This is a genomic window from bacterium (assembly GCA_009926305.1).
Taxonomy (GTDB): Bacteria; Bdellovibrionota_C; UBA2361; order UBA2361; family RFPC01; genus RFPC01.
Map to the genome: position 1 here is coordinate 1 of RFPC01000010.1, position 46,888 is coordinate 46,888.

Sequence of the window (46,888 nt, forward strand, 5' to 3'; positions counted from 1 at the left end):
CTACAATGGAGACAGTACAGCAGGCTGGATTCACAAACGTGGCTCTTGCGACAGAGAAAAAGTAAGCAACTCACGCTGCCCTTAAGACTCTAACGAACCGGTATTCCCAAATGAGATATCCGAGGGAATTGCCAGTATCAAAGGCGTCTTTGTATGCCTACTAACCGATCACAGCAGAGGCAGAGAACTCAGCCTCTTTTTCTCGAACCGTTATAACGAGCGGCTGCTCAGCGGTTTGATCGACATCAATAGAAACGTGTGCACCCTTTACCAAGTGGCCCTGTAGACCCTCTTCAACAAGGAGATCATCTACTATCTTTTGCTCAATCATTCTCCTCAAAGGACGAGCTCCATACGCTGGATGAAACCCCTCTTCAATCAAGAAGCGCTTTGCAGCCACTGTCAACGAAAGCGAACAGTCGTACTTTTCTGCTAGTCGATCTTCAACAAGCCTTAACTCACGATCCAAAATAGGCTGAAGATCTCTTTCTGATAATCGATTGAATACAATTACGTTATCAATTCGGTTCAGAAACTCAGGGCGGAAATGTTGCCCAACGGCTTCCATATACTGGACCTGGTCGTGTTGCCGCGCTTGGTCTTGGTGAGTCGAAGAAAAACCGATTCCCCCTCCACCTGAGCCGCTTGACTGTGCTCCAAGATTAGAAGTGCCAATGATAATCAGATTTCTACAGTCGACTTGGCTACCAGACCCATCTGTTAAGCGGCCCTCTTCCAAGATTTGTAAAAAAAGATTGCATACATCTGGATGCGCCTTCTCAAGCTCATCGAGAAGGAGAATAGAGTACGGTTGTCGACGAATCTTTTCGGTCAATTCGCCCCCTTCTTCATATCCTCGATAGCCAGGAGGTGCTCCGATAAGCCTTGATATGCTGTGCTTTTCCATATACTCAGACATATCCAGCTGAATGATTGCTTCAGGGCTATCAAACATCGCGTTGGCAAGCGTTTTCGTAAGATGTGTTTTTCCAACGCCTGTTGTTCCAACAAAGATAAAACTCCCAATTGGACGGGCCGGATCTTTGAGTCCCGATCGAGCTCTCCTTATTGCCTTGGATATTTCACTAATCGCCTGATCTTGATTAATGACTTCAGAGCGAAGCTCCTGCTCTAAGCCCAGCAGCCGCTCCTTTTCCTCAATGCTCATGCGTGCGACAGGAATCCCTGTAATCAGCGAAGTAACCTCTCTTAGATGGTCCTGAGAGACCTCCGTACTCCCTTGTATTAAGGCTTTTGATGCTGCCTCTTCAAGCAAATCAATCGCCTTATCTGGTTGGTATCGTTTTGGGATATAACGACTAGAAAGTTCAATGGCTAACTCCGAGGTTCCAGCTTCAAAGACTATTCCCTCATAATGCTTCTGCAGTTGTGGCTTAACGCCCTCTTCCAAAATAGCAAGAGTCTCCTCTGAAGACGGCTCGTTAATAACTACAGGTTGAAATCTTCTAGAAAGAGCCCTGTCTTTCTCTATGTAACGCTGATATTCCCGTACTGTCGTAGCTCCAATTACTTGAAGCCCCCCTCTAGCGAGCGCTGGCTTCAATATATTCGCTGCATCTAATCCTCCATTATTACTCGAATCACCAGCCCCGATAATTGTATGTAACTCATCGATAAAGAGGATTACATCGCCTGCTTTTTGCGCCTCAGAAATTACCTTTTTAATTCGCTCTTCGAATTCTCCTCTATACTTTGTCCCAGCGACCATTGCGGTAAGATCAAGCTCAATAAGCCGCTTTCCTATAAAGTCTCTGGGGGCATACTCTGACACAAATAGCTGGGCTAAGCCTTCAGCAATAGCGGTCTTTCCAACACCAGGCTCACCAAGCAAGACGGGATTGCTCTTGGTGCGACGAGCAAGAATCAGAAGAGTGTCTTCAATCTCCTTCTCTCGACCAATGATAGAGTCGAGCTCGCCATGCCTTGCCATTCTCGTTACATCATTTCCGTATTTGTCCAAGAATGGCGTTATTACCCGGTTTTTGGGAGTAGCTGGAAGATGTCCAAGGACTTCCTCTGATTCAGAATATGAATCATGGCGCTCTTCTTCTGGGCTATTCGATTCATCCTCGTCTGATGAAAGTGAAAAATCTTTAAGAGGATTAGTATTCTCCGAGTGCTGATTTCCCTGATTCCGTCCTCTATATTCCCCTAGATTCATGCTTCTTCTGTCCCCCTATGACTGAAATACCTAATGCCATCTTTGGGTATACTAACCAAGTTAACGGACTACTCAAGTTTATATGCCCGAGTCTCGCAACACCTAGAGAGCCTCCGTCCCGCTCACCCTGCAATCTGCGAAAAGCAAGATATTACAATGATCTAGCTGACTCCCTGATGGCCGCCAGTTGCTGGGACTAAAACTATCATCCGCTTTGCAGGAGCGCCGAGAGCCGATTCCCGAAATCACTACATGACAATCGCTCGCCAGTGCGCTTTAAGGAGAAGAGATCTCCTGTTACCGTATTCTCTTTGATCAACTGCCCAAGCGCATGCTCAATTCGCGCTGCTATGTCGGCATAGCCGAGATGCTTTAAGAGCAGTGTCGCGCTCAAAATCAAGGCTGAAGGATTTGCCACGTTCTGACCAGCTATATCAGGAGCTGTTCCATGAACGGCCTCAAATACAGCAACTTTCTCTCCAATATTAATCCCTGGTGCAAGACCAAGCCCGCCAACAAGAGCTGCTGCTGCATCACTCAGGTAATCACCATTTAAGTTAGGAGCAACAAGGATCTCATGCTCTTCAGGTCGAAGAATGAGCTCCTGAAACATCGCGTCAGCAATTCTCTCTTGCACAAGAACTCTTCCATCCGGCACACATCCACTAAACTCTGATACACACTCACCGCGATCGAGAAATCGCTCTCTCAGGATACGCTTTGCCTCATCGACGGCCCAGCTACGGAAGGCTCCTTCCGTAAATTTCATAATGTTTCCCTTATGAACTACGGTGATACGTCTCAGGCTACTATCAAGAGCAAACGCTACGGCTTTCCGCATAAGCTTCCGCGTTGCTTTTTCCGAAATTGGCTTAATCCCGAGAGCGCTTTCTTCTGAAATACTCGCTGGAAGATGCAAAAATTCGTGAAGCGCACGAGCCTCATCACTTCCTGCTGCATACTCAATCCCAGCATATACATCCTCTGTATTCTCACGAAATATCGTAAGATCAACCCGCTCAGGGTGCTTGACTGGACTTTCCACACCAGAAAACCATCGTACTGGCCGGATATTTGCGTAAAGACCAAGCGCTTGTCGGAGGGCCACATTAACACTTCGATGACCCGAGCCCACTGGCGTCTCAGTTGGTCCTTTTATGGCGACTCCAACCTCTTGAATGCGTTCAATGACATGTGGCGGAAGCATATCTTGTCCCTGCTCTAGAGCCGATACTCCAATCCGATGATCCTCCCATTTGATCTTGAGCCCTTGATTTATGGTCGCTGCATCGACTACCTGCTTCATAGCTGCAGTAATCTCTGGACCAATTCCATCACCCTCAAGACACACAACCAGCACTTCATTCAACATATTGCTCTTCTTCCTTCCCTCGCATTAAACCGATGCCGTTACATCGTACATAAGAATCTACTCCCTCTCTCGCTTCATAACAATGAACTCTTCGGATTAATGAGATTTCTTAGTTCCCTCCGACTTTCTCGTATATTTTCCTAAAAGTCATTTTCACTATTAACCTCTGACTCTCTCGTACCGACTCCCCTTTTAACAGCAGTTATAGGTGGTATGATGTTGAAACTTGTCTGTTCCTTTCTTCTCTGTATTGTCGTTGGTCGATGGGGGTATGAAGAATTAAAACTTATCTCCCCAGATTCAATCCCTCGAATTGATTCTATCCTAGAAACAATCACGCCCACTACTCATGACAAGTGGCCGAGTATTAGCTACGAAAGAACCTCGGAGGGGCTGAAGGTAACGCTTATTCCGAATACCGCTGGCAAAACATCGGCAGAGATTCAGAAGGTGCGAGTGATAACTTTTCCAGGACCTTCTCGGATTACGGGGCTCTAGCATTCCTTCACGCCTCGCACTACTGCGAGGCGAAAATCCCACTTTCAGAGGAGGAGGAGGAGGTGCGATAGTGCTCATCGCCACAAATGGCTCTTGTCACATAGTATGCCGCAAAAACGTAAAAAAAGTATAAGACGCTCAAGATGATGAGCAAGAACACTTTCTGCCAACCATAAGCTCCAAAGAGAGGCGAGATCCCAGAAGATGCAATGTAAAACGTATGAAATATAATCAGTACAGCTATGATGCTTAAGGGGGGCCATGCTTGAAACATCATTGCGCAGAAAGCAGGCGCAAGCGAGAACTGGATAAATCGCCTAGCCGTCTTAATGTTCTCACTTTTCTCTTGATAACCTCCCTGAAAAGCTCTTACAAGAATACTCACAGGCTTTGCGAAAAGAAATGGCAGCATTAAATATGCGAGCATAAGTACGAACTGCTGCATGAGAAAGCCAACAGGCTCAACGGCGACATGCTTAAGAAACACCTGCTGTGTGGCATCGTCCACAAAGGGGTAATATGTGCCAGCGGAGAGCGTTCCTACTGTTGGACCAAGTGTTCCAAGTAAGAGGGCGGGGAAATAAATGGCTAAGAACTCATCTTCTCTCTTCTTCGAGCCCGCTATTTCCGTCCACATTTTTCGAGGTGAAACTATAAGCCGAAAGATGCGATTGAAAAATCCTGCTGATACTTCTTCATCCGAAGTTTTATTTGTCTCTCCCGACATAGAGCCTCACCAACCTTTGGCCAGAACCCTATCTCGAATGTTACAGAAAGAAAAGAGCTCTTATCTGCGCATCCTCTTTACTCGTCTTAACTGATTCTATGCTTCTCTTGTACTGAAGGAACTCCACATCAGCCGACTTTCTCTAGTGAGAAGATAAAGCAAGCGAACCTTCAAACGCGCCAGAAGAAGATTGAGACGTAGAAGCAGAGGCCGCAATTATGGCCATCGTTTTCTCTAATTCTTTTATTGGATTCTTTGAATACCAGATAGCCCCAAGCATTCCAGCTCCATCAAATCCCATATCAACTATCTCTGGTATTTGCTGACTGCAAATTCCTCCCAGTGCAAACACTTTATTCCTCGCATTCGAAAGCATTTCTATTATCTCTTCTGGCGAGAATCCCGCTTTGTAATGCGGGCGCGAAATACTGTCAAACACTGGTGAGATAAAAGTATAGTCATAAATCTTCGGGGCATTCTCAAGATCCGATAACGTATGAAAAGAGCTGCTCAACCTCAGCTTCGGAAATTGTTCGAGCAAAAACTCCTGCTGATGCCGCCCTTGATCGGATGCTTGTCGTTGTCGTTCACTTGTATGAATACCACCTACTGGGAATTCGTAGACTAAATCATGAAAGGTATGGAGCGATATTCTCTCCATATATTCCGGCTTGACCAGACTCAACCAATTCTTTAACTCAGTGACTGAAAACATTGGTTTTCTCAGATGAAATAATGGCAGACCCTCTTCAAAAAGAGCGTTAACCAGAGCAACTTCCTCTTCTTGAGATCGGACAACTCCATCTTGAGTCCATTGACCGGGGGTTGATAATAAGACTAGTTCCATAAGCATCTCCTCTTAGGCTCTCCTCGTCGGACCCTTCACAGGTAGCACGATTTATCGAGGTCCCTTTTTAGCTCTCTCCTTCCCCAATACATTTCCACCATTCGTTCCATACTCCACCTGCAACAAGCTGCGGATGGAGCCATATAAGCGACACCTCATCGAGAACGGCTATTTTTCTTCGACAGGCTCACCGACATCGTTATGCTGTTTACAGAATGTACATTACCCAAAAATCCTCATTTCACTCTGACTTTGGACATACCATCATGGGAATTCCAGTATTCCAAAAACGGAGCAAGGGAACAGCACGCCACTAAGTATCTGGAATATTTATTCCTTAAGCAAAGGGGTGATTGGCTTTTTATGAAAACAACCGAATGATCATTCGGTCTCTACCGCGGTCACTCAGGATGAGTCACATATTCACACATTTTCTCCATAAGTATATAGAATGGTTTAGTGTGAAGGAGTTTTTGTGATTAGGTTTATACCTGAATTGATCGCTGCAGGCGCACTTCGAAAACAGCAGCAAAGCTCACGAGATAGCGTTTATAACGCTCTCCGGGAGCAAAGATTATTCAATTCGATTTTAACTTCGAGTATTTACCTGTCTCTTCTTTTTCTGCTCTCCTCTCTCACTCATCAAAGCACTGTTCATGCACAAGGCATACATCAGTTTGGGCCTTCTTCTCTTAAAAATCTGCAACAGGATCTAGAGGAAGAATACGCCTATTTGCCGATGGAAGACTTTCACATGATGTCAAAAGCGCTGGGACTCGCTCCATCCGATCTACGTCTCCGAGCTCTTTTTCATCCTGATGCCGAAAAAGAGCTCGAACAACAACGCGCGCTTAAAGAAGAGTCCGCTGAACGCACCTCGTCCTCTGAATCATCCAAGCGACTCTTTGCACACATAAAACAAAAAGGTGGTGGAACATCAATCATTACCCCAGAGGAGATCATGGCTCCTCACATAAAGTACATGGAAGAAAACAAAGAAAGGATCCTTCAGCTCGCTATCGATAAGCTCACAGAGGGTCAAAAAGCTGCTCAAGAACAATTCACCATCCCTCCTCTTCCGAAATGTCTCCACTCTTACACTGATAAGACAGAGCTGCAGCCAAGAGTCAAAGGAAGAGAGAAAGAGATTATCGGTGACTTTCTCTTCGTCACTCCTAAACATGCCACAACAAGCTCAAAAGAAATCTTTGGAGATTCAGTCAAGTTGATTGTCTATGACTCCTCTAAGCCAAGTCCTTTCGGACTACTCGCTAAAAACTACGAAGTCTCATGCCTCCCCTACCGAGTTCGCTCTACGGGAACGTTTCTCTTTAAACACTACGGAGAGGATGCGCTGAAAAACTTTAACGGAGATCCACACGGTGAAGGCGAAAAAATACTCTAGCGCTCTAAAAAGAGCTCTCTGCACCAGTGTGATTTTCATCACTCCGCTAGCGCACGCTCAGTATCTTGACCCTCTGGTTGACTCAAATCTGATTCAAGACCTTGCAGACTCGGCTCAAGTCGTCAGTGAAATCCTTCCTCCAACCGATACTCTCGGAGTAGGACAAGCCTCGGCTCGGGTTGGTGTTATTGCCGGACAGTCAGAAGCACTTCGAATCGCTTCTGAAGGAACTCGAACAGGATTAGCAGATGAGATTATGCAAACTCCTGCTGAAATTCAGGAACTCGCTATCCGTATACCTGGATTTCCTGGAATACCTGGAACTCCTGGAATACCTGGAACACCGAGCATGTATGAACCAAGAGAAAGAGAGTTTGAAGAAGGGAGTAACGTCGCTGATATCGCTGCTCAAATGCTCTGGGACTGGGGACTGAATGTCTGGGACTTCTATGTCAACTGGGAGTCCGAATGGGAGATCAGCGGTTTATGCAAAAGGAAGTCTTCCTTTTTTCCCCGACAAAAATACTGGTATCCCGCTGTCTGGTTTGAGCAAAGCAGTGATATGTACCGCGGAAAATATCTTGAACAGATGATTGTTCGGCCCCTCTTTAAGGAATGGATAGAAGACGGGACAATAGCTGGTGCTCAAGCCGGTCTTATTGGTCTTAGCGGACTCTTTGATGACCGATATGAGATGGCACAAGAGCTTGCGCCAAGAGAAATCAACCGAGTACGCGCTATTTCAGACCCAAAGGAAGATGGAACCCAAAAGACATACGTTGAACGAACTGAAGCTCTCATAAGCGCTCTCGGGAGCGATGGGGATATTTCTTCTCTTCACGAACCTTTGTATGCCCTCGGGAAAAGCACCATGAAAGGTCTCTCCGGATATGGTGAAGTCAGTGCTCGTGGACGAAATGTCGAGTCCTACCGATTTGTCGGACTCTCTCAATATACAAGCATCCCGACCGCATTTTTAGGAAACTGGCATACAAGCTATAGTGAGTCTATTCCCTTTGTCCACAGAACAGACAACCCGTTGATCTATCCCTACACAAGAAATCAAAGCACTCTCGATCTCCTTCTCTTAATCCGAGGTCAACCACAAAATCTTAACTTAGGTGCCCTTCCGGGCAACTGCTTAGCATTTAATTATCTTGACCAGCCTTTAGGTGTCGACTTTGATGGAGAATTCGGACTTCTTTCAAAGATACATCCGGATGAGCCAAGTCTCGCTACGTTAGCACTGAACGCCAATAGTCGAAAATGTCTTCGAGGAAGCTCTATCTATCCTCTTACAAACTTCGTTGCAGGTGGTAAAAACTTTAAAAATGCTTTTTATACGAAATTTCTTCGTATGAATAAGCTCTCAGATCTCTACTCCTTTGGTCTTCCATATATGAGACTCCCCATGTTTCATCACTATAGCGGGTATGGAAGCCGATTTCGGAGTAAAATACAGATCCACGACTCGAGCTTTGATGGCGATGACGAACCCCATCGAATCAACCTGAGTACTCTCTCTACTCCTTGGACAAATCCTGGATACAATAATGAAAGAGGAGCAGGAGGCGGCGATGGTGGCATTATTACTGGACTAGATAACGGACGAAAACTTGATATTGGAAGTGGTGTTGAATGGCATCGATATGACCTCTGCAGGCCTGGATATAGACCTCTTTATCCAAGAAAGCGGCAGATAAAAGGCCACGAACGGTATACGGGGTAATACGGGAAAGAGAATGATGAGATATATCGCGATAATACTGTTTTCCCCTCTCTTCCTTCTTGTATCGCAAGAAGTCTCTGCTGATCCTTCAGCACACCGTCCTGACAGATTCTTTCAGCAAGGATATGTAAAGGGCGCCATGAAAAATAAAAGCTCGGTAAAAACACCCCGACCTTCTCATTCTTCGATGAAGCCAATCCATAAAACACCACCTCCTCAAGAAATAACGCAAGAAGAGCTCGCTCAGGAAGACACGGAACAAGACTCTCTTACTCTTATAGATAGCTCAAATGAAAAGGAAGAGAGCCTTGAGCAAGAAAAAGAAGAAAAGACTATTCCTATTCAATCTCTCGCTCTCATTATTAACGCCTCAGAAGTAGATGAGTCCTTCTCTCTACTCGCGAATATGTCGAACATCTTAAAACAGTTCGATATACAGCCAGAAGCAGTTTATACCATGCAAATACCTCAATTCTTCGTTCGGGATGCTTCCTATGACTGGGCAAATATCATTATTCGGGGTGGAAGAATTGCCATGAACCGTAAAATCGTAGAACAATATAATATTAAGAAGGTTCCTACATGGATCGCAAGAACCGCTGTGGGAGATGTCGTACTAGAAGGCTATCAGGATATCTCCTCATTTCTTAATCTCAAGGGAGAGCTAAGAAGAGCGCAACTTGAAAATCTTCGTGAAGATCTGGAAGTAAATCCTGACAAACAAAGCATCATCCCCGCAGGACTGCCGAATGTAATGGATCAGGAGACTGCTACTGCAATAAAAACAATGGCAACGTTTGATAAAAAAGATGTTCTTAAAAAACTTCTGGAAGTACAAAATACGTCTTCTTCAAATCAGATCTTGCCAGAACTACAAAGAAAAGAGGCCGCCTATGAAAAATAAAGCCCTTTATCTACTTCCATTTCTATCCTTTCTCTTGATGACTGCCTGCTATGATGTCCCGTATCTCATTAAACCTGAGTCAGAGGGAATATTCGTTGAAGACGCTCTCGGTGAATGGAAGTCAATTAAGCAAACAGCTCAATCAAGGACTATTACTCTCTCCATAACAAGAGAAAGCGCTAAAACAAACTGGTATGCCATTAAAAAAGTTGACTATCCCACAAAAGAAGTCAGATTCTTACGAGCTCTCGTTCACAAAGTGGGAGAACACCTCATTTTCTCTTATCAAGATAACAAATTTAAAGATTTCTCCATCTTTCGAGTCTCTCTTGATACCTCAATCTCTCCACCACAAATTAACGCTATTGCTCTTAGTGAGGATGCACCCCGATTCAAAACAAAAGAGGAGTTCATAAACTTTCTCCTCTCTGAAGACGCCAACTCATGGTTTAAAGATGGGTACACTTTTAAAAAAATTAGTGAAAATGGTTAACAATCAACCTCTCTTAAAATATTTTTAAGGACGTCAGTTCTCTTATACTCCTCTTCGTTCGGCATCTCTTACCCTTTTCGTTTTGTTCGTCACACGGTAATCTCATCTTCTATGAATCGAGTCGCTCTTTTCTTGCACTTCCTCTTTGTTTGCCTTGGGATATACTTTCTTTTAGCTGTTCAAATAAATGGTTTTGCGAACGATCCTGGAATTGGCTGGCATCTCAAAACAGGAGAATTCATAAGCACAACAAGGCAAATTCCACAAAATGATCCTTTTCTTGCCACGCCCCTATCAAAAGAAAGCTTCTCGGCGCAAATGCCCTTAACACAAACCATTCTGGCAAAAAGAGAATGGATTGCAGATCAGTGGCTAGGAGACTATCTTCTCTTTAAACTCTATCAATTTGGAGGTTTTCCCTCGCTCTATTTGATGGGCGCAATACTCTTTCCTCTCCTCTTCTTCGGACTCCTCTTTCAAGGTGTCCGGTTACAGCCAGTCTCTCTTCTTGCCGCCTCGATTGCGTCGGCGCTTGCCTTCAAGGCAAGTCAAGTACACTTTATCCTTCGACCCGTTCTGTTCGGAATTGGACTTTTTCTTTTAACCACCATTTGGCTTTATCACCTAATAAAGCAAGATAGCCGTCAACCGCTGCACTTATGTCACTACCTGACGGGATCTGCATTGTTTTTTCTCTGGGCAAATACCCATCCAACATTTCCTCTTGGATTAATGCTCGTTTGTATCTTCATAGTGCATCGAATTGCCCATCGAGACATGAATCAGAAAAAGATGTATAGACTTTTGCTTGGCGATTTTCTGCTTTTTTCTGCCTGCCTCGGTGCAACTCTCATGAATCCATATGGAATATCTCTTCATACTTCAATCTTGACTCTCGGGAAGAGCGCCTATTTCATGCAGCTTCATGAAGAGTGGCTGCCAATGAACTTTGCAGAACCAGAAGGGCAGTTTTTTATTGCTATGATTACCTTTGGAATTATAGGCGCTGCCTTTTTATCACGAAGAAATGGTCTTAAATCGCTATTCTTTCTCTTTGCCTCAAGCACTCTGTTTGCTCTTCTTGCGATTCGTTCTGTAAGAATTCTACCGTATGCAGCTATTCTCTTGTCATTTCCGACGGCCATAGGGCTTTCTTCTCTTTTTGAATTCGGAGCCTCGCGAACGAACGCCCCATTGAAAGATTTTTTTCAGATATGTACTACTAGAAATCCACGCAAGCTTTTTGTAGAAAATATCGCGCTAGGTGCATGCCTTCTCTTTCTTATTCTCTTTTATTGGAACTCCTCAACGCTTCCATTTACAAATACAACAATGGCATACGGGCCAGATACAGGACGATATCCTATTCAGGAAGTCCTTACGCTCAAGAAGGAAGCTGAGGCCTCAGGAAACGTATTCATCTTAGGTGCCCATCCGAATTACGGCGGAATTATAACGCTCTATGGCTATCCAGAGGTTCAAGCCCTTATCGATGACCGAAACACGCTAATTGGAGAGGAGTTCCACAAGAAAACTCTTCAGGCTCTATGGGGCAGTTCTCCAGAAGGATTCTTTCTCCGTCAGGGAGCAACTCACTTACTTCGAGTGAAAAATGATTCTTCTGAGTCTACGCAATCCCCCTTTCGGATCATATCGCTCCGAGACTGATCCTTCGTTAATTGCGAGTTGGACAAAAAAGAAAAGTTTGCGTTGCAAGAACGTCCATTTAGCGAGAAAATCAAGAGGTAGAAGACAAAGTGAGGTTTTACTCATGGATCAAATGACAACAAAAGAGGATATCGTATCTGCACTCTCCCATCCCGAAGCATCGGATGGTCTCTACTTAGACAATCTTCAGATTGTTCACGAAGAGGAAGAGCGGCTCCCCGTTAGAGGAACGCAGCTTGAAATTTTAGATGCTCTGAAGACACTGATCGAAGAGGGAAGGGTAAGCACGGATGAATCAGGAGAGAAAGTTATTTTCTTTCTTGTAAAGTAATCTGCGTGCAGATGAGCAATTACCGGCTCGTCTCTGTACGCTTTCGTTCGTGATGATTGCTCCAAAATACGCCCTCGTTCCATAGTGAGAGTGTAGTTATAAAAAGTGGCGGAAGGCTTCTCTCCCTTTCAAGATGTCATGGTTCAAATATAAAAATACCTACACTATGAACTCTATCTACACTATGAACTCTACCTACATATGAACTCTACCTACGCGATCAACTCACTGTGGCCCCTTGTTCTTGATATCGTTATTCTCTTATTAAGCTGTGTTGCTGGTGGAAGCATCGCTTCCCGATTTGGACAAAGTCCTATTGTTGGTTATCTCCTCGCGGGAATGCTTTTAGGAGGACCCGCAGGAGTCTCGCTAGTCGGATCGCAACAAGAAATAGATCTTATCGCAGAGCTTGGCGTCTCGCTCCTACTCTTCAGTCTCGGATTAGAATTTTCATGGCGACAGCTGCGATCATTTGGAGGAAAAACGCTTGTTGCTGGATTGCTGCAAGTCATGCTCTCCCTCCTTGTCTTTACTGTAATTGCTCTTGTTTTTCAGTGTGATATTCGCTCTGCACTAGCCATTGGAGCAATTCTTTCTGTAAGCAGCACTGCGTGTGTTTTAAGAGTTCTCTCAGATAGAGCAGAGCTTGATAGCTCACATGCAAGAGATGCTATCTCCATACTGCTCGTACAAGATATTGCAATTGTACCACTAGCATTACTACTCCCCATACTTGGAGCTGGGGGTGAAGCGCGTGAAGTATCCATGCTGATTGGAAATGCGCTTGGAAAAACTCTTCTCCTTATTGGTAGTATTGCTCTGTTTGTTCATTTTTTTGCACTGAAAATCTTTGGCATCCTTTCCATAGAAGAGAATCGTGAACTTGCAATTCTCTTCGGGGCTGCTATCGGATTTGGTGCAACGTGGACTGCGCATGAGCTCGGTCTTTCTCCTGCAATCGGTGCTTTTCTTGCCGGAATGTTTCTTGGAAGCTCTCCGTTTGCAACTCAAGTACGAGCAGATATTACTCCCATCAAAACACTTCTTCTTGCTCTCTTCTTTGGGGCTGCTGGAATGGCAGCAAATCCAGTGTGGATCGTGAAACACTTTCCGCTTGTATTGGTAGCAACCGTTTTCTTAATTGCAATTAAGGCCTCCCTTGTTGCTGGAATTCTCTCTTTCCTTGGTCGCCACCTTTCACTTAGCCTTGCAACTGGTCTTATCATATCACAGGCAGGCGAGTTTGCATTTGTTCTCGGAACTCTTGCAATGCAATACGATCTTATTAACGGCGAGATCTATCTTCTCATTATTTCTGCAACAATTATATCTCTACTCGTCTCTCCTTTTCTCATCTCTCATGCATCTTCACTTGGAGGACGAGTTGCGCAAATACTCGGGATGAGTATTTCAGCAATGAACAGAACAAAACAGACAAGCGAAAAGATTGAAGTCGTAATTATTGGTTTTGGTCCTGCGGGAATTCTTGCCTCAGAAGCATTTGCCGAGTATGGCAAGAGACTCCTTGTTATAGATTTAAATAAAGAAGCGATGGCTCGTGCCACAAAATTAGGATTCTCGAGCCTTATTGGGGATGCCTCTGTTCTTGATGTGCTCGCACATGCGGAAATACATTCAGCAAAAATCTTTATCCTGACTTTGCCTCATCATGCTGCATCCAAGAAAGCGATACGCCATATCCGTGTCCTTGCTCCTGAATCACTGATTATCGTCCGGGCTCGACATCAATTTGAATTCGAAGCATTGAAAAATAGTGGTGCTCACGGTGTTGTTGGAGATGAGGAGCAGGTAGGGAGGGCGCTGAGAGAAATGGCTCAGGAGTTCAGTCAGCAGGTTCCCGAAGAACGAGAGATCGCACCTGAAGTCAAATAAAAGAGGGGCTGGGGGGCTCTTCTCATCCAAAGAGAGCCGTAATAACAGCACCTTATCCCTGAAGGTTGTCCCCCACCCTCAATCCTTGTTATATTCTATATAGAATTATACTAGAATCGTATGCTTTCAGGATAAAGGCCCTAGCCATGGCAATCTCACCTCGACGAAATACTTCTTTTCGCCAACACCTCTCTCGATCTGGCAAGCAATCTCTTACGCTCACGTCCTTTCTTCAAAGAGGACTCCTCTGGCCTGCTGAAGAGCCTGTTACTTCTTTACAAAAAAATCAGACAAAGAGAGGCCGAAGGCCGTATCCGTCGCGATCGTTCCCCTATGCTTCAGATTTTATTACGCCCTTCGGAGTTGATGCCATCGACTCCCATCTTCCTTATGGGGGTCTCTTATCAGGAGTTATACATGAATGGTTTCTAGCACAGAGAAAAGATGTGCCGGACAATCCACTTACAAATCAAATACTCACCCCTCTTTCTCTACTCACATTTCTTGTTGGAAATGCTATTTCCGAGCTTATAAAAGACAGAGGTGTTTACTTCGACTCTCAACATGATGCTCTCCTGAATCAAGAGGCTTATTCTATAAAAAACAAATGTCAAAGCCTCCTGAAGTGGAATCGATATATTTTCTGGATTGGGAAAGAGTGTTGGCCATCGCCATATGCACTCTGTAAAAACTTACCTCTCGCCTCACTTATGAATAGCTGTATATTTATTGACGCAAGAGATGATGCAGAGAAACTCTCTTTTCTTGATATCATTCTACGCTCTCCGGCAACATTTGCTGTCGTCGCATATCTTAAGAATCTCTCAATCGCTGAAAGTAAACGACTGACTATTGCTGCGGCCTCTCATGACGCCTCAAATGGACGAATTGCCTTCATCTGTCGTCCTGTAAGTGCAGTGAGAACACTATCAACATCTCAAACTCGATGGAGACTTACACCCATCGCAGCAGATTCTCTCATTACAGGTACCGCTCCTAACCTACCGCCACTTGCCTGGAAATTAGAGCTCATTAAGCAAAAAGGACTTCAAGCAAAAATACGGAATTGGAAACTCTTACTACGCGAAAATATTTCCACTCAACAAAAACCCCTATTAACGGCCTTCCCCTTAATAAAGACAGATACTTCTACTGAGCCTTATGACACAGCAGACACATCAGCAACAGATACATCAGCAACAGATACATCAGCAACAGATACATCAGCAACAGGCAAAGCGACCTCCTTCATATCTTTGCCTTCACCTTCCCGAATGGTCAGTTGAGCGCAAAGCGAGAGTTCTTGGTAATAAAACTCGAGACCATCTCATTCTTACCAGAGAGGTTCATGGAATAAAGAGAGTGCAGCGAGCTTCATGCGCTCTTCGTGAACAAGGGATTTTTTTGGGTATTCCTGTTGAGATGGCACGAACACTATCACATAACATCATTGAACATGCATTTGAACCAGAAGAAGACTTTGAGAAGCTACTTCTTCTCGCCGAAAGCGCAATTCGCTACACCCCGCGAGTTGGCATTGATCGCGAACTGATCAATGCTCATCGAAAGGGAACGCTTGCTACTCTCTCGCCAGAAAACACTGGGATTATACTTAATATTACCGGAACTGAGCGGCTCTACGGAAAAGATTCGCCAGAAAAATCAGCTGAAATCCTCGCATCTCGTCTTAAGCAACACCTCAAGAAACTCAAGATTACTGCTCATATCGGTATCGGACCAACTATTGGCGCCGCATGGGCACTATCACGATTTCAAGACATGGAGCCCTGCCCAGAGAGGATTCCTATGCAAATCTGCTCATATTCAGAGCTACAAGAAATATCAGCAGTGCTTCCCATTCATGCTCTTCGACTATCACCTGATAACTGCCTGGGGCTAAGAGAGCTCGGCATTCATACTATTAAGCACCTTAGGCAATTATCCCGAAAAGATCTCGGCATACGATTCGGCATCTCACTCCTTCGTGCCATTGATGAGTTTTTTGGAGCAGTTCCTGAGCCAATCATCTCTATACACGAATCTGAATCAATTATTGCTGAAAGAGAGTTTGATCCTCCTATCGTAAAGCACTCAGATATAACTCAAGGCATTATCCTTGTTTTTGAAGAACTTCTTTCTTCTGCTAAAAAGAAAGGCCTTTCTGGCGCACGCTTTGAACTTACGCTTATCGGCTCAGATATCAACTATTCCCCATTTACTATTCGACGTATTCTCTCTCTTCATACTGCTACATCCCAAACAAAGGAAATCCGTGAAATTCTTACTCCCATAATTGAGAGAGTGCATTTTCAAGGCGCAATCTCTCTCATCCGATTACACATTCAAGATGCAGCGCTTGCTACTGCTCATCAGAAAGAAATCACCTCTTCTGTTCCTATCCCCAAAAAGCACTCTGAACAACTACTCAATAAGCTTGTCAGCATCTCAAAAAGAAGTTGTTTACAAATGATAGAATCTCATAAAACCCATCTTCCCGAGAAGCGCTTCTCGTATAGACCAATTCGTCCATATGAACTTCCTGCTCCATCACAGAAACAAGAGGCTGCTTTAGATATCATCCGAGATTTTTACGCATTCTACCCAACCCATATTTTTTCTAATCCCGAAGAGATCCTAATCCTTTCGACTTATCCTAATAGGCTCCCCTCTGCTATGAGATGGCGCCACGTGCTCTATAGAGCTCAATTCATTCTTGGTCCTGAAAAAATCTCTCCCGAATGGTGGCAGGAGTCTCTCGAAACGAGCGCTCTGATCGAAGAAGATCGAGACTACTTCACCTTTATCTCTAATGCTGGTGAATGGTTTTGGATTTATCACCTTCATTGTTCACAAAAATGGTATCTTCAAGGAATCTGGAGATGACAGGCTATCAAGTCGCTTCTTATACAGAGATTGCAGCTCAGTCTCACTTTAGCTTTTTAGAAGGAGCAAGCTCTCCTGAAGAAATCATACACACTGCTCATGCGCTTGGATATCGTGGCATATCCATTTCGGACAGAGACTCGCTCTCTGGAATTGTAAGAGCATATGGCGCTATCCGTGAGATAGAAGAGAGTGAGCGGTGTTTGCTGAAGTTGCTTATCGGAGCAACGATCAATCTGATTCCCTCTGAATCATCATCCTATACTGAAAACGAGGCTCTGCCACTTTGCTCTCTGATTATTCATCCCACTAGCGTTGAGTCATATGGCAATCTTTCAGAGCTGCTTACTCTAGGAAAGTCTCGTTCTCAAAATGGAAGTACCTGTCTTATTATAGAAGATCTAGAGAATTTTCAGGAAGGACTTTGCCTAACAGCACTTCCTCTTTGGCCATTACCAAAGCGTGATACTTCAATAGAACAGCTCTTTGTAAAGCTTCGAAAAGAAATTGGAGCTCTCTATGAAGCAACTCGTCATCGCTCAGTCCTTTTTTCCCTTGGGCTGTTTCGTTCATTTACCCATCTTGCTGATTCCTTTGAAAAAAATGTGATACGGCTCGCCAGAGAGCTTTCTATTCCTCTTGTTGCCACAAATATTCCCCTCTCTCACTCACAAGAGCGAAAGCCTCTTCAAGACATTCTCACATGTATTCGTTGTGGAATCTCAATTCAAAAAGCTGGTTATCTTCTTAATTCGAACCGCGAGCGATACCTCAAATCTTCGGACGAAATGTGCCATCTTTTTTCAGATCTCCCAATGGCAATCACTCGAACAAATGAAATTCTCGAAGCCGCCTCGCAGTTCTCTCTCGATCAACTTACTTATGAATATCCCCATGAGGTCTGCCCTTCCCAAGAATCTCCCAAGGATTTTCTGAGAAGACTCACGGAAGAAGGCGCTGCCTTGCGATTTCCTAATGGAACTCCCAAACGAATACAGAATCTCATTAATCACGAGCTTGCACTCATTCATGAACTTCAATATGAGCACTATTTCCTTACTTGCTATGATATCGTTCGATTTGCTCGCTCTCGTCGCATTCTCTGTCAAGGCAGAGGAGCTGCTGCAAACTCCGCGGTCTGCTATTGCCTGGGGATAACTTCGGTAAATCCAGTCGAGATTGATCTTCTGTTTGCTCGCTTCATCAGCAAAGAAAGAAACGAACCTCCTGATATTGATATTGACTTTGAGCATGAACGGCGAGAGGAGGTCATACAGTATATATACGAAAAATATGGTCGAGATAGAGCAGCTCTGACCTGCGAAGTGGTTACCTATCGTTATCGTAGTGCTATTCGAGATGTAGGAAAAGCGCTTGGTCTTCCAGAAAGCATAGTAGATTCACTAGCAAAGCGTTCTCATCGATGGACTGGAAGCACCATATCAAGGAGTGATATTGAAGCGCTTGGTCTGGAGCATGACAGTATTGCGATCCGAAACACCCTTCTCCTTGCTCATCAGCTCCTTGGATTTCCACGGCACCTATCTCAACACGTAGGGGGATTTATTATCTCTGAACAACCATTAAGTCGCATTGTTCCCATTCGACATGCAACTATGGCTGGTCGAACTATCATTGAGTGGAATAAGGATGACATAGAGGAGTTAGGAATTCTCAAAATCGACATTCTTGCCCTGGGAATGCTTTCCTGCATTCGTAAAGCATTCGAAATGATTAATCGACAACGTCTCTCACATAATGAGTCCGAGATCGCACTTCATTCTCTCCCCAGAGAAGACCGAGACGTTTACACAATGATACAACAAGCAGATACTATCGGCGTCTTTCAGATCGAGTCACGAGCACAGATGTCCATGCTTCCTCGCCTCCGTCCTCAATGTTTTTATGATCTTGTTATTGAAGTAGCGATTGTTCGTCCCGGTCCAATCCAAGGCAATATGGTGCATCCATATCTCCGTCGGCGTCAAGGAAAAGAGAAAATCATATTTCCCGATTCAAGAGTCCGTGCCGTCCTCGGAAAAACTCTTGGCGTGCCCATATTTCAAGAACAAGCAATGCGACTTGCCATTGAATTAGCTGATTTTACTCCTGGAGAAGCTGAGAAGTTTCGTCGTTCAATGGCTGCCTGGCGTCGTAAGGAATCGGTAGTCACGCAATTCGTTGCTCGTATCGTCCAAGGAATGCAATCCAAGGGCTATTCAAATGAATTTATTGAGCAGTGTTGTCGGCAGCTACGAGGCTTTAGCGAATATGGATTTCCTGAGTCTCATGCTGCCTCATTTGCACTACTCGTATATGCCTCTGCGTGGATTAAGCACTACTATCCAGCTGAGTTTGCTGTTGCACTTCTCAACAGCCAACCAATGGGATTTTATTCTCCTGCACAGATTATAGATGATGCAAAGCGGCATGGAATTCGCGTGCTGCCAGTTGATGTAAACTATAGCTCCTGGGACTGTACTGTTTCCGTACTGCCACAACAGGACTCCCCTATTCAACGAAATACGATTCGTCTTGGCCTTCGGATGATTAAAGGAGTGTCAGAAAGTGACGGAATTGTTTTCTCAAGAGCAGTAAACACATATGGAAAATTTACGTCGCTATCCGACCTGTGGAACAAAATTCGTCGCATAGCTCCAGCATCATCCCGACGGATGCTAAGAAAAATAGCTTCTGCGGATGGTTTTCGATCCCTCGGACTATCGCAGCGAGATGCGCTCTGGGAAATACGTTCACTACGTTCAACGGACGCCCCTCTTTTTGAAGAGATACGCGGTTCAACTTTGCAGCCATTTTTACCAGGACTCTCACGTGAAGAAGCAACTTTTCAGGACTACCTCTCTACTGGAGTGTCTCTGAGGGCACATCCAATAGAATTCCTTAGAAATATCATTACAAAAAAGGGCGGTATTTCTACAAGAGAACTGCACACCATGGCTGAGGGCGCTCTGGTCTGCGTTGCTGGTAGTGTTCTCTTTCGACAACGCCCTGGAACCGCAAAGGGAGTAGTATTCATAACTCTTGAAGACGAGTTCGGAATGACAAACCTTATAATCTCTCCAGAACTCCTCCAAAATCATCAACCAATTATACTCTACTCGAATATAATGTTTGCAGAAGGGCGACTGCGAAAAATTGGTCCTATGACCTATATTTCCGTAAAGGCTCTAGCAAGCTTAGATGATGCTAGCCCTTGTCGGTACTGAATTGTCATCCGTGCTTGCTCCAGCCTCTAATAATCTCATGAGCCTGATCTCTTGCAACGCAATACTGATTTCGTGAATGTTGACGACACTGCTCTCGGAAGCTTTCTGTCGGGATTACAATCTCCTCAGTCTGCGCTGAAAAGACTTCTTGCGCGTACTCTCCGACCATCATTTTCATATAAAACTCACGCGCCGGGAGATTAACAAGATCGCTCTCCCAAACTCTTGGAGCCAGTTCTCTTGCAACCGCCCCTGCGTCTTCATTCCCCACCCGAAATGCGGCAAAATTTCCAATGTTTCCAAAAATAGTATTCCGAACACCTGCTGGCAGAAGAGCAAGACTTTGCGCAGTAAGGTTTAAGTTCAACCTGTATTTCCTGGACTCGCTCAGGATCTCCTCGAAGCTCGCCGTTGCAAATTCATTAAAGTCATCGACATAAAGATAGAAATCTGGTCGCATCTCATAAGGCATATCCGCTCGAGACATTGCAGCATAGTAAATACGTGCCATCACCATGGCACCCAAAAGCGAAGCATTATCATCCCCCAACAACTCATTAGAGATCTTCATAAGCAGAATCTTTCGCGAGTCCATGATCTGCCGAAAATTGAACTTATTGAATGGCTGTCCAAGTGAGTTTCGTATCATTTCTGCACTTACAAAATCGCTGATCATCCGCTGTACTGGCTCAATCGCTACCTCCTGCCAATCTTTTTGCCATCGAGGAAACTCATGTATCCAAAAATCACGAACCGTACGATCTCGAATATTGGGCAAAACTGATGACCGATACTTCTCATCTGCTAACATTCTCTGAATAGACAATACGGTAGTCCACTCTGTGCTGAGCAGAGCAAGTGTCGTATAGAGCAAGAGGTGCTCAATACGATCGTTCCACTGATCTTCAAATCGAATATGAAACATCTCTAGTAGACCAGTTGCTACTCGCATTCGAGATCCTTCTTGAACGATCTCGAAAGGATTAAGACTAGCGGGATAATCAATGTCACTCGGATCATAGAGCACAACATCATTGATTCGGTCTTTCGGAATGATATCCAGAATTTGATCTACTAACCCGCCCTCTGGATCGAGCACTCCCACGCCCATCCCGCTTCGCAAATCTTCCTCGATCAATAACCGCAACATTCCTGATTTTCCCGTTCCGCTCTTGCCTAAGATCAGCAGGTGTCGCTGCCGATCCTCTCGCTGTATTCCAAACGGAATCGTCTGGCTTCGATAAATTGTCCGCCCTACCCTACTAACGTCTACTCGGTCAGTACTCACTGGCAGGTCTCTCGGAGGGCTCGCATGTCTCGCGAGAATCATTCGAAAATTTAAGTTTCCCACACCTGGCAATTGCCACATACCGGGAATTTCACGGGTATACATGCACATAGCTGGTCTTTTTCCACGAGCAAGGCGTCTCTCACGGAGTGGCACAAATGCACGTTCACCAAACCTTACTCGGTGTAAGCCATATAAATTCCAATCGCCATGGTTTTGTAGTGCGTATCCTGCTGCGATATTTTTTATGGCCGAAACTATTTCCTGCTCAGCGGCCTTTTTTCGCTGCAGACTCTCCTCTCGCTCATCAACCACTAATATTCGAATATTTGCTGCAAGCCATTTTCCAACCGCTTTATCAAGAATCATCTCGAGTTGCTTCTCTCTCGTCTCCTTGTCACGAAACCAAAATTTCGGCCGAAAGATGTGTATCATGCGGTCAAAGACCCTTCGACACCACATTTGACTATGAAAAATCAGATTGGATGAAATCGGTTCTAGAACAACTTGCGTCATAATCTTGTAGTGTGCTGGCTGCTCTGCAATTGCTCTTAAAATCGGATCCATAGCACCACAAAGGGTGACTTTATAATTGTTGCTTGGATTAATATCGGAACGGAGATAAGACACATCACCCACCCCGATAAGGGCATTCTGAGACACGGAATCCAGTGGGTCGGGGACTTGTATAATATCAGCGGTTGGGTGATTTAAGTACATCATTCCAGCCATGGCTTCTGCATCTGCCGAGCGCGCGCCAAAGAGAAATGAGATTGTCTGATTTTCCTGATAGAGCTCGAGAGAAAAACGGCCAATCTTTGCTGCATGCCACCCTAATAATAACTCATGAAACTTATGCGATTGAGTCATTGACCACGTCGCATCATAAAGAATATCCGCCACTGAGGTGTCTTCATGTGCAAATCGATAGCAGTAGATGCCAAAATCTGGATCCATCACGATCCTCCCTCTAGGACGCTCGCGACTTGCCTGTCACTGCTTCTTTTTTGATTTTGCTGCTCAAAATCAGCAAGGATTTCTACTCGATCCTTGGAATACTGTCGTCTTGATTGCTCAATACATTCGGTCACAAAGTTTTCCTTTGGCATCGCGATATCGATAGTTCTGCCCGAAAAAGCATCTTGAGGCGCACCGTCAAGCATCATCCGAATGTAAAAGTTCCTTAAGTTCAAATTCATCAACCCAAGATGATCAAACGGTGGAGAAAATCGTGACTCAATAGCATGTGCATCCTCACTTCCAATTTGAAATGAGATGACGTTACCCACCTTAGACATCAAAACGTCTTTGACACCTTCTGGAAGCTGCTTGAGCATTTGGTGGGCAATCGTGTAGCTCACTCCTTGTTTTGCCGCATCAGTAAGAGATTTGGCAAAGCTATCAGTCGCGAAGTTCTGAAATTCATCAATATAAATATAGAAAGGCAACATGTTCCCATCTCGATGTGCTCGCGTTGCTGCCGCTAACCGTAACGAAGTAAGCAGAAGAGTGCCTAAAAGAACAGTATTCTGTCTTCCTAAGTTCTTCTTGGGAACTTTCATGAGTATAATTTTTCGCTCATCCATCATACGCACGAGATCAAACTTATTCTCCTGTTGAGCAAGAATGCAGCCAACGAGATTCGTAGATAATAAGCGAGACAAAATCTTCTTTACACGAAAAATATCCGCGTGTTCAAGCAGCTCGTCAATAAGCGCCTCTTGTTTCGACCAATATTCAAGGAGTGGCCCAGCTGGAAGCTGCTCCACGAATGCGTTTCGTATTGTCCGATCCCCTAACATTTCAAATAGAGAATAGAGTGTCGTCTTGGGAGTTTCCAACAACGTCAGGACACAATTCTGTAACAGACGCTCTGCAGCTTCAGACAGCGAGAGAGCCTCCACCTTCTTAAACATATCAACCAGCTCTCTTGCAACAAATTGTCGCTCTGAGGTGTAAACATTCTCAAATGGATTAAAACAGGGAGGAAATTGATAATCAGAAACATCAAAAATAGCTATATCTTTTATCCGATGCTCGGGAACAATCTGTAAGACGTCATCTACAAGATCCCCGTGACAATCCAGTAGTGCTAATCCGGATCCATGCTGCATATCAGACTGAACAAGCAGCTCGATAAGTTTTGATTTGCCCGCACCAGACTTGCCGAGAATATGGAGATGGCTCTTTCGATCCTCACGTCGGATACCAAAGATTTCCTGCCCCTGTCTGAAGTTCGTTCTACCAAAGAGAGAAATCTCGGATAGCTGGCGATTGCCTGCAAAAAGCGCAGCTGGTGGATTTCCCCTACTCGCAAGCACCTGCGCTATGTTCATATGCTTATCTACAAAGACGGGATGCCAAAGAGTAGCAAGTTCTTGGCTCGTCATAAGGAAGGGCTTTAAAAGCTGTCTTTTTATAACGGGCGATAGCGCTTCCTTGCCGAACTTTCTGGAGCGAACCTTCAAGCGACCCATGTCTGAATAATTTATAAACTTTAGCCCAGTGGAAACACTGTTAAGGCAAGCCTTCGCTTTTGATTCAAGTGCTTTTCGTTCTTCGGATGATATATCGTGGGAAGCAGAAACAACGACTGAAGTCCTGATGCTCATCTGAAACATCAGACTAATTATTTTCCCTGGATATTTCGTCTTGAACTTTTTTGCAACTCCCGGCTTAAACCAGTAAAGCGGCCTAAAGGGATAGCTTGAGAGCCACGACCATGCTTGCCACTTATATCTCATAGCCTGCATAGAGGTCTCAGGTAATGAACGCGCGACAAATTGAACAATGACTTTGTAGCCCGGGGGAAGCACTGATAATATATTCAGATATGGTCCAGCTGCATCATGCTGATTGTCGTCGTAGGTAATAAAAGGGAGTATCGGATATCGCGGCTCAACGATGCCGTATTCCTCTGTAACCACAATATCATGCTCCATAACTCCGTTAAGAAAATCATCGCGTTCAACAATAGATGCTGTTGGAATCATGGTATAGAGAGCAGAACTAATGGCTGAGATCTGCTCCTCTGAGGCCGTGAAGCAGAGCTCAATATGCTGATTATGGGAGTAGACCTCTAAAGCAAATCCTCCGAGTAGCTGCTCCCAGAGCATCGCAAGGGTTTCGTTCATCTGCGAAGACTTTCGAACCTTCCCTACTGCCATCCAATGCCCCTCGCCGTCAGAGATCACCTCTCGAGCAAGAAATATCGAACAGGTCTTTAGATTTGATGCCATCTTTTGTGTTGCTCCAGCGGAGGCTTTTTAACGTAGGGACTCCCCTCCTAAAAACGCCAGTTTAGACGCTCCCCTTAATAGGTATGCTCTCAATTCTAGCAAAATCCTCTACATTTGTTGGGATTACCCATTTTTTATGCTCTGGGGCCCTTCTCCGTAATAACCCTTGCCGTTCTTGTGCGGGATAGTCATACTGGGACCTGCTAGAAAAAACAACACTATTTCAGATAGTTAGTCTTGTCGCTGGTCTTTTGATCATAGGGCTCACGAGAACAGACTTCTGAAATTCGAGATTTGGAGGAATGCACACATGTCACTGTCACTAAGCCAAGAAATCCTAGAGGCAACCAAGCAGAATAGGCTCCTCTCCCATCCCTTTTATCAGGCTTGGGAAGCTGGAGAACTCGATCGCGATATTCTCAAAGTTTATGCGAAGCAGTACTTTCATCACGTGAACGCCTTTCCTCGATATATCAGCGCAACTCACTCACTCTGCGAAGAACTCCCATCACGACAAGTGCTCATGGAGAACTTACACGATGAAGAGTACGGAGAGAATAATCATCCAAAGCTATGGATGGACTTCGCTCAAGGAATGGGAGCAGATATTGATGAAACCCTTGCAGAAGAACTCAATCCAGAGACTCGAAATCTTATCGAGACTTTTTTCGATCTTGCCCGCTCTTCATATATCGAAGGATTGGTAGCTCTTTATGTCTATGAACAACAGATACCTGAAATTTGTGAAACGAAGATTAAAGGGTTGAATGAGTTCTATGGAGTAAAAGACACTGAGACCATTGAGTATTTCCGACTCCATGGAGAGGTTGATATTCTTCATAGCGAGGCGACTCGAGCGCTTGTTGATCAACTCTCGGAAGAGGACAGAGAAAAAGCACTTCGCGCAGCAGAAAAAGCGACAAAGGCTCTCTGGGGCTTTCTTGACGGAATGGATCGCTTAAGAGGGATTGATTCCTCAGCGGCATGTGCCTGCCACTAAAAGGTAAAAAGCACCCATAAAAAGGGCGGGCGGCATCCTGGCTGCTCGCCCTTTTTGTTCGTCTTAATTTCTCTGACTCTTTTTTAGTATCGTTAGCGCACTAAGCAGCTCTGATACAGACCAAAGTTGCGATATGCATCCTCTAGGACGATGCGGAGAGTCTCCATCAAAAATCTCACCAATCGTTCCGATACCATATTTTTTTACCTGCTCTTCAAATCCAAAGACTACGGCAATCGCTCTTTGAATCATGTCATCCGTTCCGTATCGCACAACGGCACGTGCGTATGCTCCTAGGAGCCATGGCCAGACAGTGCCCTGGTGATACGCATGATCGCGGCTCGGCACGTCTCCTTCATACCGCCCGCAGTAGTCCAGCCCACTTCTTGAAAGAGTCCTTAATCCAACTGGCGTAACAAGCTCTCGTTCAACGAGTCGAAGTACACTCTTCGCTTTATCATCAGGCAAAAGAGGAAGCGGTAGTGCAATGGAGAAGATTTGATTTGGCCGAATTGCTAAATCCTGCTCGCCCTCCTCAGAGACAACGTCAAAGAGTCCGCCTTCATCTTCATTCCAGAATACCGATTGATAAACACTTACAAGATGAAACGCCCTCTCTCTTAGTGCATCCGCTTCCTCTCCTTGACCTAGCTTTCTCAGCACTTCAGAGAAACACCACAATGCATTGATCCATAAAGCATTAATCTCAACTGGCTTCCCATGACGAGGAGTAATGGCACGGCCATCTACACGAGCATCCATCCAGGTGACTTGCTCCTCTCCAGCTCCAGCTGCAATAAGACCATCTACACACGCATGTATATGGAAATGTGTTCCTCTACTGAACGCCTCTATAATCTTTCTTGCAGTCGGTAGAAAGACTTCGGTAATGAATGCTTGTTCTTTCTCAAAGACCTGCTCCAAGAGATAAAAGCCATTCACGACAAACCACAGGGAAGCATCAACGGAGTTATACTCAGCTTCGCCATCACTGTCGGAGAACCGATTCGGCACTAGCCCCTCTTTTACGTAGACTGAAAAGGTATGAAGGATCTCTTTTATAACTTCGAAAGATTCCGTGGCAAGAAGAACACCGGGAAGGGAGATAAGCGCGTCTCTTCCCCAGTCTCCAAACCAGTGATATCCCGCTATAAGCGAATATTGACTTTCAGGATGCTCATGGGACTCACGGCGTCTGATGAGAAAGCTTTGTGCCGCTTTAGACAAATAAAACTCTAAGGAAGAACTGCTCCGCACGGCAAGAGCCGTAGAGCGATCTCTTCGCCTTGCCTCCTCATCTGCCCAAAGCTGCATAATTTCATCTCTACCGATCTCACGGCATCCAGGTTCTGCTGATACGGCAAGAAAGATCGTCTCATTCTCCCGAACTGGAAGCGCAAAGACACCAGGACGAAAGAGATCCTCCTCAGCCTCATGTCCACGTTTATCTTCTTGCTCATAGTATAGGCGGTAAAACCAGTCAGGCTCTGATCGAAAAGCTGCACCTGGTACTGATAACGCAAATGTGTGCACGCCCGTATCATCGGAGATAAACACGGACTCACCTTCCCTGCGATACGTAGGACGAGATACTGCCGAGCTGTTGATTGTCTCATGAAAAAAGCGATTTGCTACAAATGGCTCAAGAAGAAGCTCTCCCGGAAACACGAGACCTTTTAGGCGATATCGAATTAAAAGAGTATTTTCACCCTCTAACATCATGAGTGATTTTTCTACTCGTCCTATGCGAGCTGAGGATTTATTGCTTAGACTCCACTCAATTTGAGGACAGAGCCCTTGCGAAAAGCTCTCTAGATATCGACTTCCATCAGGCAGTATCACATCTCGATACCTTCGAACTCCGAGCTCAATTCGTTCGCCATCTTCGAAAACAAACGTCTCATCTAGCCGACTCAAGAGCACATGGCGTGCAAGCGAATCCGTGCTCGAAGCGACGAAGAGTCCGTGGTACCGTCTCGTGTTTTCTCCCGATACGGTGCTACTTGCATATCCACCAAGTCCATTAACGTCAATCCACTCCGAGCTTTCAGAATCTCGCAAATGCTCATGAGAAAGGGTAAGCACCGGTGGTTCGCGCATTAATTCTCCAGAAACTCTGGATCGATATCCCGCCCAGAATACAGCGGCTTTTGACCACTGATTGCTTGTACTACTCGCTCAACATGAACATGACTTGTCTCGATAAACTCCTTAACACCTCCGGTCTGTGTCCCAGCAATAGCGGTTCCAATTACAAACACATCGGCAATAGATGACTCCATGGTTTTCTGATTGAGCACTGGTCTTTTCTCTTCTCCTTCCACGGTCAACCCTAAGGATTCAAACAGACCTTTCTCCTGCTCATATCCCGTTAATAAAAGCACTCGCTCCGCCCTCTGGCGAAAGACCTCACCTTGTCCTTCTCGGGCTACAGACGAATGAAGCACAACGTCTTCTGGGTAAATCTCTTGGAGATGAGTCTCGAGATAGACTGTAATCTTCTTCTGTCGAATCAAATATAACAGCTCGGGATAGAGCCAATACTTAATTCGCTTTTGATCAAACTCTTTTCCTCGATATACGAGAGTCACATGCGCACCAACTCGCTCAAGGCGAATGGCTGCTTCAATGGCGCTATTCTTCCCTCCAACGATCACAACCTCTTGGTGGAAGTACGAATGCGGCTCCTCCAGATAGTGACTCACATGCGGCAGTACCTCCCCTGGAACATTCAGGAGTCGAGGATGGTGCATGTCTCCAATTGCTAAGATTATTTTCTTTGCCTTAACTATGCGCTCTACTCCTGCCGATCGGACTAGTGCCTCAAAGAAGCTACCACTTCTTTCAACCCTAAGAACTTCCGTCTGAAGATTGATCCTCAGTTGAAACTGCGTCACGAGTGATCGCAAGTAGAGTAGGTACTCCTCGCGAGTTGCTTTTGCCTGATTTGCCGTATACAGGGGAACGCCGGCCAGAGCGATCCGATCCGAGGAAGAAAAGAATGTCGTCCCTGGTGCATACCATTCGATAGTTGCAGCTAGACTGCCCCTTTCTACATGATAAAAGTCTACAGCAGCTTCCTTAAGCGCAATTGCACATTCAATTCCGATAGGCCCCGCACCAACTAACAACACGTCGCACTGTATCGGCATGTTATGCGACGACGGGCCTCCAGTCATGACTCTCCTAAATTTGCTGGAGCTGCTCGGCCAACGGATCGTTCACTTCTACTGGTTGATCCGCTCGACGAAATGGATTGTCGAGGAAAATTAGCCCCATCATCAGGACAAGAAGCATGATGGGGAAAAAGGCATAGAGCCAAGTTGTCTTGTCTTCAAACTTCAGGTGCATAAAATAAAGCGCAACGATTGAAGCTTTTACGGATGCTATCACCATCGCTATTGCTATGTTCAGGTTCCCAAAGTCCATACTCGGAGCTTTAGCAACCCAGACGGTTATTACCGTTAGAACAAGAAGTCCAATTAAAACATTGCGGTAAATAGCAAACGGGACAATGTGTCCGAGCTCGCCGTGGTGATCTTCGTGGGAATGACTACTCATAACTCTAAACTCCTCTTATCAACGGGCTTCTTAGTCAACGAGATATAGAAGCGGAAACAGATAAATCCAGATGAGGTCAACGAGGTGCCAGTACAAGGCTCCCAGCTCGACCGGGGTATAGTATTTTTCAGAGAATCGATTTCTGCTGGCATGGAAGCATACCCATGACAGGAGTAGCATACCAATAATAACGTGAAGCGCATGAAGACCTGTCATGCAGTAGTAGAGTCCAAAATACATTTTATATTTCGAGCTCACCAACATCTCCCGCTGTCCCTCCGAGAGTCCAGAAGTATCTTTTGGCCAACAGTATTCAAGGTGATGTCCCCCTTCCGCAACATCTGCTCCGCCGCCGTGACCTTCACTGCCATGTAAAGCTCCAGCTTCGACTACTGGACACTCAACTCCAGGAAAAAGCCCAATGTGATACTTGTGGCTATATTCAAAATACTTCACAACAAGAAAAATCCCTCCACACATAACGGTGAAGAGTAAGAGATGCTTTACACGCTTGTTATTCCCTCGCTGAGCAGCGTCTACAGCAAGTGCGGCCGTGAAGCTGCTGAGGATCAGTACCGCCGTATTGAGCGCGCCAAGCTTCCAATCAAGATTCAGACTCGCATCATGAAACTCGCCCAAATAGGCCCATCGATACAGGGCAAACGCGGTAAATAAAACACTAAAAAGCAATATCTCGGTTGCAAGGAACAGCCACATTCCGAGCTTTGCCCCGTGATACGCATTTGTTGGCGTCCAGTGATGGGGATGTGGCGGTTCCCCTGGAATTGTTTGTGCTACTGATGTCATGGTCTCCTATCCCTTCATTCTGAAATTTTCGTCAGAGCATTCGCTCAACTCTTATCTTAATGCCCCCCACCCTCTACTGGCGTTCCGTAAGCGTAAGGATAATCTGTGACGGAAGGCGTCTCTTCAAAGTTTTCATGAATCGGTGGCGACTGAGTGTTCCACTCAAGCGAGAGCGAATTGTATGGATTAGCAGGGGCTTGCTTCTTACTAAATATCCAAGCACCTAACAGGTTTAAAAGAGCGAATGTATATCCAAACCCATTTACAACAGCACCATAGGAAGAGAGTCGGTGAAGACCTTCAAATTCGGGAAGGTAATCGAAGTATCTGCGTGGCATCCCTTCCATCCCAAGAACAAATTGAGGAAGAAAGGTGAGGTTAAAACCAACGAACACGAGAACAAAAGCGATCTTCGCTAGTGGCTCATTATACATCTTCCCTGTCATTTTCGGGAACCAGAAGTGAAGCGCTGCAATGAGTCCAATTACAGCTCCACCCTGTATCGTATAGTGAAAGTGCGCGACAACAAAATAAGTATCGTGATAGAACACATCAACGGCGAGAGTGGCGAGGTAGATTCCTGTTGTCCCTGCTATCATGAACAAGAAGACAAACCCCATCGCATATAACATCGGGGTATCAAAAGAGATGGATCCCTTATACATCGTGCTCACCCAGTTAAAGACCTTAATCGCCGTAGGTATTGCCACACCGAAGGTAATTACTGAGAAGTAAATAGCGGAAGTGTCAGAAATCCCAGCAACGAGCATGTGGTGCGCCCAAACGAGGAAGCCAACAAGCGCAATTGCAACAGATGCATAGCAGACCATTTTGTAACCAAATAGCGGCTTTCTCGAAAAAACAGGGATAATTTCTCCAACCACACCAAAAGCAGGTAGCACCATAATGTAAACAACCGGATGGGAGTAGAACCAGAAGAGGTGCTCAAACAATACAGGATCTCCCCCCATTGCAGGATTAAAAATTCCCACTCCGAGCCACCGCTCCACTATGAGAAGAAGTAGAGTCATCCCAATAACTGGCGTAGCTAATGTTTGAATCACGGCAGTTGCGTACAGTCCCCAAACAAAAACGGGCAAACGGTCCCATGTCATCCCAGGGCATCGCAACCGGTGAACCGTTACAACAAAATTTAACCCAGTGAGAATCGAAGAGAACCCGAGGACAAAAGCCGCCCCGGTCATGAGTATTACAGCTGACTGAGTCTGCATGCTGTAAGGGGCATAAAAAGTCCATCCTGTATCAATCGGGTTCAAGAGCGCATAGAGCGCCATGAATGCACCAACCACATAGATGTAGAAGCTAAGGAGATTGAGCCGCGGAAATGCAACGTCCTTCGCTCCAATCATAAGAGGCAATAGAAAGTTCCCCATGGTGGCAGGAATTCCTGGAACGATAAAAAGGAAAATCATGATTGCCCCGTGCAGGGTAAAGAGCACATTGTACTGTTCAGGGCTTAAGAAGTCGGCGCCAGAGCTCGCAAGCTCCATCCGCATCGTTAGTGCGGCAAGACCTCCTACAATAAAGAACCCCGTAATCGTAAAGAGGTACATGAGCCCTATTCGCTTGTGATCGACCGTGCTCAACCACGACCATAGGGTAGTCTCATGGTTCAAGTAGTTTTTGTTGTTGTGCGCTACATCACTATGAACAGTCATTCGTAGTTACTCCTTACAATCTCTCAACTAGTTCTGCTTTGAGCGAATAAACTCGACTATTGCCTCAAGATCCTCATCCGAGAGTTGATCTCGATAATTTTGTGGCATCAGATTCGGTTGATAGCCCGCGACAATATTTCCATTCGGATTCAATATAGAGCTCTTTATGTACTCCGCATCCGCTGCTCCTGAGGTTCCATCGACGAACTCCCGATTTTTTCCATACAGCCCCTTAAAGGTCGGTCCAACAAGATTAGAACCATCCAGACTGTGACAGCCTATACACGCTTTCGTCTGATAGTGATATTCGCCGCGCTCAACAGGAGACATCTTTGCCAACTTTGCCTGCAAGTCCTCTCCTGAATCTCCCGTTGCCTCTTCGCTTTGTGCAGCACTCCCATCTTGCTTCCGGATGAATGCAATCAGGGCCTTAATCTCGCCATCCGATAACTGTCCTTCAAACGCCGGCATCAACCCAGCGGGATAGCCTGCTACTACTTTCTTATTGGGATAAAGAATAGATTCTCGAATATAATCCTCGATCGAAAACTCTCCTCCAAAGGACATAGCGCTATCATCAGCAAACTTTCTCTCCTCTGATTCATACAACTTAAGAAAACTCGGCCCGACGAGTCGAGAGCCATTTAAACTATGGCAAGCGTTACATCCCTTCTCTTCATATAGCTTACTCCCCAAAGTTGCGGGATCCATGGTCAGCTTGGCGAGATCCGCTGAACGGTCGTTCACCCATCGACCATATTCAGCCTCAGACACAACCCGTAGCTCAGCCAACATGCCAGAATGACTCGTTCCACAATACTCGGTACAAAATGTGTTATAACTGCCCGTTTTTACCGGAGTGAAGACTACCGACGTATAGCGCCCGGGAATTGCATCTTTTTTCACCCGCATTGCCGGGACGAAAAAACTGTGCAGCACATCTTTTGCCGTGATTACAACCTTAACGGGTCGATTCACAGGCACGACCAATTCGCCAACCGTCGACTTTCCGTTCTCGTACTGGAATTCCCACTTCCACTGACTCGCGGTTGCGTTCACAACAAGAGCTTCGCCCTCGCCTTCCCGCATATCTTGGAAGATCACAATTCCGTAGTAAGCCACCCAAATACAGATCAAGGTTGGAACAACTGTCCATATCACCTCGAGAAAGTTATTCCCTTCAATTCGAGGTGTCTCATGGTCTTTCCCGTCTCGCTTTCGATAACGAACCGCGAAATAGAGCATTGCTCCACAGACAGCGACGGTAAAAAGCACAGAAAGATCTGTAATCCAGTGATGCAGCCAATCAACTCTTGGTGCTATCTTTGACCCTTGCTCAGGCAAATATCGAAACATAGTGATTCCTGTATTTGTTCCCTAATTCAATTCTTCCTAAAATCTTATTCTTCTCCCTTGAAGCGCCGCGCTAAGCCGGCATCTCAAGTCGTTCTTCACTCCCCAGACTACTTGCTTGGAGGGCTCTCTCGTTTTCGCAAAAACCCGAAAAATAGTACTAAGGCCAACAGCGTCATGCCAGCCCCCGTTCTTACGAATCCAAATGCCGCCCAGGTATACTTCCCTTGTAAATCATCAAACCGATAACAAAAAAGGAGCGCTCGATCGAGGAGAGTGCCAATCTTTCCCTGACTCGCTTCTACTAGGGCCAACCTCACATCTCGGTATGGAAAGTTTATACCAGCCAAATGCTGAGAAATCATTCCCTGGGGTGATAAAAGAAAGATTGCGGCTACGTGCGCAAACTCACCCTCATCCTCCTTGTAATGAAAGCCTAAAGACTTCATGAGAGGAACAATGTTTTCTTCATCTCCAGACAGAAACCTCCATTCACCCTCATTCGCCTTTGTCGCATCAAAGACGAGCTTCCCTCGAAACTCAGAGGCTATTCGCTTAGCGGACTCTGGACCATCTTGAGGATTGAAACTCACCGTAACCACCCGATAATCCTCACCAAGTGTAAGCGTTAGCGTGTTGAGTAGCTCGGTAACCCCGGTAAGCAGTAGTCCGCATAGCCGCGGGCAGTCATAGTATGCTGGAATGAGGATGTTTGGCTTTTCCGAGCTGAGAAACTCCCGAAGCGGAGCCCTGATACCATCCTCATCTACAAACTCCAGGGTGAGGTCTAATTCAGTGCCGTTGACAGTCGAAAGTCCTACCTCCTTAAGCTCCTTCCCTGGATCCTCAAGGGCATAGGCTCCGGGGAGAACGAGAAGCGTAACTGCCAAGAACATAGAGAAGAGGGGCCCAGACCCCCGTCTTCCCCAAAGGATTCCTCGAACAAAAATTTTGTAAGATATTGATAAAAATTGACTTATTGCAGTTTGTGGCCCGCTGAATACGCCTCTATTCTGTATGAATGCTGCGAGAGAAGAAGAAGAGCCCTCTCTCCGGTGCAACCCCGACAAATGATTCCTCACCTCTCCTTCTTGTATCATCCGTTTCTCATCCAGATTTGCTCGGTTAAACGTAAGTCCTCTAGGAGCTTAATAAACTTCTCCTTTCGGGTACAGCGTCCTGACTCTAAATATTCCCTGAATACGTGAGCGGCCTATCATAAAAGAGGGTGTTTAGAGCATAATCCATTTACTCGACATGCCAAACTTCTTATTATCTGTAAAAGGACTTTGTTAGCGAACCGTACTTTTAGTAGGAAAAGGCAGTTAGAGCTTACAAGAAAGAAGTCCTTCTGATGGAGGAAGCCGAGCGATGGAAGATGTTTGGAAACAGTTTGAGGAAAATAAAATAACCCACAGCGCCGCACACCACCTAACCGCGGTCAAGGAACTCCGAGAGTCACGTGGATATGCTCGAGTGACGGATGTAGCTCGGCTGCTCAATATTACTACTGGTAGCGCATCAACGAATTTGAAGAATCTTAAGTCAAAGGGATTCATCATCGAAGATGAAAACAGATTCTTGGAGCTGACTGACGAAGGACTCCAACTTGCTCAAGCTGTCCTAACTCGAAAAGAAATTTTCTTCAGATTTCTGGTCGATGTACTTGATGTGAATAATGATCAAGCTGAGATTGATGCTTGTAAGACTGAGCACCTGATCAGCGCTGAAACAGCGTCAAAGCTCGAGAGGTTTGTACAGCAATATAAGTCAAAGAATGCAGCCTAAAGAATGTAGGTGCAAGCAAGAGGGATAACGGTATGACAATCAAGGCAACTCTGAAGCAAGAAATGAAAAATGCGATGAAAGTCAAAGAGAAGATGAAGCTTGAAACAGTTCGTGCCCTCTTGAGTGCGCTTCAGTATGAAGAAATGAGCAAGAAAACCGAGGAGCTTTCCGAAGAACAAGCTTTAGCGGTATTAAAAGCCGAAAGAAAGAAACTCCAAGAGACACGGGAATTTGCTGAAAAGGCAGGTCGTTCAGAGTCGGTTGCCGAAACAGAGGCACAAATCTCGGTCATCGACCTCTTCCTTCCATCGCAACTCGCAAGAGACCAGATAGAAAAAATAATCTCTGATTTCTCAAAGCAAACGCCAGAAGCGAATATGGGAACAATAATGAAGCACCTGCAACAAAAATACAGTGGGCAATACGATGGAAAAGTTGCTTCAGAGGTTGCGCGAGAAGTACTTAGTCGATAAGCCTTCTACTTCTTTTTTTCCCCAACAGATTGCCGCGTTTTGACCTTAGGAGTTCCCTTTGCTTGCTTCCCACTTGCCTCTCCTCCATTCTCTTTCCTTGAGCGTTCTATATAGCCAAGGGCAGAAACAACGACTCGCCCTCCCCCCTCTCCCTCTTGTTCAGGATTCACATCAAGATCTCGTGCGCTGAGATATCCCCTGACTCGCTCATGAAACTTATCAACTTCTTTTTTTAGCCACTGCTTAATCTCTGGCAACTGACTCTTCACCAGATTATCGTACTCCGTTCGATAATGAGGATTTCTTGGCTCGTTTCCGAACTCGATATTGTCATGCACGGCATGAAGCAATGTATCCATATCCATGCCGGCAAGTTGAAGCCTCCATCGATCCGAATCATCGTCCTTCGAAATTGCGCGTAGCAGCTTAAGCTTGCCTCCTCGCTCCTCGACTAATTCAAGCCGCTTCAGTTCAAAGAGCACGGTTCCTGGGTTGAGGTGTTGGCTGATTGATGCGACGAGCTGGTAAAACTCACTATTATCGGAATCATATGTTAACGGTCGAACTCTGCCACTCCCATCACGATACTGCTTGTCTTGTTCCCAACGATTGAGCACTCGAGAGACAAGATTTGCTGAACGACGCTCCGGATCGACATCTCCTGAGGTAATATTTTTTACATCCACCCGCGAGATCCCGGTAAGAATACTGATTCGACTCGTGTTTATCTTAGAGGTCGTGCGAGCTAACTCTTCTCTTGCCACTCGCACATAGGCTGCTCGCGCAAGATCCACAAAATGCTGAAAGGGCACCTGTCTTCTTAAGAAAAAACGGGCAATTCCCTCAAGCATCTTTGAGTACAGGTCGCTTTCTGAACTAGCCTCCGTTTTTTTCCCCAAACCAGCCTCCAATGATGCATTTTTATGGCATTTTTAAGATAACGGCAGAAACGGAATGCCACTAGAGGTCCTCTGGCTGATTTTCTCGTATCTTCGGAACATTAATCGTAGATTCAGGGAGTTAGGAAATCCTTTTTCACTTTTTTCTGCTTTTATCACTCTTTTTAGAAGCATCATCGCTGGAACTCCCGATATGAGCTTAGGAAGGAATGGTAGTGCCTATTCGGATTTTTATTCGGGGGTTACATGAGAAAAAAGTCTTCATATTACAAATTTCATCGCTCTGCTGGAGCTTCTCTCGTAGAGTATAGCCTACTTATCGCTGTCTTGGCCTCCTTCTCAATCGCCTCAACGCAATCTCTGGGTTTATCTCTAAAAAACGCCTTCGATGGAGGCACTTCAATGGGAGGGGATTTTAATCCTGCTGCTGCTGGTGGAGTCACCTCCACAGGTACTGTAAATGGTGACCACACCACTGGGAAATAACCCCAGCAGCTAACCAGTATCAAACTGCCCCTCGAGGATGCCAGTTCCAAAGGCTTGGATACAATTGTGTTAACGGAATAAAGTGCTCACTCTGTTCGGAAAGATAGAGTTCCGTCTGTTGAGAGATCGAATCGCCACCAATCGTGCATGCCTCTAAGAGCTGAGATAAACGCGAGCAGCCTACGAGCACTGAAGTCACAGGCGGTTGTGCCAGAATCCAGCCAAGTGCAACTTGTGCCATACTAAAACCATCAGTGCCCCGCGCTGCATCAGAGAGCGCTGAAAGAAAACTCTTCACCTCAGGGTAGAGCTTATCCTGAAGAAAAATATTCTGCCGGCGTGAGTCTCTCGGCAAATTTTCATTGCTCTTAAACTTTCCCGTCAAGACCCCCTGACACAGAGGTGAATAGGCAAAAAAAGCTACCTGCTCCGTCTTACACCAAGGAAAGATCTCCTTCTCGGCTCGCCTCCATAATAGGCTATATGCACCCTGAACAGCCATTATAGGGGAAGCATTCGAGACTTCCGAAAATTCTCTCGGCCCCCAATTGGAAACTCCTATCTCACGGATTTTCCCCTCGTCACGCAATTTGAGCAGCTCTCCAAGGGTTTCATCCACTGCGGGAGTGCGCGGTGGCCAGTGTTGTTGATAGATATCGATATAATCCGTGTTAAGATTTTTAAGCGATTGCTCTAAGGAATCTCTCAGACGTTTGGGAGTCGAATCCTTTGGGCCAAACTTCGTAGCGATTATCACGCTCTCTCTCTTTGCTCCAATTGCCTTCCCGAGTAGACGCTCCGCCTCTCCCTTTCCATATGATGGAGCAGTATCAAATAAGTTAACCCCTCGGTCTATCGCCTCATGCACAACCTGCTCATAGGATGCTGCATGAGACGTTTCCCATCCACTCGCTTGCCATCCTCCTAATCCGATACGGCTGACGAAAATATCACTCGTACCGACTCTTCTCCGTTCAATCATACGACTCTTATTAGCTTTTATTCCAATGTGCTTGCTCAATAAAAACCGAGCTTTCAGATTCAGTGGCGACTTGCACTCGATACGGCAGCCCTTTCACTCTCGCACCTGGTAAGAACATTTTAAGAGTATGCCATTTTCCATCACGCGGAACGGAAAAAACAAATTTGCCCTCTTGTCCAAAATTATGATCAACTTCTTGTAATATAATTTTTTCCGAATCTCGCTGATTCTCAGAATTTTTGGTCAGTTTTACTTTCACTTCGAAGAGAGACACACCCTTACCCACAAAAGATGGAACCCGAATGCTCTCTCCTCTTTGGAGCTTCGTCCTTCCCAAGAAGTGAAAAAGAGCAAAGCCCGTATCATCCGCCTCTCTATGGAAAGCAAGTAACTCGAGCCCGCTGTCTGGCCCAAGAGACTTAACACGAGCCAGCAGAGACAACAGCTCTTCTGCTTGAGAGCGAAGAATTACATATCTCAGATTTGATATCTTAGCGAGTGCATGAAGGCTCTCGATATCGGGGAAGCCCTGAGTTCTTCCTGGGAGCTCTTTCATAATCCTTGTTTGCTGTCCACTATATCCATTAACAGTTCTGATACCTGCATCAAGCGCCCAGTTCATTGCGTTTACATTATAAATAGCAAATTGGTTTCGGCTCTCAGTCGTTGCCTTCCCTTCTTGTACTTCAGCAATAGGCAAAAAAACTGCCACATCTCCATCACCACCTTTTTCCCTGATCTCAGCTAGGGTGCTTAGAACATTGGGCATGGACTCTCTTTCTACCACGGCATAATTCACTACGAGGTTCTCTGTAATACCAATCAAAATGATAAACGCTGCACATAGGATCGAATGTGCCCTCACCGTTCGCATTTGGAGAAAAAATGCTACCCCACACCCCGATAGGGCAACCAGCCCAACGACTACAACCACACCTGCCCTTGAAATCGCTCGCAACGCATTCATTCCGGGTATGTAATGATACGCTATCTCGAAGAGCCCATATCGATATGCGCCTGTTTCATCGACAGGCCCGAGGGATAAGAATCCGTAAACAAATGTACACAAGAGAAGAAAGCAAATGCCCACATTAATCAAAGGAGGTGAGGAGTCTTCTGTCGAGAAATTCCGTCTCTGTTGAAGCAAAGACACAAGTCCTACCAATCCAAAAAGGTACATTACCCATCGAGAGAGGATTCGCTCCCCATGTGCATCAAGCACAAAAACGCTTATCCCAAAGAACAGAACAAGGAGCATATGGAACAACGCTTTTCTCTGAATAGCGAAGTAGACTGCTGCAAAGAAAGACAATCCATATACAAGAATACCAGGAAAGAAATGAGCCTCGGCATGGCTCCAAAAACGGGTTTCTCCATACAGCCACGAAAGTGGTGCTGCGCTAGCATAAGAGAGTCCACTTGCCCGAAAGACAAACATCTCTTTCATGAGTCGAGCACCAAACAGCTCTCTTGTTTCGATATATGGGAGGAGAAAGGGAATAAGAAGAAGGCCGCTTGGAATAAGTCCCGCCACAAAACGAGCACCAATACGGATAACACCACTGGTTGGCATCAGAAAAAACATCATGAGAAAGAAAAGAATTGGGAGCAATGCCAAGAAGATTGCAAAATATACTGTTGTGAGAAAGCAGCTAAGAAGAAGAAGCCCAAAATACATACCCATAGGAGCTGGATTTCTTAGACTCCTCAATAAAAGTTCAGTACCTAGCGGAATGAAAAATAAAAATTGTAGTTGCGGATGGCCTAATGAGTGCGACAGATAGCCAAGAGATACTCCTATCATTCCCGCAGCAAGTGCTGCCAGAAACTCCTTTGTAACGAGAAGCACGAGCCGAAACAGCGTATATCCAAGTGCAAGGTGAGCAAATAAAAGTATGAGGTTATACAGAAGATTCTCAGAGACTCCGAGCTCATAAAACGGCTTTGCTATCAGCGCTGGCAGTATGAAGTTGTCGCTCCACGCTAAGGGGTGTGAGTAGGGATAGAAAGATTGCAAACCGAAAAAGGGCTCTTCAAAAAGATATCTCAGGTGATGACGAAACAAGTAAATATAGAGGCCTGCATCTCCACTTGCCCCACCAAGCCAAGAGGAGTCAATAGCTCCGATCGCTTGGGCCCGAAGAGCAAAGATAAGCGCGATAAAAAGCGTTAGAGCGATTCCTGTAGAACGAAACGGTACTCCATCCGTATATGTGGCGCCACTCCTCAAATCGAATCTCCATGCAGACTACTTTCTCTTTTCATGAGCTCGCTGCGCTACTTCATCAAGAAACTCTTCTGTTGTAAGGTAACTCTCCCGAGAGGCCTCACTTCCGTGGATACAGATCGCAAGGTCCTTGGTCATTTTCCCCCCTTCTACCGCTTCGACACAGGCAGTCTCCAGATTCTCTGCAAACTGAATAACCTCGGGAGTATTATCAAACTTCCCTCGATACTTCAGTCCACGAGTCCAGGCATAAATTGACGCTATTGAGTTCGTACTCGTCTCTTTTCCTTGTTGATGCTGCCTATAGTGGCGAGTCACGGTTCCGTGAGCCGCTTCGGACTCTACCGTTTTCCCATCTTCTGTCATGAGCACTGAGGTCATTAATCCAAGCGAGCCAAAACCTTGAGCAACGATATCTGACTGCACATCACCATCATAGTTTTTGCACGCCCATAAATATCCACCAGAGCCCTTGATAGCAAACGCAACCATATCATCAATAAGACGATGCTCATACCAGAGTCCGTGCTCTTCAAATTCAGCGCGATAGTGCGTTTCGTAAATATCATGAAAAATATCCTTGAAGCGCCCATCATAAGCCTTGAGAATGGTATTTTTTGTAGACAAATAAACGGGAACTCCCCTTGCTTTTGCGTACTCAAAGCAGCTCTTTGCAAAGCTCACAATTGAGTCGTCCAAATTATACATGCCAAGTGCTACACCCGCTGCTGGAAAATCAAATACATTGTACTCAGTTGGCTCCCCGCCGTCGGCAGGCTCAAACTTCATCGTCAGCTTTCCAGCGCCAGGAACCAAGAAGTCGGTTGCCCTATACTGATCTCCGAATGCATGTCTGGCTATGATAATTGGCTCAGCCCAACTCGGCACAAGCCTTGGAACATTTTTACAGACGATTGCTTCTCTAAATACGGTTCCACCGATGATATTTCGGATAGTTCCATTCGGAGATTTCCACATCTTTTTCAGTCCAAATTCTTCTACTCGAGCCTCATCTGGCGTAATGGTTGCACACTTGATCCCGACACCATGCTCCTTAATGGCGTTTGCTGCATCGATAGTAACCTGATCTTCTGTTGCATCTCGATTTTCTATAGAGAGGTCATAATAATGCAGATCAATGTCAAGATAGGGCAGAATAAGCTTCTCTTTAATCAACGCCCAAATAATTCGGGTCATCTCATCCCCATCAATCTCAACTACCGGGCTCTTTACCGCAATTTTACTCATGAACGCCTCCCTCTCTGGCACAGGTTGGTTCAAATCCTATGAACCACGGGGACTATATCGCTTCAAAGAAATTTTGGGAATTCCCACTTCATGCTCGAAAAGGATTGCCTTTCAACGCCTGGGCTCCTTTAGGTGCAGAACTCGGGTTTTTCTCCATCTTCTCGTCTGCGGCAAACAGAAAGAGAAAAAACATGCATGAACATCATTTTAGGGCTTGTAGAAAAGTATGCGCTTCGGTCATCGTGCGAGTTCTGTTTGTATTTAGACACATGGATCGCCAGGAAATACGAAAAAGGAGAATATGAGCATTATCACCGTCGCAAACCTAAAGGGTGGTGTTGGAAAAACTTCACTTGCAATCAATGTTGCATGTGCATTCTCCAAGCGATTCTGCGAAACCTTACTAATCGATCTTGATGGTCAAGGAGACGCATCCTATCTTCTTGCCGGTCATCTGAACAAATCAAGCAGCGCGATACGCCCCGCGAACCCTTCACACAGCTTACTAGAACGGTTCTCGACGCTCTGTAAGGATCAAATAGTGGAAGTTCGGCCAGGCCTTGATCTCTTACCAGTAACTGCCCTTCGTGACCTGATTCCCGATGGCTCCCTACAGACTTTGGCTGAACACGGAGAGGTTCTTCCTCGTCTGATAAGAAACCTATCTTATGACTATGACAATATTATCATCGATACTCCTCCGGCATGGAGCGCCGTTCATGGAGCAACTCTGAGTGCCTCAGACCTTGCCGTAGTACCGATTGATCCAAGTGAGATGAGTGTCCGAGCGGCCATCAGTTTTCTCAATAAAGCATCGGATACGACTACGGCCTCCGCACTCCTCGTGAGAACTCTGGTAAGTCGTCAGGCTCGTAGTATCACTCGTCAAGCAAAACAAAAACTCGAGCAAACATTTCTCGGCCAGTCCTCTGAAGATCACCTAGGCGAAAAGATTCCTCAGCGAGTTCGTCTTAAGGGACTCGCTTCTCAAGTCGAGGACGGCATTGAGATATATCTGTCTCATGCTGCTATTTTTCGCTCTGAAATAGCCCACAAACTCACCTATGAAAAAAAGACCGTCTTTGAGCACAAAGCGGTGTCGCATATTGCTGAGTCATACATGCAGCTTGCGAGCAACATAGAAAAAGTCGCGGCTCTCCATCAGCCCGAGACTTTAGAGCCGCTAGAAGATATGTTGGACCTTGCATTCGCGTAGTTTAGTCTTCTCGCGCTGTTGCCTTTACGCGCACTTGCCCGTCATTCACAACCACCTTGAATGAGAGTCGCTTGTTCTGATTTTGCTCGCGAAATGCCTTTGCTTGTTGCACAATTCGCTCCTGAAACTTCTCATAGTCGAGATTCAGTCGCCTGCCCGCCTGTTGCTCCATTGCATCTTGGTAGGTATCAAATAGTGCGCGTACGTTTGCTTTTGTTTTTCCTCGTCTGGTTTTTCCTTCGGCAAGATCCTGAGCAATCTTGTCTTTTAGCTCTGCCTTAAAAACATCACGGAAGTAGGTTCCTTCTTCACGCTCTCGAAGCACTCGTTGCCAATATGTATTATACGTTTGAAACCGCTGTTCAAGCATTCGAAGCTGGTAGTTAAGTTGAGAGTTCTTAAATGGGGCATTCCGCAGCACTCGAATAGTTCGAGTCATGCTTGCATATAGCTTATCAGGTGGGCGCTTCTGAAGACCCATAAAGTATTGTTCATAGTGCACTCGCAACTCATCAAGTTGCTGAATGGCGCGATGAACTTCGCTTCGGATTGAAGCAATTTTATTCGTTTGTTTTTGGCGATCTTGCTCATCACCCATAGTTCATCTCGCAGATAAAGAGCATCTGTCGTAGGCGTTTGATGGTCTTGAGACTTAAGTCTCTTTGGCAAATCTCTCTAGAATATCGAACAGCTATCGATTTTTATTAAGAAATCAGCGAAAAATTTGGGCCAAGTACGAGCAAATGGCCTCCTCTAAGCAGCAGAAGACACATAAATCAGTAGCATATCTGCTAAACCAATAAGAAATTCTTTTAGGTGGGCTCCCCTATTAGAACACACCGTCACTCAGAGACGTCCACGAGTAGAGGCTCTCCGTTCGAGGCTTAAGTCACCAGTACTCGGAAATCTCATATAACAGAGATAGTTCAAGAAAGACGATGTTTTTGAGGGGTTGGGATGTTTAAAAGTTGTTGTTTCCGCATTATATTCTTCACTCTGGTAATTCTTCCGAATCTAGCTCTTACTGAAAGTAAGATAACTCCCACAGGTCCTGGGACGAATATGTGCCTTCGGATCATAATTGATGCAAAGACCGCCGCCCAGGTTGAGGAAGACGGAAGTACTTTTGTTACTATGCCAGGACCTGATCCGCGATTTGGTGAAACTTCCCGAGAGATGAACGGTGACATTATTGTTTACAGCTTTGATTTTCAACTCAGGTGCGGTTGCTGGCATTACTATTTCGCAAGGGATTCTCAGTCTCTTGCATGCATTTGCTACTCCTTGTGCATGATTGCCTGCACTAGAACAAACAATTCCTTTTTGCCGTTCTTCTTTAGAAAGCCTACAGATGGTGTTGTAGGCGCCTCGTATTTTAAAAGACCGAACCTGCTGTAAATCTTCTCTTTTAAAAAAAACTTGCGCTTGACATTTTTCGGACAAACGGAGGTTTTTTTGCAAGGGAGATTCTAAGGCTACGCCATCTAAATTTTGGACCGCCAAACGGACTCCTTCAAGCGTAGGAAGCGCCATGGTTTAAACAATTTTTTTCATTGCGGTCATAGAGGCACGCAATTCATAACCAATCAATTCTATAGGATGATATCGAATAATTTCGTTGATATCAATTAGTTGTTTATTATCTACGCCATTGCCAGCGTCTGAAGCATAGGCTTTTCCGATAACATCGGTATCAATTTTGGCCATAAAGTCTTTTAACATTGGCTTGGCGGCATGATCGAACAAATAACATCCATACTCTGCGGTATCAGAAATAATACGGTTCATTTCGTATAATTTTTTACGCGCGATGGTGTTTGCAATCAGCGGGGTTTCATGAAGCGATTCATAGTAGGCAGATTCTTCTTTTATACCAGCAGCAACCATGGTGTCAAATGCCAATTCTACTCCTGCACGAACAAAGGCTACCATCAAAACTCCATGGTCAAAATATTCTTGTTCTGAAATTTCGGCATTGGTAATCTCTGTTTTTTCAAAAGCGGTTTCACCTGTTGCTGCACGCCAGCTAAGGAGGTTGTGATCGTCATTGGCCCAGTCTTCCATCATGGTTTTAGAAAAATGTCCTGACATAATATCGTCCATGTGTTTTTGGAAGAGCGGTTCCAAAATTGTTTTTAGTTCTTCAGAAAGTTCAAATGCTTTGATTTTAGCAGGATTAGACAGGCGATCCATCATGTTGGTAATCCCGCCATGCTTGAGTGCTTCTGTGATGGTTTCCCAACCGTATTGAATCAATTTTGCAGCATAGGCAGGGTCGATTCCTTTTTCTACCATTTTATCAAAACTCAAAATTGACCCGGTCTGCAGCATGCCACACAAAATGGTTTGTTCTCCCATAAGGTCGGACTTAACTTCGGCTACAAAAGAGGACTCCAACACCCCTGCACGGTCGCCTCCTGTTGCAACAGCATAGGCTTTTGCTTGGGCGAGTCCGTGTCCTTGCGGGTCGTTTTCTGGATGCACCGCAATCAATGTAGGCACCCCAAAACCTCTTTTGTATTCTTCTCGAACTTCAGATCCTGGACATTTTGGCGCTACCATAATTACGGTAAGGTCTTCGCGTATTTTCATTCCTTCTTCAACAATGTTGAAACCATGTGAATAGGAAAGTGTGGCATTTTTTTTCATCAATGGCATGATTGCTGCCACTACATCGGAGTGATTTTTATCGGGGGTTAAGTTGATAACCAAGTCCGCATCGGGAATCATTTCTTCATAAGTACCAACAGCAAAATTATTTTCGGTTGCATTGACATAGGAAGCGCGTTTGTTGTCGATGGCTCCTTGACGTAAAGTGTAGGAAACATCCAGCCCAGAATCGCGCATGTTGAGACCTTGGTTAAGCCCTTGTGCGCCACAGCCCACAATGACGATTTTTTTGCCTTCAAGCGCGGATATACCGTCTGCAAATTCTTCTTTCTCCATAAAACGGCATTGACCGAGTTGATTTAATTTTTCGCGGAGTGCTAGTTGGTTAAAATAATTTCCCATTAGGATGATTTTTCTTCGTTATTTTTGGTTTTAAATGTATTCAAAATTTCTGAGATACCCATTTTTGCTTTGGATACTGAGATGCGCCCAGAACGTACAAATTGCAATAATCCGTAGGGACGTAAATCCTCATAGAGTTTTTCGGTTTCTTCTCGAAAACCTGTTTTTTCGATCACAAAAAACTCGGGGGATACTGTGACTATATTGGCCTGGCTTTTTTTAATGATGTTTTGGATGTGGCGTTCTTCGAAGAGTGCTTGCGACTTAATTTTGTATAATGCAGATTCTTGAAAAATGGTTTCGGCATCGGTATGATAATAGGCGCGAATTACATCAATTTGCTTCTCAATTTGTTTGACGACTCTGGCAATATTTTCTTGTTTCATTTTGACAACAATTACAAAACGAAAAACATTTTCAATTTCTGAGGGGGAAGTGGTCAAACTTTCGACATTAATATGCCTTTTTAGAAAAATTGCAGAGATCCGATTGAGTAACCCCACATTGTTTTCTGTATAAATTGATATGGTATAAGTTGTTGGTTCCATATTATTCTAGTCGTATATCCGAGACCGAAGCCCCAGAAGGGATCATTGGAAAAACGTTATCTTCTTTTTCTACGCATACTTCTAAGAAGTAGGGGCCTTGACAGCTGATCATCTCACCTACTGCAGTGTCGAGCTCTGTGCGATTTTGAACTTTTTTTGCAGGGATACGGTAGGCTTCGGCGATTTTAATAAAATCGGGGTTTATCATTTCAGTAGAAGCATAGCGTTTGTCAAAAAACAGTTGCTGCCACTGACGGACCATGCCTAAAAATTCGTTGTTTAGTACTACAATTTTGACGGCCAAATGTTGTTGAAAAATAGTTCCTAACTCTTGAATCGTCATCTGATATCCTCCATCGCCAATGATGGCAACAACCTCACGATTTGGTGCTCCCATTTTGGCTCCAATTGCTGCAGGAAGCGCAAAACCCATAGTTCCTAATCCCCCAGAGGTAACATTGCTTTTGGATTGATTGAATTCTGCATAGCGACAAGCGACCATCTGATGTTGCCCTACATCGGTTACAATAATAGCATCACCACCACTGTGTTTGTTAATGACCTTTATGGCCTCTCCCATTGTCAATCCAGGTTTGGTTGGGTACAAATCGTTGTTTATGACTTTGCTGATTTCTGTGGCTTTGAGTGCTTCAAAACGCTGATACCAGAGGCTTAAATCTTTTTTAGAAACCAAGGGCAGTAGTTGTTGAAGGCTGCTTTTGCAATTGCCCAAAATGGCCAAATCTACAGGTACATTTTTATTAATTTCGGCAGGGTCTATTTCTAGGTGAATAATTTTAGCTTGCTTGGCATAGGTTCCCAAATCGCCAGTAACACGATCGTCAAAACGCATTCCTACGGCGATCAGTAAGTCACATTCGTTGGTGAGTAAGTTGGGTGCATAATTGCCATGCATTCCAACC

Annotated in this window: 39 protein-coding genes; 17 read left to right on the forward strand and 22 right to left on the reverse strand. The window is 45.2% G+C overall.

Annotated elements, in window-relative coordinates; genetic code table 11:
- Positions 1–160: 160 nt before the first annotated feature.
- Both EBR25_03125 and EBR25_03130 read right to left on the reverse strand, forming a co-directional pair.
- On the reverse strand, positions 161–2,182 hold the full coding sequence (locus EBR25_03125) for an ATP-dependent Clp protease ATP-binding subunit (protein NBW39976.1): 2,022 nt from the start codon (positions 2,180–2,182) through the stop codon (positions 161–163).
- A 205-nt stretch (positions 2,183–2,387) separates the two neighbouring features.
- Complete coding sequence (locus EBR25_03130; protein NBW39977.1) at positions 2,388–3,554, reverse strand: NADP-dependent isocitrate dehydrogenase; 1,167 nt, start codon at positions 3,552–3,554, stop codon at positions 2,388–2,390.
- A gap of 216 nt (positions 3,555–3,770) precedes the next feature.
- Here EBR25_03130 and EBR25_03135 point away from each other — a divergent pair, with 216 nt between their 5' ends.
- Positions 3,771–4,052 carry a hypothetical protein gene (locus EBR25_03135; GenBank protein ID NBW39978.1) on the forward strand — a complete coding sequence of 94 codons (282 nt, stop codon included), beginning with the start codon at positions 3,771–3,773 and terminating at the stop codon, positions 4,050–4,052.
- A gap of 19 nt (positions 4,053–4,071) precedes the next feature.
- Here the strand turns inward: EBR25_03135 and EBR25_03140 are convergent, their stop codons facing one another.
- Both EBR25_03140 and EBR25_03145 read right to left on the reverse strand, forming a co-directional pair.
- On the reverse strand, positions 4,072–4,779 hold the full coding sequence (locus EBR25_03140) for a hypothetical protein (protein ID NBW39979.1): 708 nt from the start codon (positions 4,777–4,779) through the stop codon (positions 4,072–4,074).
- A 142-nt stretch (positions 4,780–4,921) separates the two neighbouring features.
- Positions 4,922–5,632 (reverse strand): thiamine phosphate synthase, encoded by a 711-nt coding sequence (locus EBR25_03145; GenBank protein ID NBW39980.1) that lies wholly within the window; start codon positions 5,630–5,632, stop codon positions 4,922–4,924.
- Positions 5,633–6,101: 469 nt separating this feature from the next.
- Between EBR25_03145 and EBR25_03150 the strand changes: the two genes are divergently transcribed.
- The 10 genes from EBR25_03150 (at position 6,102) to dnaE (ending at position 20,159) form a co-directional block, all read left to right on the forward strand.
- Positions 6,102–7,031, forward strand: coding sequence for a hypothetical protein (locus EBR25_03150; GenBank protein NBW39981.1), 930 nt, complete (start codon positions 6,102–6,104; stop codon positions 7,029–7,031).
- Positions 7,009–8,760, forward strand: coding sequence for a hypothetical protein (locus EBR25_03155; GenBank protein ID NBW39982.1), 1,752 nt, complete (start codon positions 7,009–7,011; stop codon positions 8,758–8,760). The genes EBR25_03150 and EBR25_03155 overlap by 23 nt, the downstream gene beginning before the upstream one ends.
- Before the next feature lie 16 nt (positions 8,761–8,776).
- Positions 8,777–9,664 (forward strand): hypothetical protein, encoded by an 888-nt coding sequence (locus tag EBR25_03160; GenBank protein ID NBW39983.1) that lies wholly within the window; start codon positions 8,777–8,779, stop codon positions 9,662–9,664.
- Positions 9,654–10,157: a hypothetical protein gene (locus tag EBR25_03165; GenBank protein NBW39984.1), complete on the forward strand. Its 504-nt coding sequence runs from the start codon at positions 9,654–9,656 to the stop codon at positions 10,155–10,157. Before EBR25_03160 ends, EBR25_03165 begins: the two co-directional genes overlap by 11 nt.
- Positions 10,158–10,268: 111 nt before the next feature.
- Positions 10,269–11,825, forward strand: a complete 1,557-nt coding sequence (locus EBR25_03170) for a hypothetical protein (GenBank protein ID NBW39985.1) — start codon at positions 10,269–10,271, stop codon at positions 11,823–11,825.
- Positions 11,826–11,928: 103 nt separating this feature from the next.
- A complete protein-coding gene (locus tag EBR25_03175) occupies positions 11,929–12,156 on the forward strand; it encodes a hypothetical protein (protein NBW39986.1) in 228 nt (75 codons plus the stop codon).
- A gap of 201 nt (positions 12,157–12,357) precedes the next feature.
- The gene (locus EBR25_03180; protein ID NBW39987.1) at positions 12,358–14,049 is read left to right on the forward strand and encodes a sodium:proton exchanger; all 1,692 of its coding nucleotides are present in this window, start codon (positions 12,358–12,360) and stop codon (positions 14,047–14,049) included.
- A 146-nt stretch (positions 14,050–14,195) separates the two neighbouring features.
- On the forward strand, positions 14,196–15,335 hold the full coding sequence (locus EBR25_03185) for a hypothetical protein (GenBank protein ID NBW39988.1): 1,140 nt from the start codon (positions 14,196–14,198) through the stop codon (positions 15,333–15,335).
- A gap of 76 nt (positions 15,336–15,411) precedes the next feature.
- On the forward strand, positions 15,412–16,932 hold the full coding sequence (locus EBR25_03190; protein ID NBW39989.1) for a DNA polymerase Y family protein: 1,521 nt from the start codon (positions 15,412–15,414) through the stop codon (positions 16,930–16,932).
- Positions 16,869–20,159, forward strand: coding sequence for a DNA polymerase III subunit alpha (gene dnaE, locus EBR25_03195; GenBank protein NBW39990.1), 3,291 nt, complete (start codon positions 16,869–16,871; stop codon positions 20,157–20,159). Before EBR25_03190 ends, dnaE begins: the two co-directional genes overlap by 64 nt.
- Positions 20,160–20,163: 4 nt before the next feature.
- Here the strand turns inward: dnaE and EBR25_03200 are convergent, their stop codons facing one another.
- Both EBR25_03200 and EBR25_03205 read right to left on the reverse strand, forming a co-directional pair.
- The gene (locus EBR25_03200; GenBank protein NBW39991.1) at positions 20,164–22,404 is read right to left on the reverse strand and encodes a DUF87 domain-containing protein; all 2,241 of its coding nucleotides are present in this window, start codon (positions 22,402–22,404) and stop codon (positions 20,164–20,166) included.
- On the reverse strand, positions 22,404–24,686 hold the full coding sequence (locus EBR25_03205) for a DUF87 domain-containing protein (protein NBW39992.1): 2,283 nt from the start codon (positions 24,684–24,686) through the stop codon (positions 22,404–22,406). Before EBR25_03205 ends, EBR25_03200 begins: the two co-directional genes overlap by 1 nt.
- A gap of 310 nt (positions 24,687–24,996) precedes the next feature.
- Here EBR25_03205 and EBR25_03210 point away from each other — a divergent pair, with 310 nt between their 5' ends.
- A complete protein-coding gene (locus EBR25_03210; GenBank protein NBW39993.1) occupies positions 24,997–25,686 on the forward strand; it encodes a CADD family putative folate metabolism protein in 690 nt (229 codons plus the stop codon).
- Between the two features lie 63 nt (positions 25,687–25,749).
- Here EBR25_03210 and EBR25_03215 read toward each other — a convergent pair whose 3' ends face one another.
- From EBR25_03215 to EBR25_03245, 7 genes are all read right to left on the reverse strand, one after another.
- The gene (locus tag EBR25_03215) at positions 25,750–27,786 is read right to left on the reverse strand and encodes a hypothetical protein (protein NBW39994.1); all 2,037 of its coding nucleotides are present in this window, start codon (positions 27,784–27,786) and stop codon (positions 25,750–25,752) included.
- Positions 27,786–28,865: a hypothetical protein gene (locus EBR25_03220; protein ID NBW39995.1), complete on the reverse strand. Its 1,080-nt coding sequence runs from the start codon at positions 28,863–28,865 to the stop codon at positions 27,786–27,788. The genes EBR25_03215 and EBR25_03220 overlap by 1 nt, the downstream gene beginning before the upstream one ends.
- 7 nt (positions 28,866–28,872) lie before the next feature.
- Positions 28,873–29,247, reverse strand: a complete 375-nt coding sequence (locus EBR25_03225; protein NBW39996.1) for a cytochrome-c oxidase — start codon at positions 29,245–29,247, stop codon at positions 28,873–28,875.
- Between the two features lie 30 nt (positions 29,248–29,277).
- The gene (locus EBR25_03230) at positions 29,278–29,727 is read right to left on the reverse strand and encodes a hypothetical protein (protein NBW39997.1); all 450 of its coding nucleotides are present in this window, start codon (positions 29,725–29,727) and stop codon (positions 29,278–29,280) included.
- A gap of 383 nt (positions 29,728–30,110) precedes the next feature.
- Entirely contained in the window at positions 30,111–31,733 is a 1,623-nt protein-coding gene (locus EBR25_03235) for a cytochrome c oxidase subunit I (GenBank protein NBW39998.1), read from the reverse strand.
- Between the two features lie 27 nt (positions 31,734–31,760).
- Positions 31,761–33,089, reverse strand: coding sequence for a cytochrome c oxidase subunit II (coxB, locus tag EBR25_03240; GenBank protein ID NBW39999.1), 1,329 nt, complete (start codon positions 33,087–33,089; stop codon positions 31,761–31,763).
- A 107-nt stretch (positions 33,090–33,196) separates the two neighbouring features.
- Positions 33,197–34,186, reverse strand: a complete 990-nt coding sequence (locus tag EBR25_03245) for an SCO family protein (protein NBW40000.1) — start codon at positions 34,184–34,186, stop codon at positions 33,197–33,199.
- 271 nt (positions 34,187–34,457) lie between these two features.
- On the opposite strand from EBR25_03245, the gene EBR25_03250 reads away from it, so the two are divergent.
- Both EBR25_03250 and EBR25_03255 read left to right on the forward strand, forming a co-directional pair.
- Positions 34,458–34,874, forward strand: a complete 417-nt coding sequence (locus tag EBR25_03250; GenBank protein NBW40001.1) for a metal-dependent transcriptional regulator — start codon at positions 34,458–34,460, stop codon at positions 34,872–34,874.
- 32 nt (positions 34,875–34,906) lie between these two features.
- Positions 34,907–35,347, forward strand: a complete 441-nt coding sequence (locus EBR25_03255) for a hypothetical protein (GenBank protein ID NBW40002.1) — start codon at positions 34,907–34,909, stop codon at positions 35,345–35,347.
- A 5-nt stretch (positions 35,348–35,352) separates the two neighbouring features.
- Here the strand turns inward: EBR25_03255 and EBR25_03260 are convergent, their stop codons facing one another.
- On the reverse strand, positions 35,353–36,246 hold the full coding sequence (locus tag EBR25_03260) for a hypothetical protein (protein ID NBW40003.1): 894 nt from the start codon (positions 36,244–36,246) through the stop codon (positions 35,353–35,355).
- Positions 36,247–36,301: 55 nt separating this feature from the next.
- Between EBR25_03260 and EBR25_03265 the strand changes: the two genes are divergently transcribed.
- Both EBR25_03265 and EBR25_03270 read left to right on the forward strand, forming a co-directional pair.
- On the forward strand, positions 36,302–36,496 hold the full coding sequence (locus EBR25_03265) for a hypothetical protein (protein ID NBW40004.1): 195 nt from the start codon (positions 36,302–36,304) through the stop codon (positions 36,494–36,496).
- Positions 36,493–36,732, forward strand: a complete 240-nt coding sequence (locus EBR25_03270) for a hypothetical protein (protein NBW40005.1) — start codon at positions 36,493–36,495, stop codon at positions 36,730–36,732. Before EBR25_03265 ends, EBR25_03270 begins: the two co-directional genes overlap by 4 nt.
- A 19-nt stretch (positions 36,733–36,751) precedes the next feature.
- On the opposite strand, the gene EBR25_03275 is transcribed toward EBR25_03270, so the two are convergent.
- Genes EBR25_03275 through EBR25_03285 form a run of 3 tightly spaced genes read right to left on the reverse strand, consistent with a single transcriptional unit; the run spans position 36,752 to position 41,189 of the window.
- Positions 36,752–37,714 carry an aldo/keto reductase gene (locus tag EBR25_03275; protein NBW40006.1) on the reverse strand — a complete coding sequence of 321 codons (963 nt, stop codon included), beginning with the start codon at positions 37,712–37,714 and terminating at the stop codon, positions 36,752–36,754.
- A gap of 10 nt (positions 37,715–37,724) precedes the next feature.
- Positions 37,725–39,944 (reverse strand): hypothetical protein, encoded by a 2,220-nt coding sequence (locus EBR25_03280; GenBank protein ID NBW40007.1) that lies wholly within the window; start codon positions 39,942–39,944, stop codon positions 37,725–37,727.
- A gap of 18 nt (positions 39,945–39,962) precedes the next feature.
- A complete protein-coding gene (locus tag EBR25_03285; GenBank protein NBW40008.1) occupies positions 39,963–41,189 on the reverse strand; it encodes an isocitrate dehydrogenase (NADP(+)) in 1,227 nt (408 codons plus the stop codon).
- A 301-nt stretch (positions 41,190–41,490) separates the two neighbouring features.
- Between EBR25_03285 and EBR25_03290 the strand changes: the two genes are divergently transcribed.
- Entirely contained in the window at positions 41,491–42,405 is a 915-nt protein-coding gene (locus EBR25_03290) for a ParA family protein (GenBank protein NBW40009.1), read from the forward strand.
- Position 42,406: 1 nt separating this feature from the next.
- Here the strand turns inward: EBR25_03290 and EBR25_03295 are convergent, their stop codons facing one another.
- The 5 genes from EBR25_03295 to EBR25_03315 all read right to left on the reverse strand — a co-directional run.
- Positions 42,407–43,003, reverse strand: a complete 597-nt coding sequence (locus EBR25_03295; GenBank protein ID NBW40010.1) for a hypothetical protein — start codon at positions 43,001–43,003, stop codon at positions 42,407–42,409.
- A 416-nt stretch (positions 43,004–43,419) separates the two neighbouring features.
- Positions 43,420–43,938, reverse strand: a complete 519-nt coding sequence (locus EBR25_03300) for a pyridoxal-phosphate dependent enzyme (GenBank protein NBW40011.1) — start codon at positions 43,936–43,938, stop codon at positions 43,420–43,422.
- 3 nt (positions 43,939–43,941) lie between these two features.
- Positions 43,942–45,417 carry a ketol-acid reductoisomerase gene (locus EBR25_03305; GenBank protein ID NBW40012.1) on the reverse strand — a complete coding sequence of 492 codons (1,476 nt, stop codon included), beginning with the start codon at positions 45,415–45,417 and terminating at the stop codon, positions 43,942–43,944.
- Positions 45,417–45,965 carry an acetolactate synthase small subunit gene (gene ilvN / locus EBR25_03310; GenBank protein ID NBW40013.1) on the reverse strand — a complete coding sequence of 183 codons (549 nt, stop codon included), beginning with the start codon at positions 45,963–45,965 and terminating at the stop codon, positions 45,417–45,419. Before ilvN ends, EBR25_03305 begins: the two co-directional genes overlap by 1 nt.
- Position 45,966: 1 nt before the next feature.
- Positions 45,967–46,888: acetolactate synthase large subunit (locus tag EBR25_03315; GenBank protein NBW40014.1), on the reverse strand; the 922-nt coding region annotated here is incomplete at its 5' end.

Excerpts from the sequence above, each read along its gene's own strand:
- EBR25_03125 (NBW39976.1), bottom strand. The coding sequence starts at position 2,182 with ATGAATCTAGGGGAATATAGAGGACGGAATCAGGGAAATCAGCACTCG.
- EBR25_03130 (NBW39977.1), bottom strand. The coding sequence starts at position 3,554 with ATGTTGAATGAAGTGCTGGTTGTGTGTCTTGAGGGTGATGGAATTGGT.
- EBR25_03135 (NBW39978.1), top strand. The coding sequence starts at position 3,771 with ATGTTGAAACTTGTCTGTTCCTTTCTTCTCTGTATTGTCGTTGGTCGA.
- EBR25_03140 (NBW39979.1), bottom strand. The coding sequence starts at position 4,779 with ATGTCGGGAGAGACAAATAAAACTTCGGATGAAGAAGTATCAGCAGGA.
- EBR25_03145 (NBW39980.1), bottom strand. The coding sequence starts at position 5,632 with ATGCTTATGGAACTAGTCTTATTATCAACCCCCGGTCAATGGACTCAA.
- EBR25_03160 (NBW39983.1), top strand. The coding sequence starts at position 8,777 with ATGAGATATATCGCGATAATACTGTTTTCCCCTCTCTTCCTTCTTGTA.
- EBR25_03165 (NBW39984.1), top strand. The coding sequence starts at position 9,654 with ATGAAAAATAAAGCCCTTTATCTACTTCCATTTCTATCCTTTCTCTTG.
- EBR25_03170 (NBW39985.1), top strand. The coding sequence starts at position 10,269 with ATGAATCGAGTCGCTCTTTTCTTGCACTTCCTCTTTGTTTGCCTTGGG.
- EBR25_03175 (NBW39986.1), top strand. The coding sequence starts at position 11,929 with ATGGATCAAATGACAACAAAAGAGGATATCGTATCTGCACTCTCCCAT.
- EBR25_03180 (NBW39987.1), top strand. The coding sequence starts at position 12,358 with ATGAACTCTACCTACGCGATCAACTCACTGTGGCCCCTTGTTCTTGAT.
- EBR25_03185 (NBW39988.1), top strand. The coding sequence starts at position 14,196 with ATGGCAATCTCACCTCGACGAAATACTTCTTTTCGCCAACACCTCTCT.
- dnaE (NBW39990.1), top strand. The coding sequence starts at position 16,869 with ATGGTTTTGGATTTATCACCTTCATTGTTCACAAAAATGGTATCTTCA.
- EBR25_03200 (NBW39991.1), bottom strand. The coding sequence starts at position 22,404 with ATGGATCCAGATTTTGGCATCTACTGCTATCGATTTGCACATGAAGAC.
- EBR25_03205 (NBW39992.1), bottom strand. The coding sequence starts at position 24,686 with ATGGCATCAAATCTAAAGACCTGTTCGATATTTCTTGCTCGAGAGGTG.
- EBR25_03210 (NBW39993.1), top strand. The coding sequence starts at position 24,997 with ATGTCACTGTCACTAAGCCAAGAAATCCTAGAGGCAACCAAGCAGAAT.
- EBR25_03215 (NBW39994.1), bottom strand. The coding sequence starts at position 27,786 with ATGCGCGAACCACCGGTGCTTACCCTTTCTCATGAGCATTTGCGAGAT.
- EBR25_03220 (NBW39995.1), bottom strand. The coding sequence starts at position 28,865 with ATGACTGGAGGCCCGTCGTCGCATAACATGCCGATACAGTGCGACGTG.
- EBR25_03225 (NBW39996.1), bottom strand. The coding sequence starts at position 29,247 with ATGAGTAGTCATTCCCACGAAGATCACCACGGCGAGCTCGGACACATT.
- EBR25_03230 (NBW39997.1), bottom strand. The coding sequence starts at position 29,727 with ATGTGTGGAGGGATTTTTCTTGTTGTGAAGTATTTTGAATATAGCCAC.
- EBR25_03235 (NBW39998.1), bottom strand. The coding sequence starts at position 31,733 with ATGACTGTTCATAGTGATGTAGCGCACAACAACAAAAACTACTTGAAC.
- coxB (NBW39999.1), bottom strand. The coding sequence starts at position 33,089 with ATGTTTCGATATTTGCCTGAGCAAGGGTCAAAGATAGCACCAAGAGTT.
- EBR25_03245 (NBW40000.1), bottom strand. The coding sequence starts at position 34,186 with ATGATACAAGAAGGAGAGGTGAGGAATCATTTGTCGGGGTTGCACCGG.
- EBR25_03250 (NBW40001.1), top strand. The coding sequence starts at position 34,458 with ATGGAAGATGTTTGGAAACAGTTTGAGGAAAATAAAATAACCCACAGC.
- EBR25_03255 (NBW40002.1), top strand. The coding sequence starts at position 34,907 with ATGACAATCAAGGCAACTCTGAAGCAAGAAATGAAAAATGCGATGAAA.
- EBR25_03265 (NBW40004.1), top strand. The coding sequence starts at position 36,302 with ATGCCACTAGAGGTCCTCTGGCTGATTTTCTCGTATCTTCGGAACATT.
- EBR25_03270 (NBW40005.1), top strand. The coding sequence starts at position 36,493 with ATGAGAAAAAAGTCTTCATATTACAAATTTCATCGCTCTGCTGGAGCT.
- EBR25_03275 (NBW40006.1), bottom strand. The coding sequence starts at position 37,714 with ATGATTGAACGGAGAAGAGTCGGTACGAGTGATATTTTCGTCAGCCGT.
- EBR25_03285 (NBW40008.1), bottom strand. The coding sequence starts at position 41,189 with ATGAGTAAAATTGCGGTAAAGAGCCCGGTAGTTGAGATTGATGGGGAT.
- EBR25_03290 (NBW40009.1), top strand. The coding sequence starts at position 41,491 with ATGAGCATTATCACCGTCGCAAACCTAAAGGGTGGTGTTGGAAAAACT.
- EBR25_03295 (NBW40010.1), bottom strand. The coding sequence starts at position 43,003 with ATGGGTGATGAGCAAGATCGCCAAAAACAAACGAATAAAATTGCTTCA.
- EBR25_03300 (NBW40011.1), bottom strand. The coding sequence starts at position 43,938 with ATGGCGCTTCCTACGCTTGAAGGAGTCCGTTTGGCGGTCCAAAATTTA.
- EBR25_03305 (NBW40012.1), bottom strand. The coding sequence starts at position 45,417 with ATGGGAAATTATTTTAACCAACTAGCACTCCGCGAAAAATTAAATCAA.
- ilvN (NBW40013.1), bottom strand. The coding sequence starts at position 45,965 with ATGGAACCAACAACTTATACCATATCAATTTATACAGAAAACAATGTG.